This window comes from Halobacillus sp. ABD4_316, assembly GCF_056161385.1.
This window is the reverse complement of record NZ_JBSWZA010000009.1, coordinates 1-50636: the sequence shown is the minus strand read 5'-3', so window position 1 is coordinate 50636 and position 50636 is coordinate 1. Positions and strand designations below refer to the sequence as shown.

Here is a 50636-nt window from a genome sequence, read left to right as displayed (position 1 = left end):
TCTTCATTAAAGAAGAAATGTTTTGACGTACTGGTTGGTTCGTTCAGTTTTCAAAGATCAAATGTTGTCGGCCGTTTGAAAACAGCGACTTAATCATCTTAACATGTGTTGCTTTTCATGTCAACAACTTTTTTCATTAAGTTGAGAAAGCGTTTCGCTGTCGTTTTTGGCGACAAATACTAATTTATCATGGGAAGCCGTTTGTGTCAACGACTTTTTTCATGATTCGTTTTGATGTTTTTCAACATCGCGCCGCTCTCTTAAAGCGACAAGTAATAATTTATCACGGATATGAATCCAACGCAATAGTTTTTTTAAAATATCTTATCATTTTATTGTAAAAAGAAATCCCCCGCCTTTATAACCGGCGGAGGATAGCTGGATCAGGAATCGCGATGTCGCATTTGCGGGAACAGCAGGACGTCACGGATAGAGGCTGAATTGGTTAACAGCATAACGAGGCGGTCCACGCCGATGCCCAATCCACCGGTCGGCGGCATACCATACTCAAGAGCTTCCAGGAAGTCCTCATCCATCATGTGGGCTTCATCATTACCTTCTTCACGCTCTTTAAGCTGAGCTTCGAACCGTTCGCGCTGATCGATCGGATCATTCAACTCAGAAAACGCATTGGCATGTTCGCGTCCAACGATGAATAATTCAAAGCGGTCCGTGAAGCGTTCATCTTCAGGATTCTTTTTGGCAAGTGGAGAGATCTCTATTGGATGTCCATAAATAAAGGTCGGCTGGACGAGCTTTTCCTCGACACGCTGCTCAAAGAACTCGTTGACAATATGACCGAATGTCATTGTATCTTTAATTTCAATGCCATGTTCTTCAGCAAGAGCTTTAGCTTCATCATTACTCATGTGCTTCCAAAAATCAACGCCTGTATATTCCTTGATTGCATCCACCATATGCAGGCGGGCCCAGTTTGGTTCCAGGTTAATCTCCTGATCGTCATACATGACCGTTGTCGTACCCAGCACCTCTTTAGCGATATGAGCGACCATGTTTTCCGTCAAGGCCATAATGTCTTTATAATCCGCATACGCTTCATACAATTCAATCATCGTAAATTCGGGGTTGTGACGCGTAGATACGCCTTCGTTACGGAAGACACGTCCGATCTCGTATACCTTCTCCATGCCGCCTACAATGAGACGCTTCAAGTGAAGCTCGATGGCTATACGCATGTACAACTGCATATCAAGCGCATTGTGATGGGTGATGAACGGACGGGCGGAGGCTCCTCCCGGAATGCCGTGCATTAATGGTGTTTCCACTTCAAGGAATCCTAAACCGTCCAGGTAACGGCGCATGGATTGAATGATTTTACTGCGCAGAACAAACGTGTCCCTGCTGTCAGGGTTCGTAATCAAGTCAAGATAACGCTGTCGATAGCGCTGTTCTACATCTTGGAGTCCGTGGAACTTTTCAGGTAACGGGCGCAGGGATTTCGTAAGCAGCTGGAATTCCTCCGCTTTTACAGAAAGTTCTCCGACGTTTGTTTTGAACATCACTCCGGTTACTCCGACAATATCCCCCAGGTCTGCTGTTTTAAAGAGATTGTCATAGGCTTCTTCGCCGATTTCATCTTTACGGACGTACAACTGGATCTGCCCTGTGACATCCTGGATGTGCGCGAAGCCGGCTTTCCCTTTCCCGCGCTTGGTCATGATTCGTCCAGCTACGGTCGCCGGGAACTGCTTTTCTTCCAATTCTTCTTTTGTATAGGTATCGTATTGTTCTTTTAACTGATCCGCATAGTGGGTCCGGTCGAAACGGTCGCCGAACGGATCCAGACCTTGCTCACGGTGAGCGTTCATCTTGTCTCTGCGCACCTGCATATATTCATTCAGTTCTTCTGACACTGCTATCACTCCATTCCTCATCTTTTCCTTGTACTGTGCCGCCACAATAACAAAAACTGCCAGCAAAGGACTGGCAGCATCTAACTATGGTTTAGTATAAAAAAGTCTTATGGGTGTGTCAACGCTCACGGGAACCTCAGCTTTCCCGGCTGATGCCCTTGCTGCTTCAAGGCTTTCTCTTCACAGGTGCCCCCATAACGTGACGCTCTCCCTTTCTGCATCGGGAAGTTCATGAAGCAGTTCGGCCGCCTGCTTCTGCAGATGGGGAAGGTAGGCCTGTGGATCTACATCGGCCAGAGGGACGATAACAAACGCCCGTTCATGCATGTGGGGGTGGGGAATCGTCAAGTCGGCAGCTGCTCTGTTTTCTTCGTTATACAAAAGAATGTCGAGATCAATAGTCCGCGGCCCCCATTTCACCAATCTTTTTCTTCCCAGCCCTTCTTCAATCGCCTGACAGGCCGCCAACAGATCTTCAGGAGGAAGGGATGTCTCCACGATGATCACCATATTCAGGAAATCCCCCTGATCTGTATAACCCACAGGACTCGTTTCATATACCCCCGATCTCCCCTCTACTTGAACGGCTTCATTTTCATCCAGTAAAGTAATGGCATCACGAAGGTACTGTTCCCTTTCAGCGAGGTTGGAGCCGAGTGCGATATAAGCTTTATTCATCAGACCGGCTCCGGTATATCTCAATTGCTACGGATTGATAATGGCCGGGAATGGGCGGGTCCGGTTTGAATACTTTTACAAGGCACCCTTCTAACAGCGGGAAGGAGGAGAACAACTCTCCGGATATCTGCTCAGCTACAGACTCCACAAGCTTATAGGCCTTCCCTTCTACAATCTTTTTGGTTGTTTCATAAATCGCCCCATAATCAATGGACTTTGTCATATCGTCAGATTGGGAGGCCGGTTTTAAGTCCAGCTCCAATTCAAGGTCTACATAAAAACGCTGCCCCAGTTTGTTTTCTTCCGGAAAAAGGCCGTGATAGCCCCAGAATTCCATTTGATTAACGTAGATTTTATCCAATTCCTCCACCCTTTCCAATCATAGCATCCATCATTTTCGTCATACGGACCATGGGACCCACATCGTGCACCCTTACCATTTCCACTCCCTGGGCCACCCCGTAGCACACCGTTGCGCCTGTCCCTTCCATTCGTTCCTCTTTAGGAAGATCCAGCACTGTACCGATAAAAGATTTCCTTGAAGTACCGAGAAGAACCGGGTAACCGAGGTCACGAAGGTCGCTCAGGTGACGCATGACGACGAGGTTATCCTGCTGGCTCTTGGCAAAACCGATACCCGGATCAAGGATGATCTGCTCATCCTTCACTCCCCGCGCCTTCACACGGCTCACCATTTCCGTCAGATCCTTTTTGATATCATCGATTAACGAAGTATAATTCCGATCGTTCCGGTTGTGGGTCAAAACAAGTGGAACGTCATGCCGGGCAGCGACATCAGCTATAGCTGGATCCTTTACAGCTCCCCAAACATCGTTAATGATGGAGGCGCCATGCTGGACTGCCCGGTCAGCCACTTCCGACTTGTACGTATCAATGGAGATGGGTACATCGACCGCCTGACTCACCGCCTCTATCGCTGGAAGAACTCTTTTCAACTCCTCCTCCGCCGGTACAGGGTCATGGCCTGGACGGGTTGATTCACCACCAATGTCAATGATGTGGGCTCCTGCCTCCACCATAGCTTCAGCCTGTTGGACAGCCCTGTCAACATCTGTGTACAGCCCGCCATCCGAAAAGGAATCAGGAGTGACGTTTAAAATGCCCATAACGAGCGTCTGTTCCGTTAAATCATAGGTTTTTACGCGCGTGTGTAAGTATAAGGACATGTATTTCCCTCATTTCTTTATTACTCTTCCCCTATCTTACAACATTTCATAAGTTCTATCATGACAGGAATTCCTGTCCTACGAAAAAACGCACCCCCTGCTAAAAGGAGTGCGTCAGGCTTTATTCTTCATCAAATTGGTAAAGAGGAGTGGATAGATATCTTTCTCCATTACTAGGGATGACCGCTACCACTTTTTTACCTTTTCCAAGCTGCTTAGCCACTTGTTTCGCTACGTGGATCGCTGAACCGGAAGAAATCCCTCCAAGGATTCCGTCTTTACGCGCTGCTTCGCGGGCAGCCGTAAAGGAGTCTTCCTTTGAAACCGTTACGACTTCATCGTAGATTTCTGTGTTCAGGATTCCTGGCACAAAGCCGGCACCGATCCCCTGGATTTTGTGAGGGCCGGGATTTCCGCCGGATAATACCGGGGATTCTTCCGGTTCAATTGCATAGACCTTCATGTCAGGGTACTTTTCCTTCAGCACTTTTCCAGCACCGGTAATTGTTCCCCCTGTGCCAATACCAGCAACAAAAGCATCCAATTGATCACCCATCTGCTCGATGATTTCAGGTCCTGTGGTCTTTTCGTGGATGAGAGGGTTCGCTTCATTGTTAAACTGCTGAGGCATGAAGTAGCCATGCTTTTCATGAAGCTCAGCCGCCTTCTTAATCGCTCCCTTCATACCATCGCTTCCCGGTGTAAGAACCAGTTCCGCCCCGTAGGCACGCAGAAGGTTCCGACGTTCCTGACTCATCGTATCCGGCATGACGAGAATCGCTTTATAGCCTTTGGCTGCAGCAATCATAGCCAGACCAATCCCCGTGTTTCCACTCGTTGGTTCCACAATCGTGTCGCCCTCGTTCAATCGGCCGTCTTTTTCCGCTTCTTCCACCATGGACAGGGCAATACGATCCTTAACGGAACTCCCTGGATTCATGTACTCCAGTTTAAGGTAAATGTCTGCACTGTCTTCGTCAGCACTGCCGTTCAGTTTTACCAGCGGAGTCTGTCCTACAAGTTCACTTACGTTATTAACGATTCTCAACACCATCACTCCTAAAACCAAGTATTTAAATAGGATTTAACTTTAACTTACTGAAATCCACTACAATTGTCAAACAATTCATGCTGAAAGAATAGAAAAAGACGGAACGAAAGTCCCGTCTTTTATTTATATCCTTATCGGCTGCTGTTGATGAAAAAAATCAGCTGGTGCTCTGAGATTTCAGTTCTTCCAGATCATGCGCAGAGAATTGATAATCTTCGTTGCAGAAGTGACACTTCGCTTCCGCACCGTTATCCTCTTCAATCATGCGTTCAATTTCCTCATCACCAAGACTGGAAATGGCCATCTCGACCCGTTCGCGTGAACAATGGCATTGGAAATTCACAGGCTTTGTGTCCAACAACTGGACATTTTCTTCCCCTAGAACGGTATGAAGAATCTGCTCTGGTGTTTTTCCTTCCTGTACAAGCGTGGAAATAGGGCGCATATCAGAGAGACGTTTCTCAATTTCTGTCGTCGTCTTGTCGTCAGCGCCCGGCATCATTTGAATGATAAAGCCCCCGGAAGCAAGGATGCTGTGATCTGTATCCACGAGCACACCCGCCCCTACAGCGGAAGGGACCTGTTCAGAGTTCGCGAAATAATAAGTGAAGTCCTCACTGATTTCTCCGGACACAATCGGTACCTGGCCGGTAAAATGATCCCTCATCCCAAGATCCTTCACAATGCTCAATGTCCCGGACGTACCGACCGCACGTGATACGTCCAGCTTTCCTTGGGCATTGGACTCGAAATCAACATGAGGATTCTTCGCATAGCCGCGAACTTCCCCATTAGCGTTGGCATCCACGACAATGGCACCCACCGGGCCGCCGCCTTCAACCTTCACTGTGATTTTGTCATCTCCTTTAAGCATAGCTCCCATCATAGAGCTGATCGTCAAGGTTCTACCCAGAGCGGCTGATGTTGTCGCCCACGTATCCTGCCTGCGTCTTGCTTCTTCGACGGTGTTGGTGGACTGAACAGCGTACGCTCTCACTTGTCCATCAAAGGCCATCGCCCGCACTAAATAATCTGACATGAATCATCATTCTCCTTTAAATGCTTTTTTCTCTTTGTTGCGCTGATATATCTTATGCAGCCCCTTCAATGTAAGATAGGGATCTACATGATCAATGGTCCTGGACTGGCCGGCAATTAAGTTCGCTAAGCCTCCGGTAGCAATGACCGTCGGCGTACGGTCGGAAGTTTCCTTCATCCTTCGTACGACTTCATCCACTTGTCCGACGTATCCGTAAAACGCTCCGGACTGCATCGCTTCTACAGTACTTTGTCCGATGACATGTTCCGGACTTTTAATTTCAATCTTCGGCAGTTTAGCTGCTTTGGCATAGAGGGCTTCCATGGATATGTTGACTCCAGGCGCAATGGCACCTCCCAGATACTCGCCTTCTGCATTGATGTAGCAGTAGGTTGTGGCTGTTCCGAAATCAATAATGACCAAAGGAAGCGGGTACTCATCAATGGCTCCGACAGCATTCACTACCCTGTCCGCCCCTATTTCGTCAGGGTTCGGATATTTCATGGGCAGACCATGGTCGACATTATTCTCTCCGATAATCATGGGCTGCTTTTTAAAATAATAACGAGACATACGGTCAAGTGCAAACATTATGGGCGGAACTACGGAAGAGATGATGACCCCGTCCATATCTTCAAAGGCCAGACCTTCATGATCAAAAAGGGATTTGATCAGCATTCCGAACTCATCTTCTGTTTTATGTCGATCTGTCTTAATACGCCATTGATACTTTAACGCACCATTTTCAAACACACCTAAGACAGTATTGGTATTTCCCACATCAAGGACAAAATTCATACAAAAAGCCTCCTGTGTCATTTCCTTCGGCTACCATCATACCACAAGAGCCGAACCGTCTGCTGTAATGAAACACGAAAAACCACACCGCCGGAGCTGGTGTGGTTTTTTCGTTGAATTAAGAACGACGATCTTCGGAATCTGATCCGCTCTCTTCTTCTTCTTTATTTGTTGAGGAATCTTCAGTTTCCTGTTCCTCTTCAGAGACTTCTTCATCTTTGGATTGGATGTTTACGCGTACATCTTCGTCACTTCCGGAAGAAGTATTGTTCTTGATTTTAGCGTTGTGTTCTCTAGCAAGGGCTTCAAGCTCTTCATCTGTTGGAAGACGTCCTTTATCAAACAAGGAACGGATTTGAGTAGCATCCAGAGTTTCTACTTCCAGCAATGTTTTGGCAATCAGCTCTAATTTATCTCTGTTTTCTGTCAGAATCGTCTTCGCGCGATCATAACAGTACTGGATAAAGTTCTTCACTTCCTGATCGATTTCGTAAGCGATCTGGTCACTGTAGTTCTGTTCGTTCTGGATGTCACGGCCCAGGAAGACCTGACCTCCGGAATTGGAACCGAACTGAAGCGGTCCAAGTTTTTCACTCATGCCGTACTCGGTAACCATCTTGCGTGCAATGCTTGTCGCACGCTGGAAGTCGTTGTGGGCGCCGGTACTTACTTCACCGAAGATGATTTCTTCAGCTACACGGCCGCCCAGAAGACCTGTAATTTTGTCGAACAGTTCAGGTTTTGTCATAAAGTAGCGGTCTTCTTTCGGAAGCATGACCGCATAACCGCCGGCCTGACCTCGTGGGACGATCGTTACTTTATGAACCATGTCCGCATCATCAAGCACCATACCGATAACCGTATGTCCACTCTCGTGGTTGGCCACGATGTCGCGCTCTTTCTTGGAAATGACACGGCTCTTCTTAGCCGGTCCTGCAATAACCCGGTCGATGGCTTCATCAACATCATCCATGTCGACATTTTTCTTGTCTCCACGGGCAGCTACAAGTGCGGATTCGTTCAACAGGTTCTCCAAGTCTGCGCCGGAGAATCCTGGTGTACGAAGAGCAATCGTCTTCAAATCGACATTTTCAGACAGCGGCTTGTTCTTCGCATGAACGGCGAGAACAGCTTCACGGCCTTTAACATCCGGGCGATCGACAGTAATCTGTCTGTCAAAACGGCCGGGACGAAGAAGGGCCGGGTCAAGAATGTCCGGTCTGTTGGTCGCAGCAATGATGATGATTCCTTCATTGACTCCGAAACCGTCCATCTCAACAAGAAGCTGGTTCAATGTCTGCTCACGCTCATCGTGACCGCCACCAAGGCCTGCGCCACGCTGACGTCCAACAGCATCGATCTCATCGATAAAGATGATACCAGGGGCATTCTTCTTCGCATTTTCAAACAGGTCGCGGACACGGGAAGCCCCGACACCGACAAACATTTCAACGAAGTCCGAACCACTGATGGAGAAGAACGGAACTCCCGCTTCTCCGGCAACGGCACGGGCCAGCAATGTTTTACCTGTACCCGGCGGCCCTACCAGCAGGACACCTTTTGGAATACGTGCACCAACAGCAGAGAATTTGCGCGGGTCTTTAAGGAAGTCAACTACTTCCACAAGCTCCTGCTTCTCTTCATCTGCACCAGCGACGTCTTTAAAACGTACTTTTTTCTTCTCTTCGGTGTACATCTTCGCCTTGCTCTTACCGAAGTTCATGACACGGCTTCCGCCGCCCTGAGCCTGGTTAAGCAGGAAGAAGAAGAGAATGAAGATAATGACAAACGGAATAATGGATGTCAGGAATGTCACCCATGCGCTCGGCTGCTCTTCCTGTTCAACATTTAAAATCGACTGCTCCTGAGCCGTTTCTGTAATGTTGGATAGTGTCTGGTCGTTCGCTGTAATCTGTGCGGTGAAGGCTTCCTCCCCTTCTTCTGCACCCTCCAGCTGACCAGTGATTCGAATCACTCCATTAACAGGCTGAATTGTCATCTCTTCGATGGCACCGCTGTTTAATTTATCGTAAAACTGATTTACATTTAACTCTTGCTGCGGATCACCTTGACCTCGGAATAAACCGACCACGCCGATAACAACGAGGAAGATAAGTAAGTAAAATATGGTATTACGAAAGATCCGGTTCATTGCCTACCTCCTCCCAAACGAGAAAAACTATAGTAAATACTACCATAACAAAATCGGACGACACAACTAATTACCCTTGAAACGAACCGTTTGAAACCACTTACGGAGTATCTGGGACTATCCGCCATATACTTCAGGTTTCAACACCCCTACATAAGGAAGATTCCGATACTTCTCCTGATAATCCAGACCATACCCGACAACGAACTCATCCGGTACTTCAAAGCCGACAACGTCTGCTATTACATCAGCGTTGCGTCCCGTCGGTTTATCAAGAAGAGTGACGATCTTAATCGAATTCGCCTTTCTATATTTAAACAAGTCGACAAGATAGGCAAGCGTGCGGCCACTGTCAATAATGTCTTCAATGATCAGGATATCCCGGCCCTCTACTTTTGTATCAAGGTCCTTGACAATCTTGACCTCACCGGAGGATTCCATTCCACCGTGATAGCTGGACACATCCATAAAGTCCATTTCCAAATGCGTCTCCATCCGTTTCAAAAGGTCTGTCATAAAAGGAGTTGCCCCTTTCAGCACTCCGATAGCCAAAGGAAATCGATCCTTATACTCCTCGGATAAACGGGCTCCCATCTCTTTGCATTTCTGCTGGATCTCCTCTTCGGAAATCAAGACCTTTTCAATTTCGTTGTGCATGATTGCTCCTCCTACGCGTCTGCTTTGTTTTTATAATGTAACCGAAGCCATGGACCTGTTGAGGACCTGCCTCCCTGCCTGCCGCCTTTCTTCAGTCCGCCAAGCCAGAGGATTTCCCCTGTCTGATCGGTAACGACCGGCAGTGTCCCGCGGGTGCGGGCAGGGATTTTCTGATCAATAAAAATATCTTTTACTTTTTTTGACCCCTTCATCCCTCTGACTTCCATACGGTCTCCAGGCTGTCTGGAGCGGACGATGAGCGGAAGGTTTACGTGATAGTCCTCACATACATAGGTGAAGGCATCAGGCTCTTCCGGCGACCAGCTCCATTCCGCTTCCATGGACGAACCATCCGGAAGGGAGACAGAAGACCCGGGGTGCAGCATGAAACGAAAGGACGGATCCTCGTCTTCATCCGCAAATGTGAAGGTGATCTCATCGTAAGCGCGGACCACTTTCAACCCTCCGGGAAAATCAAGGGAACGGTTCGGTTTCTCGTCCCTTAACAGGTCCATGAACATTTCTTCATGAAGATAGGAAATGTCTTCGTTTTGCTTCACATACAGATAGTTCAATATTAGATGAAAGGCCGTCCTTTGTAAAGCAAGCGGAAATGTTTTGAAAGTTTGTTTGGAAAATTGTACGAATTTCTCAACATCCTCCGAAAAATGAACACATTCCAACACCTTCTGAGCCTGTTCGTTTATGTAGGAACGCTCTTCCGCTGCCCTTTCACTGAATGCCTGCACATGCTCATGAAGCCGGGGATTCTGCTCCTTCAAAAAAGGCATCACCCTGTGACGGAATGCGTTGCGCGTGTAATCCGTCCGGTCATTAGAGGGATCATGGCGGCTTGGAAGAGAACGGTCATTCATATAATGGAGAAGCTGTTCCTTGGAGACACATAGCAGCGGCCGTACGATTTCACCGCAGGCAAACGGCCGACGCAAAGGGATTCCCCGGACCGCTTCGGGCCTGGCGGAACGGACCATCTGCATCATGAGTGTTTCTGCCTGATCGTCTCCGTGATGCCCCATGACGAGGACATCCGCCTGCCGGGCATACATCTGCTCTTCAAAGAAACGATAACGGAGATCGCGGGCCGCTTCCTGCGTCCCTTTTCCCGATGATTCCTTATACGAACCTGTATCGACAGAGGTTCCATAAAATTCGACACCCCACTGATCCGCCAGCATCTGAACAAAGGTCAGATCCTCCCGCGCTTCTTCTCCCCGCAGGCCGTGATCCACAGACACAGCTGTGAGGTGAAACGGAACCTTTTCTCTCAGCTGGGTCAGCATATGGAGAAGGGCTGTTGAATCCGGCCCTCCGGATACAGCAGCAAGGACAGTCTGTCCCGGCTGAATTAACTGATGTTTTGAGATGAACGAATGGACAACGTGATCCATCAGACGTTCCTCCTGTCTATCTCTATCTTCCCCTATCGTATCACTCTTCTCACCATCTGCAAAAGAATAGCTGTTACAAGAAAAAAGTAAGGAGGGACCCTCCCATAAGCAGAACGGAAAATAAGGTGATGGCCGTTAACTCCCCGGAATCGGTGGTCTTTTTCTTCTGATCTGCGCGGAAATGGACCCGTGTTGGAGGCGGTGTTTTGTGCAGCAGTACACCTGCCATATCTTTTTCCATTTCCGACGCATCCTTGTACTTTCCCTTCCAGCCGTTTTGGATGATTGTCCGGTATGGTTTGAGTACAGAAGAAGCTGCCAGTTTCTGTTCGAGCATCTTTCTCGGGGAAGGACCCCTTTCAAAACGCCCCGCCCCTGCGGTTTCCAGCATAATCATCGTAAGCGCGAATAGATCATAGGAAGGTTCGGCCTTCCTGGAACCCATCCCCCAGTACCCGCGGTCATAGAACTCCGTGTATTCCTTTATCGCCCTGCCCGCTGCTGTCACACCTCCGACGTCAATAAGCCGGACCCGCGAACCGGACACGAGCAGGTTGTCTGTTTTCAAATCGCCGAACACGTAGCCGGCTTTGTGAAGTTTGGCGATATCACCCAGAATTTGAGCTGCGCAAATACCGATCCATTCTTTCGACTTCCCCGCCAAAAACTGAGGCAGGGGCTTTCCTTCTATGTATTCCATCACATAAAAAGGCAGCTGATGCCCCCCGGACATCCGGTAGTCATCCACATCAACAAAAGAAGGCCCAAGTTTTTCCCCTTGGACCTTGCTGAATTTCTTTAGCATGTTCACCTCAAGCATCATTCTGGAGCTGTCGGTTCCCATTTTGAGCGCATACGTCTCCCCCCGTGTCGAGCGGCATTTATAAACGGTGCCGCACGCTCCTGAACCGAGTTTTTCCATGATGATGTAAGGGTTCTTGTTCCACCTGCCGAGGACCTGATGGCCCGGTGAGAAGTTACCAGCCTGTTTCTTCATAAGGATCTTCTCCATCTTCCAGGCGGGAAGGGGCTGATTTGGCAGCAAAAGCATACAGCGCCTCTCGAAGTGCAGGTCCTGTCGGTGTATAGCCGCCGCTGTTCAATTTAGAAAACAAACGATTGACCGCTCCCAGTTCGGGCGTCCAGTCCACCATCTGCAGGATCGTATGTTTCGGATCCGGGAAGGTGTAGACACTGAACTGATTGGACCCTGATCGTGCATTGAGGCTTAAGGACAAATCAAAAAGAGCATCTTTCACTGTAGGAAGCTTATGATGCATGCTTGCACTCACGTCCACGAGTACAAGCACCTCCAGAGCACTGCTTTCCCCAAGCTCATCAACGACTTCCACAACTTCTCCCCGCTGCTCAGGAGGAAGTTCCTCCAGCGATTGATTTTTTCCCAGAATCTCCTGCAGCTCTTTATTGACGATTCCCTGTATCGTCTGGGTCATCGCCTGTTTTGTCACCATCTGCACGGTCTGGGACAGACTTTTTTGATACACGATTTGACTGATGCCCCCGCCTGCCTCGGCAATCGCCTCTACTTCATCAAGCCCCTGCGGCCTGCTGTTCTGCCGGTCGTCGAGAACACCAATCACGTTCACCGTTATCCCCTGGCTTCTTGCCAGTGCCGCCACTGTGGCAGGGTCCTCCCCGTGATTTGAACATCCATCGGTTAACAAAAGTATCTGCTTCAGTCGCCCTGTTTTCATAATGATGCTCCCTCCTGTTTCGTTGCTTCCATCTTCGCCGAAAAGGAGGGGTTCTATACGCGGTCAGGCCTCTTTTTTCTCTGAGGGAATGGACGCCCACTCCGGCAGATAATGATCGATTCTCGCGACGATGATCGTCATATCATCGACAATGTCACCCGAATGGGTACGGATCACTTCTTCCAGGAGCAGATCAGCCATCACCTGTGGATCCTGACTCGATATTTCGCGGATCTTCCGTTTGATCCACATTTCCACGTTTTCAATCTGACGCGGCGCTTCCAGTATGCCGTCGCTCATCATGATGAGGAAGTCCCCGGCTTTCAGCTGTTCACTCCTTACGTCTACATCCACGTCCGGGATAATGCCCATCGGCAGATTCCCGGCTTCAACGGTGTGGATTTTATCTCCTCTTTTTATAAAACTCGGGGTGCTCCCGACTTTAATGAACTTGGATGTCGCCTGATGCAGATCAATCACAGCTAAATCCAACGTTGAAAAAATTTCATCATTCGTACGAAGCGACAGGATGGAGTTAATCGATTGGATCGCTGCTGATTCCTGGATGCCGGACTGTAAGATCTGCTTGAGCAGACGCAGCGTTTCCATACTTTCTTCATGAGCACGTTCCCCGTTACCCATTCCATCACTGATCGCCAGGGCATATTTCCCTCTGCCCAGTTCCATCATCGTAAAACTGTCTCCGGATACAAACCCGCCTCCTTTGGCTGCATGCGCCACTCCGGATTCGATGGCGTAATGTTTGGCAGAGCCAAACGAAAGGTAACACCTGCCCTGCGGATAAGGAGAGATTTCCTCCATCGTTACGACAATCGTCTCCCCCAGAATGTCGGACAATACCGGCGCAATAATTTTCGCTCCTTCTCCGCGGTAATTATCAATTTCTACAATCAGTTCAAGGTCCATGTTCCCTTCATCCAATGAATAGATTTCGAGTTTCTGGATCACCATCCCCATTCGTTCAAGAGCACGATAAATGACATGCTCCTTTTTTTCGTGGTGCTCGCGTTCTTTCACAATCTCCTGAGCGAAATTATCCATCACCTCCGAAACCCCCTGCAGCTGTTCCGCCACAAAGCGCCGGCTCTCCAGCACCTGCCGTTTCAACTGCCGGTTGGCATGATAAAAAGACAACTCGTGATTCATCGTATCGATCAGCTTCTGTGGCTTCACGCAGTGCTGGTCCACACTTTTCCGCAGGCCCCTGCCCGCCTCTCCTTTCTCATCCAGTTCATGCATCAAATCCGTCATCAAATTATGGGTGTCATCAAAGTTCCGCACCCAGCACTTTTCCTTCATGAAACAGGACTGACAGGTCTTTTCTGTGACATGGCTCAAGAAGTAATCGATCTCCTCCGCTTCACCGCTTTCCTCCTTTGGAGACTCTAAATATGTGAAACTTCTTGATAAAGCCTGAAAAACGTCCGAGAACTTCCCGACCCTCACAGCCGTGACATCCCGGACTTTTTGTAAGTATTTCTGCTGTTCCGAAAAATGTTCATCTGTGCCCGGAACATACTTGGACAATTGTTTCACCCAGGAGTTCGGCGTGAGAACAAACAACGCCACGGCCCAGGCCGTTGCCCATAAGGAAGCCGGCAGTTCTGTGTCACTGCCCATATAAAAACCGATTAAAAGGGTGCCGACCACCAGACCGGCACTGACTCCTGCTTTTTTCCCCTCCTTCAAGAGCCCGCCAAGCAGGCCGGAAAAAGCCAGCAGACTCATTTGATAGATATGATCCATATTCGATAAGCTCAGTACCAGTCCTGTGACGACTCCAACGGTTGAACCGATGGCAGCGCCGGCAATATAGGCAAGCAGAATGACAAGGTACCGGGCAAATACATCCACGACGGCTACGCCCTGGATCTGCCACCCGATCAATCCTGTCAAAACGGAAGCGAGTAATATAATGAGGCAGACAATCTCTTCATTTTTCAACGTAGGCTGAAACCTCTGAGGTGTTAAAATCGGGATGCTCTGCATAAAGATAAGGACAAGGATGAAACTCAGTATTCCTTCGGCAGCCATCAATGTAATTTCATAGAGCTGCCAGCGGTCCAGTAAAGCGAGGCTGACGGTGCGGGGGATCAAGCTTGCCATTAATGCCAAAGCCGGGAGCCACTTCTGGGGGTGACTTATTTTGCGCAGCCCCAGGCTTAAGAGCAAAAAAGCCGTCGACGCCCCTACAATAAACCCCGCATGCGCGTAGCTGTATGTAGATGCCCCTGCTGCCATCATGATCGTTACGGGGATGACGAGCGGACGTTTCATCCACCAGATCACCGACAGGAAAGCGACACCGAAAGGGGCCATGGATGATAGAATGATAGCTCGTCCAAGCAGCAGGGCGAGGACCATGTGGAAGACTCCTTTGTCGGCCATAAACGAAACTGTGCGGAAAGAAGCTCTTTGGAAGCCTTGAACCATTCTTGAACCTCGGACGGCTGATGGACGATTTTCCTGCTTCGAAACTGTTTCTAACATGTTTATCACTCCTTCTTTGTGAAACCTATTAAACCACATGAAGAAGAAGCATTTTGTCAAAACAACAAGAGAGCAGAAACAAAAACTTCGATGCTTTTCTCAGAAGCCGCATCAGATTCTACAAAATGTATGCCGGGCACTTCCACCCCCTCCCAAAAACCCCCTTCTTTCCCTAGCGAAATAAACAGAGTTGTCTGATTTTTTTATTGGTTGTTGACTCTTTTTCTATCATGGTGTACTATATTTTTTGTGACGTTGCGAGACAACATCACTTCAAACACATGGCGGTGTAGCTCAGCTGGCTAGAGCGTACGGTTCATACCCGTGAGGTCGGGGGTTCGATCCCCTCCGCCGCTACTATTTTTTCAAAAACGATATATTGGCCCGTTGGTCAAGTGGTTAAGACACCGCCCTTTCACGGCGGTATCACGGGTTCGAATCCCGTACGGGTCATCGGAAACATTCTTGTCCAGAAAAACGCCTTCCAAATTGGAAGGCGTTTTTTCTATGTCCTTTTTCTATGCAGGCCCTCAATAAAACACATCGAATTTCTCCCAGATCGATTCCAGATGCTCGAGACGCTTTTCTGTTTCTTCTTCTTTTTCCCTCCCGATCTGTACGAGCAGTGCCTGAATGACGCTGAGCGGTGCTGTAAACGTATCAATATAAGAATGCATCCGGCTCTTTGCTGTGAGAACCGTATCCGAATAAGCGGAAAGAGGGGAGGAAAGGGTGTCTGTAAGTGCCACTGTTTCCACACCCTCCTCATAAGCGTAGGCAAGGATGTCGACAGTGCTTTTGCTGTACCGTGGAAAACTGATCCCAACAACCACATCCTGTTTTCCCAGACGTGCCAGAAGGTCCGCATCCCTCTCCACGGAGTGAATCATGCGGACATCATCCACCACCTTTTCCAAATAGTAATGAAGGAATCCCCCTAATGCTTCTGCACTCCGGTTCGCAGCAATCCAAATTTTATCAGCCTGCCATAAAGCATGGACCGCTTTCATCAGCTCCTTTTCATCCAGCCTGTTCATCGTCTCTTCCATTTCCCGGATGTCTTCTTTGAGCACAGATTCAAATGAAGGAGAAGGGTTCGTTGTCTTTATCAGCCGTTCACTCGTCTTCCATTGCTGTTTTAAGGATGATTGGATGGCCTTCTGGAATTCTGCAAACCCCCGGAAGCCAAGAGAAACGGCGAACCGTGTGATTGTCGCGTCACTCACCCCGGCCATAGCAGCCAGCCGGCTGACATTCAGGAAAACAACTTCATCCGGCCGGTCCAGCAGAATGGCCGCCACTTTTTTGTGGGAGCGGCTCATCTCCGGAAGAGACCGGTGGATCGTCTCATATACATTCGGTTCATTCTTCACAGCAGCTGTCACCCTTTCACATTCTTCACCGCTTTTTCGTGCGCATCTACAGTAAACTGTATGTCTGCTTCCGTATGCACCGTTGACATCGAGTAACGGTTGAGCGGTTTCGTATACACACCGAGCTGAAGCAGCCTCTCATCTACGCGCTTCCTGAACGTCATGTCCACGTGTTGAAGATCACGGTAGTTACGGATATCCCCGTCTGTCATCATCACATTAAAAATACTCCCTGTCCCTACCGTTTTCATTGGTATTCCCATAGCCTTATACAAGTCTTCCAGGTGCTTGCGCAGTTTGTGCGTCTTGGTCATCAGGTTTTCCATGACGTCCCTCTGCTGAAGCAGATCGATCGTCGCCATCCCGGCAGCCAGCACGGTCGGATGACCATTGTAGGTACCGCTGTGGAACAGAGCACGCGGCTGATTGGACGAACTGCCGGACATTACATCATAACTCCGCTTCGGATTCAGGACCTCCATGACGTGCTCTGCTCCTCCGAGGGCCCCGACAGGGAAACCTCCGCCCAGCACTTTTCCGAGTGCCGTCAAGTCAGGGGTGATGCCATACGTTTTCTGAGCCCCTCCGAGAGATAAGCGGAAGCCTGTTTTCACTTCGTCCATAATCAGCAGAATGCCAAGCTCTTTCGTCACGCGGCGCACGCCGTCCATGAATGACGGATCCGCCGGTATGTACCCACCCTGAACAGGCTCCATCATAAGCGCAGAAATCTCCCCGGCATGCCGGCGCAGGATTCGTTCTGTCGATTCCAAGTCATTAAACGGAAGAATGATGGTATGATCCTGATAATACTCTGGAAGACCACTCGATTCGGGAACCGGATTCGGCTCTTCCGCATCTCCTGCTTCCTTCTCCTCCGGATGGATACTCCATAATACTTGATCATATCCTCCATGATAATGCCCTTCAAACTTTGCCATTTTCGGCCGGCCCGTATAGGCTTTAGCGACTCTCAGTGCGAGCAGCGTGGCTTCCAGTCCTGAGTTGGTATACCGGACCCGTTCCATGCCTGGATATAACGAACAAAGCCGTTCCGCCATCTCAACCTCCCGTTCGTGAGGTGTCCCGTAAATCGTCGTTCCATCCTCCTCCATATTCCGGATGACAGCCTTTTTGATGGAAAGATGGCCATGCCCGTGAATCAGCGCCTCATAGGAAAGAAGGTAATCCACATAATGATTGCCGTCAGCATCATACAGATGGCTGCCTGAGGCCTTTTTCATAAATATGGGGTGTGGTTCGAAATATTTGATATTCGCGGTCACACCGCCGGGGATGACCTTTTCAGCTCTCGCATAGGCTTCGGCTGACTACCGCATCCTTTTATGGTCCGGCTGCTCTTTCTGGTTATTCAAAACAAAACCCTCCACATTTTGAGATTATTATTTCATATACAAATTATTATGAAATAATATATTCATACTGATTCCATCATTTCAACCCTGTAAACGGCTCCTGCCCTAGAAAAATAAAAAAAGGAACCCATCCACATTTGGATGGGTTCCTTTTATATAAAAGATGCGCACCTTTTACTCATTGTCCTAGACAGCAAGCTATCCTCTTTTAGCACCTCGACCTCCACGTTTGGACTCCGTGTGCTTCTTCAGTGATGCTAAACGTTCGTCGCTATCCTTGATAAAACGGTTCATCTTCTGTTCGAATGATTCAGCCGGCTTACGAGGTTTTGGCGGACGACGGTTTTGGTTCTCTTTCGCTTTCTTAATGGAAAGACCGATCTTTCCATCATCTCCGACATTAATAACCTTTACTTCCACCTGGTCTCCCTGACTCAGGTGCTCATTAATGTCTTTTACGTAGTTGTCGGCAACTTCGCTAATGTGAACCAGACCCGTCTTGCCATCCGGAAGCTCGACGAACGCTCCGAAATTAGTGATTCCCGTTACTTTACCCTGCAGCTTGCTGCCTACTTCAATTGACATAAAAAAAATGCTCCTCCTTAAAATTTCGATAAGAATATATCTTCTTATATATTATATATAAGCTTTGAAAAGAGTGTCAATAAGATGGATCCTCATCAGGCATTTTAAAGATAATTTCGCCTTCTTTAGAGAAGAAATAATTGGTCCTGGCGATTTGGAGAACGTACTCCTCATCATTCAGAAGGTCAATTTCCTCCTTCAAATCCTTCTCCTCTTTTTCCAAAACACTCATATCCTGTTTCAACTGTTCGAATTCCTCATGTTTCTGTGCATAAAGTGACTGCTGTTTCACATGGTAAAACACCATGGATCCAGCTACGATCGACACTAACAGGGCAAACATTGCGAGACGGCGTATCAGGCGCTTTTTCTTCCGCTGATGTCTGTCCATATAGGCATCATAATGCTGCATGTATGTAGAATCCAGACGTGCCACCGACTCCTGCTGTCTCTTTGCCATGTAAGTTCGTCCTCCTTTACTTTTTGAATCGTTTTACCCAACTGACCATTATATTCTTCATCTTTTCCAAAAACCCTGCTGATTCACTTAAGTAAATTTTCATGTTTTTCGGCAGGAAACGCCAAATCAATCGAAAAAGCAGTTTGATTGGATAAAAAGCGACAATAAACAATATAATGATACCCTTTAAAAGTATCTTATAAACGCCAAGAAGTAAAGAAATAATAAGGAAAATGATGGATTTCGCAGGGATGTATACAAGATAATACACCGTTTTTTTCAAAAAGGTGAGAACAGCCGTGCAGATCTTTATCCAAAGCTCAAGCGAACGTAAGTAGAGGCTCTGAAATAATGCACGATAAGCGGCGAACCCACATACGACCGCTACAAATACATACACCCGGAGCTCACCGTAATTCACAAGATAAAGCAGGTAAAAAAGAAAGGCCGCCTGAACCAGCCAGAAACCAAGCTGATACAGGAGCTCAAGCCAGCTTTGTTTATTGCGCTTATGAAAAAAACGTTCGAATGTGTCCAGGGATGCTCCCACGAACATCCCTCCCCCGATCATGGACAGGATCGTCATAAACTGCGTCGTGAGGGTCATTTGAACAGCTTGCTAAACAAACCTTTAGCTTTCTCCCCCTGGTGCTCGTCCAAATAAGTCATTTCATGCATTTTTCCTTTTATGGAAACCACCCCGGAATCAAGGTCCAGGTTTTTCATCTGCAGGTTCTGGCCGCGGATGACGAGATACCCCATATTCGTCTGCAGTAGAAACTCTTCACTATCGAAGCTGTCCACTTCTTTGACGCCTGATATTTCAATATTTCTCCGGTTCATAACCTTTACATGATGATCGACCTGCTGCTGAGTCCTACTCCCGTGGTTTTTCTCATAGCTCTCCATCTTAACAGCCTCCTTCTCTTGTACAAACTATGAAAAAAAGAGAAGGATTATGACTTGGAGCCTGCCTCTCTGATCGAAAGGGCTCACACGTAAAAAAGACTGTCGAGAATGCCCTCGACAGTCCGCCTGCCTCCCCCGGGGAGGTGGTTCATCAGATTAATCTTGATTCACAGGTTCTTCCTTTTTGATTTCATATAAGGAAGCTGCTTCATTTTTGTTGACGTTCTCTCTCAAATCCTTAATTTCAATGGTCAGTACCTTCTGGCCGAACTGAATCGTCAGCTCATCGCCGACGGCTACGTTACTGGCCGCCTTGCTCTGCGCGCCGTTGATGCTGATCCGTCCCTGATCGGCTACTTCCTTGGCCAGCGTCCGACGCTTAATTAACCGCGAGATTTTTAGAAATTTATCTAAACGCATGCTTTATTCCGCTCCTTTATGTTTGGCTTTCGCTTGTACCCATAACTCTTCCAAAGCATCCAACTCGTAATCCTCCAGTTTCCTGCCGCTGCGCTCCACCGATTCTTCCATGGACGACAACCTCATCCGGAACTTACGGTTGGTCCGCTGCAGGGCATTTTCACTGTTCAGGCGGTAATGGCGGGCGAGGTTGGCAATGGCAAACAACCAATCCCCGAACTCCTTCTCCATTTCCTCCCGGTCCCCGGAGGTTAGCGCTTCTTGAAACTCCTGCCACTCTTCCTCCACTTTCTCTAAAACAGGGGCAACATCCTCCCAGTCAAAGCCGACCTTGGCCGCCTTTTTCTGCAGTTCCTCCGCCTGCAGGAGTGCTGGGAAACTTTCCGGTACGGAGTCCAAAAGGCGGGGGGATTTGTTTCCCTTTTCCTGCTGTTTGATCGCGTCCCAGTTCGTCAGCACTTCATCCGTCGTGTCTGCCTGAACTTCCCCGAAGACGTGCGGATGGCGGCGGATCATTTTATCCGTTATCGATACTATTACGTCATCAATGGTAAAATATCCTTCATCTTCACCGATTTGACTGTGCAGCATCACCTGCAGAAGCACATCCCCGAGCTCTTCCACCATTTGATCATCGTCCTCCTGGTTGACGGCGTCGATGAACTCGTAGGTTTCCTCGATCAGATACTTCCGCAGGGACTCGTGGGTCTGCTTCCTGTCCCATGGACATCCTTCCGGGCTCCGGAGAATCCGGATCACTTCCCTCAGCCGGAAAAACTGGTGATTGAGAAGGGACTTTTGCAAAGGAGGGACATAGACACTTGTCAGGTTGTCGACCTCCACACTCCTGTCGAGCTCTTCTAAAGGAACCGTACGGACAAGCTCGCCGCTTCCCCCTGCTGCTGTGACAATGGTTACCGGATGCGCAGCTGGAAGATCCTCAAGCAGCGTCAGCTTCACTTCAGATGCGGTCATCGCATCATAGACCTGACATAAAATCAGATGGCTTGTATACATCAGCTGCTCGCGCTTGATATCGGTCGCATCGACGAGCTGGAAACCTTCAATCGGGTCGATGCCGAGGGTGGTGAAGGTGGCATCCAGGAAGCTCTGCCCTCCCTCAATCTCTACGTTTATTTCCCCTTCTTTTTCCTTTTCTAAAAGAAGCTGCACCGTTTTTTCCGCCATCATCGGGTGGCCGGGCACAAGATAGAAAATCTCGTCTTCCGGACGCTCCAGAAGACGGCTGGTGATTTCTTCATATACGCTGCCGAAGCTTTCGTGCTCCTCATACACTTCATCAAAGCTTTCGATCGAGAGCCCTTCCTGAAGGAGCTCTGTTACGACAGGATGATCCAGTGTCCTTGCAGTGAGCCGGGCACCGGCCTGCGTCAGCTGCCTGTAAACACCAAGCGGAAGCTGGTCCAGCCCGGAGGCGCCCAGTCCGAAAATTTTAATCGTCTGCATCGTTTTCATCCTTTCGGTAATAATGGAATCAGCCGGTTACTCGAGGGAAGAGCTTCTATCTCCTGTCTTGTAAAACCGCCGGTCCTGATCAGAATCAGTCCGAAGACTACAGCTCCCCCGACTGAAAGAGTCAGAATATAAAGAAGAAGAGGCAGCCGGTCATCCAGGGCGAATAAAGCTTTGATTACTCCTCTGCTTATGTACAATGCTGCAGACATTCCTGCCACGGCAGAGACCAGGGAGCCCCACGGAAGACACCGCCATCTCCATAATGAAAGATCTTTCCTTAAGATTACGATATTTCCAAACAAAACAAAAGTAACAGCGGTTAACGAAGCAAGAGAAGCTCCGTAGATACCGGCTGATGAGATCCATAGAAAATTAGCTGCCCCCTTCACACCGATCCCGGCTATGACAAGAACAGCTGTGTGACGAATCCGGCCGAGTCCCTGCAGGACAGAAGCGGTCGTAATGGACAGTGAACTGGCAATGATAACGAGCATCAGGATACGTAAATAACCGCTCCCGGCAGCATCCTGGAAAAATACCTCGTTCACGTCAGGAAAAAGGAAGATCAACCCGGCGGCGGCTCCGGTGGCTATGTAAAGTGTGATTTTTCCGGCACTCGTAATCGAAGACCGGACCAGCTTCGGATTCTCGTCCATCCGCCGACGTGTCACAGAAGGAATCAAAGCAAGAGCAAGGGAAGAAGCCAGGATCGTTCCCAATTGAATCAATGGCTGCCCCCGGTCATAAATCCCTTTGACAACCTTCGCCTCTTCCGGATGGTACCCGTTCTGGACCAACTGCGGAACAAGAGTAAAGGCATCGACGAGCTGCAGGGACAACAGCAGCATATAGTTAAAGGAAATCAATACTCCGTAAAGCAGGATGTGTCTGCTGAAGGAAGCCCGGACAGGAGAGCGCTGAAAAGTCCATATCCCCCGTTTTTTAACCATCCAAAGGAAAAGTACAAGAGAAGCTGCTGCCGCTCCTGCCATACTTCCATAGGCCGCTCCGGTTCCGATGTGGTACAAATCCCCGCTTCGGGAAACCACAAGAGCCGTGGTGATAATAACAGCTACTCGGAAGACCTGCTCCACGATCTGGGATACAGCGGTCGGAGTCATATCATTTTTCCCCTGAAAAACGCCTCGGAGAACAGAAATCACAGGAATAAACAAAAAGACACAAAAAGATGTGCGGACGGCCTGGGTCAGATGTGGATCGTCCATCCACCGGGCCAGCCGGGGAGCCTGCATCCAGCCCGCAGCCACGATGACCAAACTAAAGGCGGTAAGCAGAAGGAATACAGGCAGGTAAAAAGATGGAAGGGACGCCGGACTGCTGTTGTGGTCCCGGTCGGATATGAATTTTGAAATCGCACCGGGGAAACCGTACAAGGCCAGCACCAGGGCCATTCCGAGAATCGGATAGACCTGCTGATATACGTAAAAACCAAGATCCCCGGTCAGATTCTGCAGAGGCACCCGGTAGCCGGCACTAATGATTTTGCTGATCAAACCAGCCATAGAAAGAATGAAGGCGCCTTTTAAAATAGATGGTGTAGATGTTCGAGTCATTTTGGAACGTTCTCCTCATATGTATGTGTTCAGAACTTCCATTATATCATAGGAAAAGGCCAGACCATCGGCCTGACCTTCGTGTTATTCCATCTGTTTGGCGAGAAAACTTGCTGCCGTCTGGACCGCCTTATCTGCGTCGCTTTCAAGAGGTGCTCCTTCTTTATTGAACGCAATCACACAGCCAATAGGATCTCCCTGGGCGATGATAGGATGAATAAGATAGGAAATGACGTCTTCTTCCTGCCCGCGGACGAATTCCACTGGATCCGGATGCTTTTCAGAAGCCATGGACCGCGAGTCCATGACTTCCTCCACTTTTGACCCGATCGACCGGTTCATGTATTCTTTTTTGCCTCCACCAGCCACAGCAATATACTCGTCCCGGTCACATATAAGAACAGGGGATTCCAGGGACTCACTTAAGGCTTCCGCATATTCCTTCGCAAAATCACCCAGTTCACTGATCGGGGAATATTTCTTCAGAATGACTTCCCCTTCTCTGTCCACGAATATTTCCAGAGGATCTCCTTCACGGATTCTGAGGGTGCGGCGGATTTCTTTCGGAATAACAACACGGCCTAGATCATCAATACGACGTACAATACCAGTTGCTTTCATTCTTTTATGCTGCCTCCTTTTCTGTGATGACTACCTTTCCTTCTCCTGTTGAAGAGCAAGCAGAACAAGCGGGTGATTAACGATAGTATGGGTCAGCAATAAAAACCTATACACCCTTGGTCTGGTTTTTTTCATAAATAATGTAAACCTATCCTCAAGCAGGATAGAACCCCTCTGTTTTTCAACTTGGCAGGAGTCAGCTTCAAACATGGACGCTCGTCCGCGGATAAGGAATGATCGATACATCTGGAGGCATGAAAAAAGCCTGGAGAAAAACACGGGGTTTCTCTCCAGGCCGGATCACCCTGCAGCCACAGGGTGATTATTATCAGGCTGTTGTCGTTTCTCTCATCATCTCCGGGAGACGGCCGATGAATTCTTCCACAAGCCTGTAGCGGTCGAATTCCTGTTTGCGGTCCCACGTGAAGGTCACCTTCAGCTGGCTGTCCTCGGTGCCGAGCTGAACCATCCTTCCATAAGAGTTGGCAAAGTCGAACAATTTGGAACCATCGATGTCACGGCTCTGTTCCGCTTCCATCACCATTTCGATTTTCTTCTTCTTCTCTGCGACGGATTCAATCCTGGCCCGCTTCGCCTGCAGCTTGATGCTGGAGACGCGGAAGAGATTTTCCACTTCTCCCGGGTAGTCCCCGAACCTGTCGATCAGTTCATCCCTGAGATCCTGAATATCCTCGACAGACTCCACCGCCTGGAACAATTTGTACATGTCGATTTTCTGTTTTTCATCAGCGATGTAATCATCCGGAATATAGGCATCCACGCTCAAGTCAAGCTCCGGCTGGAAAGGCTGGACTTCTTCCGGCTTTTTGCCTTGACGCTTCGCCTCGATCGCATCTTTCAGCATTTGGGAATACATATCAAACCCGACCGAATCGATATACCCGTGCTGCTGGGAGCCGAGCAGGTTACCGGCTCCACGGATGGACAAGTCACGCATGGCAATCTTGAACCCGGATCCAAGCTCGGTGAATTCCTTGATCGCCTGGAGCCTTTTCTCCGCTACTTCTGTGAGCACTTTGTCCTTCTGATACGTAAAGTACGCGTAGGCTACACGGTTGGAACGTCCGACACGTCCACGCAGCTGATACAGCTGGCTGAGACCCATCCGGTCCGCATCATAGACAATCAAGGTGTTCACGTTTGGAATGTCCACCCCTGTTTCAATGATTGTCGTACTGACAAGCACGTCGGACTCTCCGCCGAGGAAGGAGAACATAACGTTCTCAAGCTCAGTTTCATTCATCTGCCCATGAGCAAAGCTCACCCGTGCTTCCGGGACAAGTTCAGCAATCTCCTGCGCCATCCGTTCAATATTCTCCACCCGGTTGAACAGGAAGAACACCTGACCGTCCCTTGCCATCTCCCGTTCCACTGCTTCCCTCAGGAAGATCGGGTTGTATTCCAGTACGTACGTCTGGATCGGGAATCGGTTGGCCGGCGGCGTTTCAATTACGGACAAATCACGAACGCCGAGCATCGACATGTGCAGGGTTCGTGGGATCGGCGTCGCTGTAAGGGTCAAAACGTCGACATTGTTCTTCAACTGTTTGATTTTCTCTTTATGCTTCACTCCGAAACGCTGCTCTTCATCCACAATTAAGAGACCAAGGTCCTTGAACTCGACGTCCTTGGAAAGAACCCGGTGGGTACCGACGACGACGTCAACCAGTCCTTTTCTCAACCGGTCTGTCGTCTCCTTCTGCTGCTTTTTCGTACGGAAGCGGCTCATAAGGCCTACATTGACTCCGAAGCCCTGAAAGCGCTCCTGAAGCGTCTCATAATGCTGCTGCGCAAGAATCGTCGTCGGAACGAGCAGAGCCACCTGTTTGCCTTCTGCAATCGCTTTGAAGGCGGCGCGGATCGCCACTTCGGTTTTCCCGTAGCCGACGTCCCCGCAGAGCAGCCGGTCCATCGGACGGATCTGTTCCATGTCTGCCTTGATCTCTTCGATACAGCGGAGCTGATCCTCGGTTTCCTCATACGGGAAAGCTGCTTCAAATTCACGCTGCATTTCGCCGTCTTCCTGAAAGGCATGCCCTTTGGATGCTTCACGCTCGGCATACAGTTCGATCAAGTCATCAGCAATATCTTCAACAGAGGACTGCACACGGCTTTTGACTTTTTTCCATTCACTGCCGCCCAGTTTATACACTTTCGGTTCCTTGCCTTCAGAACCGACATATTTCTGGATCATATCGATCTGATCGATCGGGACATACAGTTTGTCATTCCCCGAATAATTCACCATCAGGAAGTCCTTATGACTTCCTCCCATTTTCAGCGTTTCAATTCCGAGGTACTTCCCGATCCCGTGACTGGCGTGCACAATATAATCGCCGACTTTAAGCTCCTGATAGTTTTTGATCCGTTCGGCGTTGGACATTTTCTGTCTGCGTTTCGGCTTGGCCGTCCGCTTTTTGAACAATTCCTTTTCTGTCAGGACGGCCACCTTGTGCATCGGCCATTCAAAACCGCTGCTGATGTTGCCGATGACAATCGTCGGTTTCACAAGTGGGAGTTCCGGTTCCCCTTTAGCAGGAACAGCTTCAATGTCATAATCCGCCAGGACTCCCTGGATCTTCTCCTGACGGTTCTCATCCGGTGCGAGAATCACGACAGAGTAATCCTGCTTCTCCCAGCGGTCCATCTCATTTTTCAATAAATTCATCTGGCCGTGGAACTGCTGCATCTGCCGACTGGAAATATTGACGATGTTCTGAGGCTGGGTATTGGCAATATGACGCATAAAAACAGATAAATAAAGACGGGGGTGCTCCATTTTATTCCACGTATCCTGCCAGTCAAAGGATAAGTGAAGATCGCGGACCGACTGATTCGCCTCGAGCATGCTCTGCAGCCATTCACCCTCTTCCTGATCAAGACGGTGGGCGGTTTCCTGGATCCGGCTCATCTCATCTAAAACGATAAGTCCGTCCTTAGACAAGTAGTCTAGTAGACTGACAGGCTCCTCATAGAACATTTCAATGTATTTATACATTTCCTGGAATCGTTCGTGGTGTTTCAGACGCTCCAGATCATGATCAATGACCCGGCTCAGCGTCTCCTTGGATTCGGTCTTCGTCAGCTTCTTCAATGAATGAGCCAGCGCGTTTTCCAGACGATGGTGGGCTCTTGTAAAGTCCTCGGACGTTAACAGCAGTTCTGTTGCCGGGCCGATGGTGACAGCCTCCACCTTTTGATGGGAGCGCTGGGTTTCTGAATCAAAGGTACGAATAGAATCCACCTCTGTATCAAACAATTCGATCCGGTACGGAAACTCTGCCGTTAACGGATACACATCCAGAATTCCCCCACGAAGCGAGAACTCCCCCGGGGTCGCCACCATTTCCGTACGCTCATACCCCATGCTGATAAACCGTTCCAGGTAATCCTCCAGGTTGATTTCTTCCCCAACACGAAAAGGGAGCAGGTTACGCTCCCAATAGGATTGCGGCGGCATCATACGTTTCAAAGCAGCTACAGGTGCGATCAATACACCTTTTTCCTGATTCAGCCACTGGCTGAGCGCTTCGATCCTCTGACTGCGGAGTTCAGGACTCGCCACAGCGATTTCCGATGCAATCAGTTCATTGACTGGATACAGATGAACCTGATCAGGATCTGCAAGCTCCTGCATGTCGTCATACAGCTGCTGTGCTTGTATCAGTTGATGGGTGACAAGAATAACCGGACGATCCAGGGATTGCTGAAGAAGAGAAATCATCAGGCTCCTGGAGGCTCCGGAAAGACCGGCCACCATTTGTTCTTTCATTCCGGATTGAAAGCCTTCAATCACGGACTGTACATCTTCCTTTGGATGTAAATAATCCTTTATCCCTTGCATAACGAATTCCTCCACCACCTTTTCCCCCAGCAGAAGCTGGGGGTCGGGATTTACTGAATAAAATGGTCCAGTTCATGGTAATGTGGATGTTCGTCCAATGATTCTTTACACGAGTCACAGATCGTCCGTATATTCATACCGCCATCAGCGGTCATATGAACCATCTGTTCCTGATCCTGATCATTCAACAGATCAAACCCTAGTTGAGAAACATCCACGTGTGCTGCATCTAATTCTCCAACCTGATTCTCACAATGACGGCAGAAGTATCGTATTTTCATGTCCATCCTCCTTGAAGGGGTGATGGTAGATAGTGTTACCGTCCTTGTGGTCCGTTATACGAACTCAGAAGTAAACAGGTGTCATTTCATATTGTACGTATTCATCACTTCGTCAAAGGTCTGACCGACCCATGCCTCGCACGCCTTCACAGCGTAATCGATACTGTCTTCAACGTGAGGGACCTCTTCTTTTGTGAACGTTCCGAGAACATGATCGATGACGGTTTTGGAGCCTTCCGGACGTCCTACGCCGACACGAAGCCGTTTGAACTCCTTCGTTCCGAGATGGTCGATGATACTGCGGATGCCGTTGTGACCTCCGTGGCCGCCTTTTTTGCGCAGGCGGATTTTGCCAGGGGGAAGATCAAGGTCATCGTAGACGACAAGGATATCCTCCACATCCAGATTATAATAATCCATCAGCGGTCTCAGCGACTCTCCTGACAAATTCATATAAGTCTGTGGCTTCAGAAGCACCACTTTTTCGCCATCCATACGCTCCATTGTATATAAGCCATTGAATTTCTTTTGACTGAATGACCAGTTGTTGCGTTCCGCCCATTCATCAAGCACCATAAACCCGGCATTGTGACGGGTCCGGTCATACTTCTTTCCCGGGTTGCCGAGACCAACAATACATTTCATAATGAACTCCCTTTTTCTCTATTACCATCTATTATAGCAAAGCTGAATCAAAAATAATGTCAAAACACGCTGGAAAGGCCGATGTATTCCTACCATCCCCTTTTCCATCGTTCCTAAACACAGAAAAGGGGCGGGCCTCTATGGCCGCGCCCCTTGATCCATGGGATCCTGTTTTACTGTTTCGCTTCATCCGTTCCAGCTTTTTCGTCCTCGAATTTCTCTTCGGACGCTTCTGGATCTGCATCAACATCCAATGGTTCCGGTTCTTCCTCCGGCATTTCTTCCGGTGGTGTTACGGAAACAATGGTCGTATTGTCATCTTCTGTAATTTCATAATTACGGGAAGATTTCAGATCACTTACCATCACGCTGTCACCGATGTTCAATTCAGAGATATCCACGACGATTTCTTCCGGAATATCCGCAGGTTTTGCACGAACGGCAAGGTCATAAAGCGGCTGCTGAACGACACCGCCCTCTTTGCTGCCGGCGGCTTCTCCTTCCAGACGAACCGGTACTTCCACATCCATCTCCTGGGACATGTTCACGACATAAAAGTCGGCATGGATCAATTCATCTTTCAAAGGATCCACCTGATAGTCATGCAGCATCACATCAACTGTATCTTTACCTTCGATATTCAGGGAAATGATTGCGTTCTTCCCTTCATCACGAACAGTTTTAAGTAACTCTATGCTGTTAACAGCAACCGTGATCGGTTCTTTGTCATTTCCGTAAACAACACTTGGGATACTTCCCTCCTGGCGCAGTTCACGCGTGACGGATTGTTTGAGATTTTGTCTTTGTTTCGCTTTCAACGTAATAGCCAAAATAATCAACCTCCATTAATTTACCAATCATTAATAAAAGTTTCCCATTAAAACAAAGAGCTAAACGTATTTTCGTAAATTAATCGAATAGTATGCTGATGGACTGGCGTTCATGAACACGGATGATCGCTTCACTGATCAAGCCGGCTACGGAAAGTTCCGTAATCTTATCGCTCGCTTTTTCTTCGCCGAGCGGGATGGTATTGGTCACGACCAATTCTTTAATTTTAGAGTTCTCAATCCGGTCAATCGCAGGTCCGGATAGGACAGGGTGCGTACAGCACGCGTAAACCTCTGTCGCTCCGTTTTCCACGAGCGCATTGGCAGCGAGGGTAATGGTCCCCGCTGTATCGATGATGTCATCGATCAGAATGGCCGTCTTTCCTTCGATGTTTCCGACAATGTTCATCACTTCCGCGACGTTCGGTCTTGGACGGCGTTTATCGATAATCGCAATCGGAGCCTTCAGACGGTCGGCCATTTTACGGGCACGGGTTACACCACCGTGGTCCGGGGATACGATGACGACATCATCAAAATTCTTCTCTTCAAAGTAATCAGAAAGAATAGGGACTCCGACAAGGTGATCGATCGGCAGGTTGAAGAACCCTTGGATCTGCGGTGCGTGCAGATCCAGCATCAGGACACGGGAAGCTCCGGCTGTTTCAAGCAGATCGGCAATCAATTTGGCCGTAATCGGTTCACGGGCACGGGCCTTACGATCCTGACGGGCATAACCGTAGTAAGGCATAACGACATTGATAGTACGGGCAGATGCACGCTTCAGAGCATCGATCATAATCAACAGTTCCATGATGTGCTGGTTGACAGGCTCGCAGGTCGATTGGACGATATAGACATCGCAGCCGCGGATACTTTCTTCGATATTGATTTGAATCTCTCCGTCACTGAAGCTTGTAACTGTACATTTCCCAAGTTCCACTCCAATGTTGTCCGCTATTTCCTTCGCAAGGCCCGGGTTCGAGTTAAGCGAGAATACTTTCAGTTTTGAATCTTTATATCCAGTTGGCATGGATGTTACCCTCCGTTAATCTTTTTTGATCGATTTCATTTTATTAGCATAGCCTTCTTTGTTCGTCTGTCTTGAACGGGCAATAGACAGTGCCTCTGACGGGACGTCCTGATTGATGGTGGATCCGGCCGCCACGTAGGATCCACGGCCGACCGTCACCGGTGCAATCAGATTGGAGTTGCATCCGATGAAGGCATCATCTTCGATTGTCGTCAAATGCTTGTTCTGACCATCGTAGTTGACAGTAATTGTACCGCAGCCGATGTTCACACCGCTTCCCACTTCTGCATCTCCGATGTAGCTGAGGTGGGAGGCTTTGCTTCCATCTCCGAAGGAGGCTTTTTTCACTTCAACAAAATTACCTACTTTTACATCATTGCCGAGATCAGACTGCGGGCGGATATGGGCGAACGGCCCGATCTGCACACGGTTTCCAATCCGGCTGTCCGAAGCCGCACTCTGCTTGATCGTCGTTTCCGCTCCGACATGACAGCTGCTGATTGTCGTATGAGGACCGACGACAGCATCATTTTCAATCGTTGTCGTTCCTTCAATGACGGTCCCCGGATAAATCGTGACATCCTGTCCGATGGTGACATCCGGACCGATATACGTTTGATCCGGATCGATCAAGCTGACACCATTTCTCATATGTTTCTCGTTAATGCGTGCTTTCATTAATTTTTCTGCTTTTGCCAGAGCTACACGGTCGTTGACTCCGAGTGATTCAGAGAATTCCGGTGTCTGATAGGCACTGATTGTTTCTCCGCGGTCTTTAAGAATTTCAACCACATCCGGAAGGTAATACTCTCCCTGGACGTTGTCATTGGAAACATTTTTCAGTGCGTCAAAAAGCAGAGCATTATCAAAGCAGTACGTTCCTGTATTGATTTCCTGAATCGCCTGTTCATCTTCTGATGCATCCTTCTGCTCAACAATACGTTCCACCTGGCCGTTTCCGCCACGGATGACCCGTCCATATCCATGAGGGTCATCCGCGTGAGCCGTTAAAATGGTGGCTTTTGCGTTCTGCGCTTCGTGATGATCGAGAAGTTTCTGAAGGGTTTCAGCTGTCAATAGAGGCGTATCACCACAGACGACAACAGTCGTTCCTTCTTTATCAGCAAGGATGTCATCGGCCTGTTGAACGGCGTGGCCTGTGCCCAGCTGTTCTTTCTGGACGACATAATGACTGTCCGAACCAAGCTGTTCCTGAACTTTTTCCGCTCCAAATCCTACTACTGTAATCAATTCACTTAGATCTAATGTATTCAACTGGTCGACGACATGCTGAACCATCGGTTTCCCACATACAGGGTGCAGAACCTTGTACAGTTTCGATTTCATACGTGTCCCTTGTCCAGCTGCCAGTACGACGGCATATCGATTCGTCATGAAAGAACCTCCATCCTAATTATCCACTTTGAATCATATCTTAATCCAAGGGTATTTTCAACAATATAGGACAATGCATGAAGGTTTTACCAGAACAGAAAAAAGAGCCTAACCACATCGGTTAGACTCTTGTTGTTTCCTAAGTATCAGGAGGCCCCGGCTTCTTCGAATTCCACCTCTGCTCCTTCCTCTTCACCAGCCTGGTGATAGGCTTCAAGTACAGCGTCCTGGATCTTTCCACGTGTACCTGAATTGATCGGGTGTGCAATATCACGGAACTCTCCATCCGGAGTCCGTTTGCTCGGCATCGCCACAAACAATCCGTTGTTGCCATCAATCACCCGTATGTCATGGACAACAAATTCCTGGTCCAAGGTAATAGAAGCAATTGCTCGCATTCTTCCATCGGTATTCACGCGTCGCAGTCTTACGTCAGTTACTTCCATTAATTTCACCACCTTTTTTATCCAAAAGAACTTATGTAACACAAATTCCACAAAACGGGAAAAATTCCTGCCTGTTTTCTAAAAAATTTTTATATTCGATGAACTCCAGACTACCCGACGGTTTTCCGGCCATGAAAAAAGCCCTCATACGAAAGAATGAGAGCTTTGGAAAAGGTTAGATATTTTCAAGCAGATTGCCCGGACGGACTTCGATGGTTGAACGGCGGTCGTCCGCATTGACGATCTGGACGAGGGATAAATATTCTTCCACCACCCGGTCCTCCTCTTCATCTTCCGCTTCTGCGAGGACGCCGATGCCGGCAAGTTCTGCGTTGAATTCTTTTAACAGGTTCCGCATGCCGTTGATGGTTCCGCCCGCTTTCATAAAGTCATCGATGATGCAGACTCTGGATCCTTCCTGGAGAGAACGCTTCGTCAGCACCATGGTCTGGATTTTACGGGTGGAGCCTGATACATAGTTGATGCTCACGGTGGAACCTTCTGATATTTTAGGATCACGGCGGGCAATGACGACTGGGACGTTCAAATACGAAGCGACGGCATAGGCTAAAGGAATCCCTTTGGTTGCCACCGTCATGACGACGTCAACGCCTTTATCACGGAAGGCGGAGGCGAACATCCGGCCGATATTCCTCGTCGTCTCCGGGTCCCCGAGTATATCACTCATAAACAAATACCCTCCGGGAAGCAGACGTTCCGGATCCTCCAGACGATCACAGAGCTGATTCACGAACGTGCGGCTGTAATCTTCAGAGAATACAGGAATGTACTTCACTCCTCCGGCGGCACCGGATATCGTTTCCAAATACCCGATCCCCTCATGCTGGAACATTTTATTAATGATGCCAAGGTCTTCACTGATGGAAGACTTGGCCGCTCCGTACTTTTCTGAGAAATAGGGGAGGGAAATCAACGTTCTCGGCTGGTCCAGGATAAAATGCGTCATCGCAACGAGCCTTTCACTTCTTTTCATAGTAAGGACACCTCAAAATCCGAATATTTTAGTTAAATATAACAAATATGTACGGAATTTATCAAGTGGTTTCCCGGTAACCAAGCATCCTTACCATATAAACCTCCGTACAGAACCCTTTCAGGCTGTTGTAAATCCGCTGGGCACGGGCATCCTGATCGACAAGACAGAACACGGTCGGTCCGCTTCCGCTCATGAGCACAGCGTCCGCTCCTGCCTGCTTCATCTGCTCCTTGATCTGGCCGACTTCCTGATGAAGACCGAGAGTGACACCTTCCAGTGTATTGCCGACATGAGAGCAGATCCCGTCGTAATCTCCAACCTTCAGTGACTCAACCATCGCCGTGGTATCAGGATGAAGCGCCCCTTTAAGATCCAGGTTCTGATAAACCGTCTGGGTCGATACGCCGATAGTCGGCTTCGAAAGGACGACCCAGCATGGCGGCGGAGCCGGCAGTGATTGAATTTTTTCACCACGACCGGTCGCAAGTGCTGTTCCTCCGTAAACACAGAACGACACGTCCGAACCGATTTCAGCACCAAGGACGGCCAGTTCATCCATAGACAGGCCGAGTCCCCACATCCGGTTCACTCCGCGCAGGACAGCCGCTGCGTCACTGCTTCCCCCGGCAAGACCAGCCGCAACGGGAATGTTTTTTTCAATATGAATATGCACACCTTTTTTTACACGGAAACGATCCTGGATCAGCTTTGCCGCCCGGTAGGCAAGGTTTCGTTCATCATTCGGAACAAAGCGGCTTTCAGATTCCACTCTTACGACAGGTTCACGTAGAAGCGTCAGCTGGATACGATCCGCTAAATCAACGGTCGTCATCACCATTTCAACTTCATGGAAGCCGTCCGGTCGTTTATGTAAAACATCTAAGGACAAATTTATCTTGGCAGGAGCTTTTTCTAAAATCTGCATATAAGCACCTCTTCTTCTGGATTATCTGAAAGCATTGTACCATATTTCGCACCTGGAAGAGGAAGAAGGACCTGTAAAACAGACAAACCTGTAAAACCCCTTGATGCCCGGCATCAAGGGGAACGTTCAGTTTTGGTTTTTCACCATTTGTTCTTCTGCCATTTGTATCGCCCGTTTGACCATGTTGCCGGCATCGCGCCCAGAGATGCCGCCCCAGCCATCTTTCTGTACCTTGTCGTAAAACCCAAGTTCCTTCGCGATCTCTTCTTTAAACGAATCGGACATCATGCTGCGCTTACGTCCCATCGTTCTCAGCTCCTTTCGCTTTCACTCAGCTACGACAACGTTAGTATGTGCCAAACCACTCACCGGAAAACCGGTAGTTCTATACAATACTGGCAGGAACTTCTACAATAAAGCCGCCTGCGGAAGGCTGACGAATGGCTTTCCGTCATGAAGGCAAAATAAAAAAGCAGCAAACGGAAGGTTCACTGCTCAAGGGCCAAAGTCTTAAGGTCATCAAAGGTCAGTTCGACTGTCTCTGTAAGTACATCTGCATAGCTGTATGATACACGTTCAAATGCATTTTCTTCCTGGTCAAGCTCGACAATGAAAACCGCAGGATAAGTTTCTGCTAAAACACCGGAACGCTCAATCGTCTTGCGGCGCCCGCCGTTTGCTTTCAAAGTTAGTCGTTTACCAATCTGTCCTTCTAGGGACTGCTTAATTTCACCTAACGTTTTAGCCACTGCACTCCACCTCACTGTTTATAAGAATACCACAGACTATGGACAAAGTCAAATAAAGTTATCAATTATACCAACTGATCGAAAACATTGCAACAGAATGATATAAATAATTACTCTTGGTTAGGTTATCCATAAGTAGGAAAAGTATGTAGTTTTTTGCGGCATTTCTGCGGGATTGAATCAGCAGGAATCCAGTGCCGGATGATTCGAAACAAAGGATGACGACACGTCGGGCCATCCCAAAAGTGAATAGCCGTTGTTTGTTGGAAACAACGGCTATAATTCTTCCTGGTTTTTCGTATAGGGGATGCCGATCCGAAGAAGTCCCTTCGTCTCTATTCCGCCAAGCCCATCCTGACCACTGATGGTGTTGCGGATAACCTCCCATATATTAATATGATCCTTGAACGACGTATATGCCACTCTGGCTGCTACATACACAGGGTCAATGGCGTGGATGTTCACCCGGGATGGTGAGCTCGCAAAATTGGCCCCGGCACGGATGATCGATTCAAAGTGCGACTGACAGGCTCCAGCAAATACGACCAGCTGATCGAAATTAGGGTAGCTGCGCCTGATGTTCCTCACCGCTTCGACAAAATACTTGGAATGGCGGTACGATTCCAGTTCCCTGACCGGACCTTTCGCTTTCGAATACGAGTCATGTCCCGTTAATACGACGATTTCCGGATGAACTTTTTCTATTAAAGGCAGGACTTGGTGAGGCATTTCCTTCTCATGGAGATACTGTCCGTGTACCTGCAGGCCAAGCTGTTCATATAAGGCAATGCATTTTTTTAAAAACAACGGGTCCCCATCAATATGGAGGATACGCGGCGGGATTTGAAAATAGCTCGTTTCTTCATCGGTTCCGTATCCACTTCCTGCATCCGCTTCCCGCTGTTCCCTTAACAGCCGGTAATCCTGTCTGAATAAGCGGTAGGAAAAGGCTTCCTGTTCCTCTACACGGCTTTTTCTACGGTGGTACTCCGCGCCTGTGACTTCTTCCACATCATCCAGCGGGGCGTCCGCCTCGAGACGGATATGTTCACCCATCAACTGGACGACGGAAGAGGATTTCTCTTTCACACGGAAAATTACATCGTGCTGATAAGACTTCCTCGTAACGAGGTCTCCATTTGATATCATTTCTTCCCCACCTTACTCTAAGCACTACATTAGTGTATGTGAAAAGATGGGCTTTGTGTCTTACTTATACAACTCATTCGCAAGAGCTGCAAACTCTTCCATCGACAAGGATTCTCCGCGGCGGGAAGGATCAATGCCGGCTTCATCCAGGCGGGTCCGCAGTTCACTCTTATCCATGCGGCCCTTGAAATGACGGGCCAGGTTATTCATCAACGTTTTCCTGCGCTGCCCGAAAGTGGCTTTGACCACATCAAAGAAAAAGTCTTCATCTTCCACCTGGACCGGAGGCTGATCACGCATCTCCAGGTGCAGGACAGAAGAATCCACGTTCGGCTGCGGCATAAAGACGGTCTTAGGAACAGTCAGGGCTACGGCCGCTGTTGTATAGTACTGGACAGCAATCGACAACGATCCATAACTCTTCGTGTTCGGTTCGGCGGCCATACGGTCGGCCACTTCCTTTTGGATCATGACGGTTATGCTGTCAATCGGCAGATGACTCATCAACAGCTTCATCAGAATAGGCGTCGTAATGTAATAAGGAAGATTGGCGACAACCCTGACCGGCTGTCCTTCCTTGAACTGTTCCTGAATGACCTGTTCTACATCGGCTTGAAGAATATCCTGATTGATGACATGCACATTATCATATGGACTCAGTGTATCTTCCAAGATCGGAAGCAGACGCTGATCAATTTCAAAGGCTACGACACGATCGGCATGACGGGCCAATTGTTCTGTAAGCGCTCCGATTCCCGGACCGATTTCAATGGCTCCTGCCTCTTCATGAATACCAGCCTCTTCAATAATATTCTTCAGGATATTTACGTCGATAAGAAAGTTCTGGCCGAGGCTTTTCTTAAACGAAAATCCATACTTCCCGAGTATTTCCTTTGTACGTGATGGTGTCGCAACCGCTTTACTGTTCATAGCTTTCCTCCTGATTGATTCTATCTATACTTTCAGCAAGCTGCCGGCGGGTGATATGAAACATATTCAACCGGCGGAGCAGCTGCTTTCCATTGGTTTTGCCTATGTTTAAGTCCATGCCTATCTTTTCTCTTAAGTCAGCAGAATGCGGGCCTCCGATCAAACCAAGGTCGATCAGATCCTGCTTTGAAATTTCCCCTGCCTTCTCATCCATCAGCTCATAGACAGCGCTTAAAGCTGTTTGAATGTCCGTAATGGAAGCATGCTCTATTCCGATCCCTTTATCCTGCCTCGCTCTGGCCTGATGCTTCGGAAGGAAGGCGTGCTTGCAGTCCGGAATCTTCTGCGCAATGATATGACGGATCCGCTCTCCCGGATAATCGGGGTCCGTAAAAATAATGGTACCCCGCTTCTCCTGCGCGTGCTTGATACGTGTCAGCACCTCTTCATCAATAGCCGAGCCGTTCGTTTCAATGGTATCTGCATCCACGGCCCGTTTAATTTTGGCCGTGTCGTCTCTTCCTTCAACGACAATGACCTCTTTAATTTTCAATGGTATATCCTCCCTGCACGTCCGTTTATAAACCTCTCCCTAGCATACCATGAGTCTATACACGGAAAAAAGCAGAGGAAAGGTTCCTCTGCTGTCTTCACTCATCCAGTATTTTCACTTGTACCGTTTTTGAACCAAAGTTGTAAGCTTCGCTCTTGGAAGAGACATGAAGATCAATCCGTTTCCCATTGATTGCTCCACCCGTATCTCCTGCAATGGCAGTTCCATAGCCTTCCACCCAGACACGGCTGCCCAGCGGAATGACGTCCGGATCGACAGCTACGACTTTTTTCTCAGGGTTTTCATTCAAGTCGATTCCCGTTGCTGTTACGCCCGAGCATCCGGCACACTCTGCCGTGTACGCTGTAGCGTGCATCCGCATCGTTTGACTCGATTCTTTTTCACGGCTTGTTTCCGGACTGCTTTTTGAAACGTTGGCAGATGTCTGCACAACTTCGCGGGAAGAGTCTGTGTCTTTTTCAGCATCTGAAGTGGAGGCTGCCAACACAGGCTGTGGTGTGGGTTCATCCACTTTTGTACCAAGCGCTACGATTTCCCTTCGGCTTTCCTGATCGACCGTCTCTTCTACAAGCTCACGGCTGACCTCTTCGCCATTTTCAATCGTAACTTCATACTCCTTCGTCACAAGACCTTCCTGCCCGTCTTCCAGCACCTTGCGCTCCCCTTTCGGAAGGGAGTCGTCCTTTTTCACTTCAACCGAATAATCCGTTTCTTCTTCGACAATGTCGGTCACCTTTTCCACCCGCGTGATTTCCAGCGGTGTATCCGCAGATACCCATGCATCCGCATCAACGTTCAATTCATCCAGGTCATCGAGTTCAATTCCCTGTTCTTTCAATAATTCTTCCACAGTGGAAGGTGTCGTCCATATATGTTCCTCGTCTCCGCCATCATTCAACGTAACTTGAAAGGCTTCAGCGACCTCAATACTCATGCCATCAGCGAGATGCTCACTGGATTGGTGGGACAGCTGATCGTGTTCCTTGAATTCCAGATCATTCTCCTTGAAAAACTCTCCGACAGTAGCTGCCGTTGTATAATAGTCTTTCTTTTCCCCACCATCGATGGCCAGGTGAACCGATTTTGATGCTATGTATTCAACATCCATTCCGTATTCAACTGAATCAGATAATTTATGTGATAATTCATCATGCGATTGTATGGAAACGTCCAGATCAGACAATAATTCCTCTACCGTATCCGCATGAGTACGAATCAATTCTTTTTCTCCGTTCTGAGTCACCTGGACAGAAGCCTTGGTCGCTTCATAGGTAACGGTCACTAAAAAGGCGGATGCCAGGATAACAGATAATACAGCCCAGAAAGTCGTTTGACTGACAGCTTTTTTTACAATTTCTTTTCTATTCATCCTAAAGGCCCCCTCTCTTAAGCACGCGTTCCATTGTATTCAAGTGACAAAATGATGTCAACTAACTCCCCTTTAAATAAAATGGAGGAGTCAGATGACAATCACTGACTCCTCCATTATGCATTTATGCCCAGATGAATAACATAACAGGCATGTTACAATTCCCATACAATTCTCAAACAGCTGTAATATTATGACCAAAGTCCTCCATTACGAATGGGAAATACCAAAGAAGGACAAGGCATTCTCTGTCGTGACACGGCTGACCTCTTCATAAGAGATCCCCTTCAATTCAGCGACCTGTTCGGCTACAAGCTTTACGTAAGCCGGTTCGTTCCGTTTGCCTCGATTTGGATGAGGAGCTAGAAACGGACAGTCCGTCTCCACAAGCATATGCTTTAAATCAACGGCTTTGGCGACTTCTTTCGGAAGCTTGGCATTCTTAAATGTCACAGGTCCGCCCAGGGAGATCAGGAAATTCATATCGATACATTCCTGAGCAGTTTCCACAGGGCCGCTGTAACAGTGCATAATCCCACCGACTTCTGCTGCGTTCTCCTCTTTCAGGATCTGCACAATATCCTCCGTTGCCTCCCGGTTGTGAATGATGATCGGCATCTTGACTTTTTTCGCCAGCCTGATCTGCTTCCGGAAGACGTCCTTCTGCACATCAGCCGGTGATTTATCCCAGTGGTAGTCGAGTCCCATTTCGCCGAGAGCCACTACTTTCGGATGAGAAGTCAGCTCTTCAATCCAGGCCAGGTCTTCATCAGTCATATCGACCGCATCGACCGGGTGCCACCCCACAGCCGCATAGATATTCTCATCCGATTCCGCAATTTCCAGTGCCTTCGGAATCGTCTTTCTGTCAAAACCGACGACAGTCATATACGTCACACCAGCTTCGCGTGCCCTTTGGATCGTTTCCTCAAGGTCTTCTTCAAATTGATCGGCATTCAAATGAACGTGTGTATCAAAAAGCATCGTTGTCCCGCCTTTCTTTTTTCATTGGAAAAGGGAAAGCGCTGATTAGAGCTTTCCCTTTTTAGTCCTGTGTTATTTCACTTTTGTGCCATTGCTCAAGGTCTGATCGACAGAAGCTAGAGCAAGCTTTCCATTGTCTTCACCGGCAAGAATCATCCCCTGGGACAATTCACCGCGCAGTTTCACCGGCTTCAGGTTGGCAATACAGATCACTTTCTTACCAACGAGTTCCTCTGGTGAATAGTGCTCGGCAATGCCTGAGACAACCTGACGCTGCTCAAAGCCAAGATCGAGCTGGATTTTCAGCAGTTTATCCGCTTTTTTCACTTTGTCGACTTTCAAAACTTCAGCTACGCGGAAGTCGAGTTTGGCGAAGTCCTCAATCGTCACTTCATCAGCAAGATCGGCTGGAGCTTCCTTTTTCTCTTCTTCCTTCGGAGCCGGCTGCTTCATCATATCTTTAATGATCTGCGTCTCTTCCTCTGCGTCAAGACGCGGGAAAATCGGCTCGTCTTTTTGAACAGTCGTTCCTGCTGGAATCAATCCGAACTCTGCAAGGCTTTCCCATGACTTGAAACGCTCTTCATTCAAGCCAAGCTGTTGGAAAATCCGGTCCGGTGTCTGCGTCAGGAATGGCTGCAGCATCACTGCGGTATGACGGAGGGCTTCGGCCAGGTGCGCCATGACATTTCCGAGACGCTCCCGTTTCGCTTCATCTTTCGCAAGCACCCATGGCTGCGTTTCATCAATGTACTTGTTCGTACGGCTGATGAACTTCCACAACGTGGAAAGCGCAACGGAGAACTCCATATTTTCCAACGACTCTTCGACGCCGTCAAGCGTTTCACGGGCAAGACTTTCCAGGCTTTCATCAAAGGTATCCTCAGCCAGTGTAAGCGCCGGGATCTGTCCATCAAAGTATTTGCTGATCATGGCCACTGTACGGTTCAACAGGTTGCCAAGATCATTGGCCAGGTCATAATTGGTCCGCTCTACGAACGCTTCCGGAGTGAAGACGCCATCAGATCCGAACGGTACTTCGCGAAGCAGATAGTAACGCAGGGCGTCAAGACCATAGCGGTCACTGAGCTGAACCGGGTCGACGACATTCCCTTTTGATTTGGACATCTTGCCGTCCTTCATCAAAATCCATCCGTGGGCGAACACTTTTTTCGGAAGCGGAAGATCCAGCGCCATCAGCATGATCGGCCAGTAAATCGTATGGAAACGGACAATTTCCTTCCCTACCAGCTGGACATCGGCCGGCCAGTATTTCTGATAGCGTGTATCATCATCCGTACCATAACCGAGGGCTGTAATGTAGTTACTCAAGGCATCAATCCACACGTAAATGACGTGTTTTTCATTACCCGGCACGCCGATTCCCCAATCGAAGGTCGTCCGGGAAACCGCCAGATCTTCAAGTCCTGGTTTAATGAAGTTGTTGATCATTTCATTCTTCCGGCTTTCCGGCTGAATGAACGTTGGATTCTTCTCATAAAAGTCAAGAAGCTGATCCACGTAGTTGCTCATTTTGAAGAAGTAGGACTCCTCTTTAACTTTCTCCACTTCACCGCCGCAGTCCGGGCAGTGCCCTTCATCAAGCTGGCGTTCTGTGAAGAAGGACTCGCACGATGTACAGTACCATCCTTCATATTCGTCGAGGTAGATATCCCCTTTTTTCATTAAATAGTCGAAAATTTTCTCCACGACCACTTTGTGGCGGTCCTGTGTCGTACGGATAAAATCATCATACGTAATATCCAGCTTATCCCACAGCTGCTTGATTCCGCTGACGATATCGTCGACGTACTCCTGTGGCGAAACCCCTTTTTCCTCGGCTTTCCGCTGAATCTTCTGTCCGTGCTCATCCGTCCCTGTCAGGTACATCACATCGTACCCCCGCAGGCGCTTATAACGGGCCATCGCATCGCCGGCCACCGTTGTATAGGCATGTCCAATATGCAGATTACCACTCGGGTAATAGATTGGTGTTGTAATATAGAACGTATTCTTTTCCTCTGGCATCCTGTTCCCTCCTCAAAAAATCATCCTAACGCCATGAAAGGTCATGGTATCATTCTATCGATTTATTTCTTTTATTTCCATTCCTAACATTAAAATATACCGAAAGTTGTGTAAAACTGTCAAAAGAAGCACACATTAGTGCTTCACATCTGTAAATACCGTGGTAAAATAGGACATATATAACCGAAGTGGATAAACTATCCATTTTTGGAACCGATATAAATGGAGAAGAGGAAATCAGGCCTGCGGAAATCACTCCTCTCCCCCATTTTATATACCTCACCTCGTATAGGGATATGGAAATCTCTGCACCTTTTTTAGTAATTGACACGTCTGGGAATGGTTGGTACTATTATGTCGAGACATATGTCGAAACATGACGATCAAACTTTTGATTGAGGGGAGATAGAAAAATGAAATCTACAGGTATTGTACGTAAGGTGGACGAGCTTGGTCGCGTTGTGATTCCGATCGAACTTCGCCGCACACTGGGGATCAATGAAAAAGACGCATTAGAAATTTACGTGGACGATGACCGCATCGTTCTCAAGAAGTATAAGCCGAATATGACTTGTCATATTACTGGTGAAGTTTCAGACGACAACATGAAACTGGCCAACGGCAACCTTGTTCTAAGTAAAGAAGGCGCTCAAATGCTTCTTAACGAACTTCAAGACAACCTTAAATAAAAAAAGAGATAAACAAAAGACGACGACAATCACTGGTTAGCGAATAGAGAGATAATCAGTCTGACATATGCTCCAAAACAAATCCCTTACTGGACAGGCCTGACAGTAAGGGATTTTCTTATATCTATTCATCCTGGATGACGTGATAAGCCTGATAAACATCCCGTTTTGGAAGTTCTCTGTCCAGGGCGGTCTGTTTAATCGCCTGCTTGCTTTTCATCTGTTCTTTCTCGATGTAGTGGTCCACATGGTCAATCAGGGAAATCCCCGCCCACCATGCCTCCTCCTGCTTTTCCTCTTCTGAAGAGCCTTCTATAATGATGCAGAATTCCCCACGCAGGTCCTCGTCCTCAGCCCACTGGGCGAGTTCAGGAAGGGTCCCGCGTACATATTCTTCAAAACGCTTGGACAATTCCCGCACGAGCGATGCTCTTCTTGCTCCGAACTCCTCATTCATATGCGCGAGCATTTCCTTCAGACGATGAGGAGATTCATAAAAGATCAACGTCGCTCCATAAGGTTTCAGACGTCCCAATACAGCTGCCCTGTCTTTCTTTTTACGTGGCAGAAAGCCACAAAAGTAAAATTCATCCGTCGGTAAACCGGACCCGGCCAAGGCTGGGAGGGCGGCATTCGCCCCTGGAAGAACAACGACTGGAACGTCCTCCTCCACCGCTTCAGCCACAAGATCTGTACCCGGGTCTGAAATCCCCGGCATCCCCGCATCGCTGACAAGAGCAATGGTCTGCCCTGCCTGCAGCTGTTCGACCAGCTGAGATCCCTTGGTGTATTTGTTATGCTCATGATAGCTGACCAACGATGTGTGAATATCGAAATGATTCAGCAGCTTTCTTGTATTCCGGGTATCTTCTGCCGCAATCATATCAGCACCCTTTAAGGTGGATACAGCCCGGTACGTCATATCCTCCAGATTCCCGATTGGTGTAGGTACAATATAAAGGGTACCTGTTGGATGTTCATTAAAGCTCTTTTGAATTTTCACCAGCTTCCTCCTTCCGCTGTTCAATCCATATTTCTTTTTTCGTTCTGGCCATCCGCTTTAAACGGTATTCCTCCTGGAGGGCTTCTCTTTTATGATCATAACACTGCCACGCTTCCAGTACGAGCGGTCCCCGGCCCCTGGTATATTTAGCTCCTTTTCCTTCCCGATGCTTCTGCAGACGGAGCTCGAGGTTATTCGTATACCCGGTATAAAGGCTCCCGTCCCCACAACGAAGCATATAGACATAATGACTACCGTCCATTTAGAATATCCTTCAGTTCATCGGTGTAACCGCCATCTTCCTGAAGCGCATAGAATGGCGGAAGGATTTTCAATCCAGGACGACCGTCCCGCACCCCTTCAATCAAAAGGATGTTCGCTTCCTTCCCTGCTTTCGGGTAGACAAGCCGCATCCGCTTCGGCTCCAGCTTATGGGCTTTGAAACGTTGGATAATCTCCACAAGCCGGTCCGGCCGATGCACCATGGATACTTTCCCACCGGATTTTGCAAGCCGGCTGCATGCAGATACTACATCCTCAAGAGTACAGTGAATCTCATGGCGGGCGACAGCCAGGTATTCATTCAAGTTATGTTCCTCTGTTTTGGGTGTTGGAAAATAAGGAGGATTGCAGGTGACCAGATCGAACTTGTTATTACCGTAATAGGCCGGCATCTCCTTCAAATCCCCATGGATCATCTGAAGCTGATCACCGAGTTCATTCAATTCAACATTCCGAACCGCCATATCATGCAGACGCTCCTGGATTTCCACTCCAGTTATGGGTACGGAAGAGCGTGTGGATAGAAACAACGGAATGACCCCGTTTCCCGTACACAAGTCGAGAATCTTTCCTCTTGTTTTCGGTACGTACGTAAAGTCGGCAAGCAGAACAGCATCGAGCGAAAAGGCAAAAGCGCTCGGGCTTTGGATAATCCTCCGTTCTTCCTTGGCTAATAAATCATCGATTCGTTCATCATCTTTCAATTGTACCATCCGTCTGTTTCCTTTCTTTCCGATATAAAGAGAGCCCTTCCTCGAACGAGCAAGGAAAGGGCCTGGACCTGGATTTATTTCTTTTTATTCAAAAATGATAGGCAGAACAAGCAATCCTCGTCTCTCGGGCTGCCGAAATGCAGATTACAAATATGAAAGCCTTCTTCATAGAGTCTGGCCAGATTATCATAGCCTTCTCCGACGACCGTGCCTTTGTCCTGTTTCGACGAGGGTGAGGAAGGGGTCTCCTGTTTCTCATTTTCCTTTTCCAACCGCTGCCGCAGATGATGATTCTCAAGCGATAAATGCTGGTTCTCTTCCAATAGATAGGCCAGCTGCTTTTTCAGATCTCCAAGCTGTTCATACAACTCGCCGATCTGGCTTTCGAAATGGGATACTTGTTCAAAAATGGCTTTCTTATTCACGGTCGACTTCACCCTTTTATTCTGAGGCTTCGGTTTGAAGGACGCCTTCATCAATCAGTTCCTGAAGGGAATACTCCAATACACGTTCCTTCTCGCGGAATTCAACCTGAACCATGCGTTCAAGCATGTTGAGACCGACCACTCTGCCTTTCCCATAAGAAGTTGATATATTCTCACCGAGATCCGGAAGCTCTTTTTTCGCATTTTCATAATCATCATTTTCGTACTTCAGACAGCACATCAAGCGGCCGCAGAGGCCTGAAATTTTGGCTGGGTTGAGCGACAGATTCTGGTCTTTGGCCATTTTAATAGATACAGGCTCGAAATCCCCGAGGAACGTAGAACAGCAGAGCATTCTTCCGCAGGGACCGATGCCGCCGAGCATCTTGGCTTCGTCACGGACACCGATCTGTCTAAGCTCGATTCTCGTTTTGAAAACAGACGCGAGATCCTTGACGAGTGTCCGGAAATCGACGCGTCCATCGGCAGTAAAATAAAAGATCACTTTATTGCGATCAAATGTATATTCAACATCGACAAGATTCATGTCCAATTTATGTTCACGGATTTTTTTCACACAAACCTGGTAGGCTTTTTGAGCATTGTCTTTGTTTTCATCCACGGTGAGTTTATCCTTGTCATCCGCCATGCGGATCACTTTCTTAAGAGGTAACACCACATCTTCTTCATCTATGGATTTATTAGCAATGACAACTTTTCCGAATTCAATCCCGCGGACCGTTTCCACAATGACGTAGTCTTCCGTCGTCATACGCAGTCCACCTGGATCAAAGTAGTAGACCTTACCGGCTTGTTTAAATCGGACACCTACAACTTCGATCATACGATCATCACCTCTGTAGTTGAAGGGTAAGTTGTTCCATCACTAAATTAGGATGGACATTTTGATTTATCTTTCGTTTTGCCTCAAGAATGCTGGAAAGACCTCTGGCTGCCGACTGTCGTGACCATCTCATGACCGACTGGTTCAATTTCTCTTTCTCTGAAATGAAAACGATCGAATCTTCCCGGTCCAAAAGTTGATGGATCATATCCTGAAACCAGAGTATGAGCACGTCAAGACCGCGCTGCAGCTGGGTGCGTTCCTTAAAGTGAGGCATCCATTGATGGTTGATAAACAAAAGTCCTTCATTTGGTTTGTTTTGAAGCACTTCAATTAATTGTATCACTATTTTTCTAGCATTCGCAAACCACTCATCCTCATTCATCTCCAGTGCTTCCGTCATGTTATTCGTCAAAGCCGCAAGCAGGCGGGCGTTTGAGTTGGAAACGCCTTCTTCAATTAATTTTTTCTCCATGATATGCGCCTGGAGCGGTTGAAAAGCCAGCAGCTGGCATCTGGATCGGATAGTATCCAGAATCGTGGCGCCGTTTTCCGTTAACAGCATCGCGGTTGTCTGCCGGCTCGGCTCCTCGAGGAACTTCAACAGGCGGTTCGCCGCGTTGACGGTCATTTTTTCTGCATCCACAATGATATAGACTTTACGGTTGGACTCCAGTCCTGTGTATGTGAATTCCTTTTGCAGATGAAGGATCTGGTCTTTTTTAATAGACTGTCCATCCGGTTCTATCCAGTGCAGATCGGGGTGGTTCCCCGAATCGATACGGTGGCAGTCGCGGCAGTTCTGACACGGTTCCGCCCCGTCTTTATTTTTACAGAAAATACTTTTCGCAAATAGTAAACTCATTTCTTTTTTTCCAGTGCCGCGATCTCCCTGAAATAGATAGGCGTGGGAGATGCGGTCTTTCTTGAAGCTGTTGACCAGCATCTGAGCCGCTAACGGCTGTAATTGTTTCATATCCTGCCACGTCTGCATGTACATACCGTCCTTATGTGTAAAGATTAATCAGCAGACCTTTCATTTCACCCATCAATCCAAGCAGGTCGACCGAACGCTTCTCCTGATCCATCACCATTTCCGTAAGTTCCAGAAGCTGCTCATCAATGGTTTCAATGAGCGTAAGCCTGCGCGTCTGTCCATGAGGACTCCATTGCTGGGACTGCTTGAGGTTTGTGCCGTACTGCACGGATTCTTTAATGAAATCCTTGATGAGACGTTTATATTTAGCAAGATCCCTGAAGGAACGGGAGCGCGCAACGCGTTCCCCCTGGGCCGTAATCGTCTCCACAAGCCGGTCCAGCTGATTCTGCTGCAGCTGCTGAGTCTGGGTCTGGATGATCGTACCGAACGTCCGGTTTCCCTGAGGTATCTTTCCTGTGTTTTTAACAGGGCCTTCCACATTTGCTCTTATATCCTGATTGATTTTCATAAGAGCCTCTTAAAAATGGAAAAAGGAATCGACAGGTAAGATGAACACCGTCGCTCCTCCGACTTCCACCTTCACAGGTTTCGGAATGTACGAGTCGGCATTCCCCCCCATTGGAGAAATCGGTGCCACCATCTGTTCGCGCTGGCTGCAATTTTCCCTGATGATATCGAGGGCACGATCGACGTGATCATCTTCACAGCCGATCATGAATGTCGTATTTCCTTCCCTGAGAAAACCACCGGTGGTCGAAAGTTTAGTTGTTTTAAAGTCATTTTTGGATAACGCATCATTTAAACGGCTGCTGTCCTTATCCTGGACGACCGCAATAATCATTTTCATGAGAACAGCCCTCCTGTTTGGGTGTTTTCTCCTATTATAACAAATCGCGGAAGGATTATGAGGGTAAGGACGCACGTAGAATTCTTGAGGCGTCCTTTTTCACTTCGTCGAACGACCGGCCGGCATCAATGATTTGAATACGGTCTTTACTGCGTGCGGCAAGTTCCTCATAAGCCTCGTGGACTTTTTTGTGAAAAGCAAGATGTTCTAAATCGAGACGGTTCTGTTCCCGTCCTTTGTTCTGTGCAATCCTGTCGAGACCCTCATCCGGGTTTATATCAAACAGCAGAGTCAGGTCCGGCATGCAGTCTTCTATCGCAAACTCATTGATTTGATAGACCTCTTCCATACCAAGCCCCCGGGCAGCACCCTGGTAGGCCAGACTGGAATCGACGAAACGGTCACACAATACAATGCTCCCTTTCTCTAAAGCGGGTAAAACCTTTTCAACAAGGTGCTGCCTCCGGGCTGCTGCATACAACAGTGCCTCTGTCCGTGCATCCATTTCTGTATGGTCCGGATTCAGGATGACTTCTCTAATTTTTTCTGCAATACGGATTCCACCCGGTTCCCTAGTTTCCATGACCGGGTATCCCTCACTCCGAAGTTCAGCGGCGATTTCTTTCAGCATGGATGACTTTCCAGCCCCATCGCCGCCTTCAAATGTTACAAACAATCCCTTCACAATCATTCTCCTTTAAACACTCGCACCCCTGTTGCCATATCTAAGTTCTGAAAACGTGCGCCCTTCTCCACCAAAGAGTGGACGGCCTGGATATGTGTACTGGAAAGGCGTTCCCCTTTGAGTATCAAAGGGATTCCGGGTGGATAAGGGATGATGGCTTCGGCGGCTGCCTGTCCTTCCGCTTCGTTCCAGTCCATAAGAACGACCGGTTTGTCCCTCATCTCCCAATAACTCCATTCCAATGTTTGAATAGGTGGAAACGATATTTGATCTTGCTTTATTGTAGCATGGTTTTCCGTCTTTTTTAATTTGTTATCGACGAAAGCCAGTTGTTTCTTTAAGTTAGCCAAGGAAAAATAAGGCTCCAGCCCTAACACGAGCAGCACCTGGTCCGTTGAAGCCATCTCGGGGACCAGTCCCTGCTTTTCCAATACATCAGCTACAGCAAAGCCTGTGTTCGTCTCAGGCTCAAGAATGATCTTCATTGTATCGTCCCAAGGAGTGATGGGAAGAACACGCCAATGCTCCGGATAACCTTCAAATACTGCCCGCACATCCTTAATGAAAGAAACAAGCGTTTTCCGATCCTCTGTAGACCACTGCTGTAAGTAATCCCTTGCCAGATCAAGACTCGCCATCAATGGATAGGAAGGACTGCTTGATTGAAGCATCTGCAGGTAGTGGCGCAGACGGGCTGAAGAGACGCGGCACCCCTTTATATGCAGGTAAGAAGCCATCGTCATCGCCGGGGCCATTTTATGGGCCGACTGGACGACGGCGTCGGCCCCCGCTTTTAAGGCCGGCTCCGGGAATGGAGGTCCTAAATGAAAATGAACACCATGAGCTTCATCAATCAGCAGAGGAATATCCCGGCTGTGGACAACGGAAGCGATCTCTCTCAAAGGATACGTCCGGCCGAAATAATCGGGATAGGTTAAAAAAACAGCACGGCTGTCCGGATATTGGTCGAGCGCTTTTTGGATAGACGATGGTGTGACCCGGCTGTAGCGGCCCGTATCCTCCTCATATTCAGGGGCAATGAATACTGGTTTTGCTCCCGCCAGTTCTATACCATTCAGAACAGATTTATGACAGTTCCGCTGCACGATGATTTCATCACCCGGCCCGCAGACTGTTAAGAGGAGCGCCATATTTCCAACCGTCGTACCATTCACGAGGAAAAACGTCTCTTCACTTCCAAAAAAACGAGCCGCGTGGTCCTGCGCCTCGCGTATGACGCCCTCCGGAGCATGCAGATCGTCCAATCCACTGATTTCTGTCGCATCCAGTCCAAGAAAGCCGGTATCCTCTCCCTTATATATCTGCCCGTATTTATGACCTGGAACATGAAAAGAAATCGGTTCTTTCTCTCTATTTTTCTGCAGCGCCTCATAAAGAGGCGTCGATTTTAAATTCACGCGCACTCCATCCTTTCTTCTTCCTCCACACTACCGGAGATCGCCTCCTCAGGCAATCCACCGAAGATTTGCCGACCCCTGCAGGGTTTAAAGAGCAAGTCTGTCCTTTTACTCTATAAATTTGAAACAGAAAAAAAGAAGACCTTCTGTTTAACAGAAAATCTTCCTTTTCAAATGATCATTTGATAATGTTCCAAGCATCAGCGATGCCCGTCTGGTAAGTGAAGCCTTGGTATCCACCGGCCGCACGGCTTGAGAATCCGCGATCTTTTTCTACTGGTAAAGACAAACCACTTCAAGATCATTGTTGGTACAAGTCACCATACGTCAGGAGGGAATCATGGACTTCTGTGCCTCTGCCATTTTCTTCACAAAATGCACATACTTCGGATCATCCGCCGGTGTGTCTTTTATTTCTGATTCACAGGCTTCGCAGATATAAATTTTCAATAAATATAATCCCTGGTCGGTTTTCCTCTCACAAATGCTGCATCGATCTTTCCTACTCATCGCTATCCCCCTCTTTCCGTGCGATTTAAATGCTACAGCCTTAGTATGTCCAAAACTATGAATCTTATACTTTCAAGGTCTATGTACATGCAAAAAAAGATAGAAAAAAACCTCCAGGACAATCCTGAAGGTTTTGTGTGACGTGGCAGCGTCCTACTCTCACGGGGGTAAACCCGACTACCATCGGCGCTGAAGAGCTTAACTGCTGTGTTCGG

Annotated in this window: 52 protein-coding genes and 2 tRNA genes; 3 read left to right on the top strand and 51 right to left on the bottom strand. The window is 48.3% G+C overall.

The window, feature by feature from the left end:
- Positions 1 to 383: 383 nt before the first annotated feature.
- The 13 genes from lysS to spoIIE form a co-directional block, all read right to left on the bottom strand.
- The gene (gene lysS, locus ACXAJH_RS19565) at positions 384 to 1874 is read right to left on the bottom strand and encodes a lysine--tRNA ligase (protein ID WP_474972282.1); all 1491 of its coding nucleotides are present in this window, start codon (positions 1872 to 1874) and stop codon (positions 384 to 386) included.
- Positions 1875 to 2054: 180 nt separating this feature from the next.
- Positions 2055 to 2552, bottom strand: a complete 498-nt coding sequence (gene folK / locus ACXAJH_RS19560; RefSeq protein ID WP_474970220.1) for a 2-amino-4-hydroxy-6-hydroxymethyldihydropteridine diphosphokinase — start codon at positions 2550 to 2552, stop codon at positions 2055 to 2057.
- Positions 2545 to 2913: a dihydroneopterin aldolase gene (folB, locus tag ACXAJH_RS19555; protein ID WP_474970219.1), complete on the bottom strand. Its 369-nt coding sequence runs from the start codon at positions 2911 to 2913 to the stop codon at positions 2545 to 2547. Before folB ends, folK begins: the two co-directional genes overlap by 8 nt.
- Entirely contained in the window at positions 2906 to 3739 is an 834-nt protein-coding gene (gene folP, locus ACXAJH_RS19550) for a dihydropteroate synthase (RefSeq protein WP_474994949.1), read from the bottom strand. Before folP ends, folB begins: the two co-directional genes overlap by 8 nt.
- A 121-nt stretch (positions 3740 to 3860) precedes the next feature.
- Positions 3861 to 4793: a cysteine synthase A gene (cysK, locus tag ACXAJH_RS19545; RefSeq protein ID WP_474970464.1), complete on the bottom strand. Its 933-nt coding sequence runs from the start codon at positions 4791 to 4793 to the stop codon at positions 3861 to 3863.
- Between the two features lie 154 nt (positions 4794 to 4947).
- Entirely contained in the window at positions 4948 to 5829 is an 882-nt protein-coding gene (gene hslO, locus ACXAJH_RS19540; RefSeq protein WP_474970217.1) for an Hsp33 family molecular chaperone HslO, read from the bottom strand.
- Positions 5830 to 5835: 6 nt separating this feature from the next.
- Positions 5836 to 6627 (bottom strand): type III pantothenate kinase, encoded by a 792-nt coding sequence (locus ACXAJH_RS19535; RefSeq protein ID WP_474970216.1) that lies wholly within the window; start codon positions 6625 to 6627, stop codon positions 5836 to 5838.
- A 118-nt stretch (positions 6628 to 6745) separates the two neighbouring features.
- Positions 6746 to 8779 (bottom strand): ATP-dependent zinc metalloprotease FtsH, encoded by a 2034-nt coding sequence (gene ftsH / locus ACXAJH_RS19530; protein WP_474970215.1) that lies wholly within the window; start codon positions 8777 to 8779, stop codon positions 6746 to 6748.
- Between the two features lie 117 nt (positions 8780 to 8896).
- Positions 8897 to 9436, bottom strand: a complete 540-nt coding sequence (gene hpt, locus ACXAJH_RS19525; protein ID WP_027953463.1) for a hypoxanthine phosphoribosyltransferase — start codon at positions 9434 to 9436, stop codon at positions 8897 to 8899.
- Between the two features lie 11 nt (positions 9437 to 9447).
- On the bottom strand, positions 9448 to 10845 hold the full coding sequence (tilS, locus tag ACXAJH_RS19520; protein WP_474970214.1) for a tRNA lysidine(34) synthetase TilS: 1398 nt from the start codon (positions 10843 to 10845) through the stop codon (positions 9448 to 9450).
- Between the two features lie 73 nt (positions 10846 to 10918).
- Positions 10919 to 11842 carry a serine/threonine protein kinase gene (locus ACXAJH_RS19515; protein WP_474970610.1) on the bottom strand — a complete coding sequence of 308 codons (924 nt, stop codon included), beginning with the start codon at positions 11840 to 11842 and terminating at the stop codon, positions 10919 to 10921.
- The gene (locus tag ACXAJH_RS19510; protein ID WP_474970212.1) at positions 11823 to 12560 is read right to left on the bottom strand and encodes a VWA domain-containing protein; all 738 of its coding nucleotides are present in this window, start codon (positions 12558 to 12560) and stop codon (positions 11823 to 11825) included. The genes ACXAJH_RS19515 and ACXAJH_RS19510 overlap by 20 nt, the downstream gene beginning before the upstream one ends.
- Positions 12561 to 12623: 63 nt before the next feature.
- A complete protein-coding gene (gene spoIIE, locus ACXAJH_RS19505; protein ID WP_474994948.1) occupies positions 12624 to 15071 on the bottom strand; it encodes a stage II sporulation protein E in 2448 nt (815 codons plus the stop codon).
- Positions 15072 to 15354: 283 nt separating this feature from the next.
- On the opposite strand from spoIIE, the gene ACXAJH_RS19500 reads away from it, so the two are divergent.
- Together ACXAJH_RS19500 and ACXAJH_RS19495 are read left to right on the top strand one after the other, a co-directional pair.
- Positions 15355 to 15428: transfer RNA gene (locus ACXAJH_RS19500), tRNA-Met, on the top strand.
- 24 nt (positions 15429 to 15452) lie between these two features.
- Positions 15453 to 15524 (top strand) — tRNA-Glu (locus tag ACXAJH_RS19495).
- A 77-nt stretch (positions 15525 to 15601) separates the two neighbouring features.
- On the opposite strand, the gene ACXAJH_RS19490 is transcribed toward ACXAJH_RS19495, so the two are convergent.
- From ACXAJH_RS19490 to metG, 27 genes are all read right to left on the bottom strand, one after another.
- A complete protein-coding gene (locus ACXAJH_RS19490; protein ID WP_474994947.1) occupies positions 15602 to 16444 on the bottom strand; it encodes a MurR/RpiR family transcriptional regulator in 843 nt (280 codons plus the stop codon).
- A gap of 8 nt (positions 16445 to 16452) precedes the next feature.
- Positions 16453 to 17730 (bottom strand): aspartate aminotransferase family protein, encoded by a 1278-nt coding sequence (locus ACXAJH_RS19485; protein WP_474994946.1) that lies wholly within the window; start codon positions 17728 to 17730, stop codon positions 16453 to 16455.
- A gap of 288 nt (positions 17731 to 18018) precedes the next feature.
- Positions 18019 to 18405, bottom strand: coding sequence for a S1 domain-containing RNA-binding protein (locus ACXAJH_RS19480; RefSeq protein ID WP_027953470.1), 387 nt, complete (start codon positions 18403 to 18405; stop codon positions 18019 to 18021).
- A gap of 76 nt (positions 18406 to 18481) precedes the next feature.
- Positions 18482 to 18865, bottom strand: coding sequence for an FtsB family cell division protein (locus ACXAJH_RS19475; protein ID WP_281659560.1), 384 nt, complete (start codon positions 18863 to 18865; stop codon positions 18482 to 18484).
- A gap of 16 nt (positions 18866 to 18881) precedes the next feature.
- Complete coding sequence (yabQ, locus tag ACXAJH_RS19470) at positions 18882 to 19472, bottom strand: spore cortex biosynthesis protein YabQ (protein ID WP_474970208.1); 591 nt, start codon at positions 19470 to 19472, stop codon at positions 18882 to 18884.
- Entirely contained in the window at positions 19469 to 19774 is a 306-nt protein-coding gene (gene yabP / locus ACXAJH_RS19465; protein ID WP_474970207.1) for a sporulation protein YabP, read from the bottom strand. Before yabP ends, yabQ begins: the two co-directional genes overlap by 4 nt.
- Before the next feature lie 156 nt (positions 19775 to 19930).
- Positions 19931 to 20194 carry an RNA-binding S4 domain-containing protein gene (locus tag ACXAJH_RS19460; protein WP_027953474.1) on the bottom strand — a complete coding sequence of 88 codons (264 nt, stop codon included), beginning with the start codon at positions 20192 to 20194 and terminating at the stop codon, positions 19931 to 19933.
- Positions 20195 to 20197: 3 nt separating this feature from the next.
- Entirely contained in the window at positions 20198 to 21661 is a 1464-nt protein-coding gene (gene yabN / locus ACXAJH_RS19455) for a bifunctional methyltransferase/pyrophosphohydrolase YabN (protein ID WP_474970463.1), read from the bottom strand.
- Positions 21662 to 21666: 5 nt separating this feature from the next.
- Positions 21667 to 23244, bottom strand: a complete 1578-nt coding sequence (locus ACXAJH_RS19450) for a putative polysaccharide biosynthesis protein (protein WP_474994945.1) — start codon at positions 23242 to 23244, stop codon at positions 21667 to 21669.
- An 84-nt stretch (positions 23245 to 23328) separates the two neighbouring features.
- The gene (spoVT, locus tag ACXAJH_RS19445; protein WP_474970205.1) at positions 23329 to 23865 is read right to left on the bottom strand and encodes a stage V sporulation protein T; all 537 of its coding nucleotides are present in this window, start codon (positions 23863 to 23865) and stop codon (positions 23329 to 23331) included.
- Between the two features lie 328 nt (positions 23866 to 24193).
- The gene (gene mfd, locus ACXAJH_RS19440; protein WP_474970204.1) at positions 24194 to 27730 is read right to left on the bottom strand and encodes a transcription-repair coupling factor; all 3537 of its coding nucleotides are present in this window, start codon (positions 27728 to 27730) and stop codon (positions 24194 to 24196) included.
- 50 nt (positions 27731 to 27780) lie between these two features.
- The gene (locus tag ACXAJH_RS19435) at positions 27781 to 28011 is read right to left on the bottom strand and encodes an anti-sigma-F factor Fin family protein (RefSeq protein ID WP_027953479.1); all 231 of its coding nucleotides are present in this window, start codon (positions 28009 to 28011) and stop codon (positions 27781 to 27783) included.
- Positions 28012 to 28092: 81 nt separating this feature from the next.
- Complete coding sequence (gene pth, locus ACXAJH_RS19430; RefSeq protein WP_474970203.1) at positions 28093 to 28656, bottom strand: aminoacyl-tRNA hydrolase; 564 nt, start codon at positions 28654 to 28656, stop codon at positions 28093 to 28095.
- A gap of 173 nt (positions 28657 to 28829) precedes the next feature.
- Complete coding sequence (locus ACXAJH_RS19425; protein ID WP_474970202.1) at positions 28830 to 29486, bottom strand: 50S ribosomal protein L25/general stress protein Ctc; 657 nt, start codon at positions 29484 to 29486, stop codon at positions 28830 to 28832.
- A gap of 79 nt (positions 29487 to 29565) precedes the next feature.
- Positions 29566 to 30519 (bottom strand): ribose-phosphate diphosphokinase, encoded by a 954-nt coding sequence (locus tag ACXAJH_RS19420; protein ID WP_206936280.1) that lies wholly within the window; start codon positions 30517 to 30519, stop codon positions 29566 to 29568.
- A gap of 15 nt (positions 30520 to 30534) precedes the next feature.
- A complete protein-coding gene (gene glmU, locus ACXAJH_RS19415) occupies positions 30535 to 31914 on the bottom strand; it encodes a bifunctional UDP-N-acetylglucosamine diphosphorylase/glucosamine-1-phosphate N-acetyltransferase GlmU (protein WP_474970617.1) in 1380 nt (459 codons plus the stop codon).
- A 146-nt stretch (positions 31915 to 32060) separates the two neighbouring features.
- Positions 32061 to 32360 (bottom strand): septation regulator SpoVG, encoded by a 300-nt coding sequence (spoVG, locus tag ACXAJH_RS19410; RefSeq protein ID WP_027953484.1) that lies wholly within the window; start codon positions 32358 to 32360, stop codon positions 32061 to 32063.
- A gap of 175 nt (positions 32361 to 32535) precedes the next feature.
- The gene (purR, locus tag ACXAJH_RS19405) at positions 32536 to 33354 is read right to left on the bottom strand and encodes a pur operon repressor (protein ID WP_027953485.1); all 819 of its coding nucleotides are present in this window, start codon (positions 33352 to 33354) and stop codon (positions 32536 to 32538) included.
- 61 nt (positions 33355 to 33415) lie between these two features.
- Positions 33416 to 34282, bottom strand: a complete 867-nt coding sequence (gene ispE, locus ACXAJH_RS19400; RefSeq protein WP_474970199.1) for a 4-(cytidine 5'-diphospho)-2-C-methyl-D-erythritol kinase — start codon at positions 34280 to 34282, stop codon at positions 33416 to 33418.
- Between the two features lie 126 nt (positions 34283 to 34408).
- Entirely contained in the window at positions 34409 to 34588 is a 180-nt protein-coding gene (locus ACXAJH_RS19395; RefSeq protein ID WP_474970198.1) for a small, acid-soluble spore protein, alpha/beta type, read from the bottom strand.
- 182 nt (positions 34589 to 34770) lie between these two features.
- Entirely contained in the window at positions 34771 to 35031 is a 261-nt protein-coding gene (gene veg / locus ACXAJH_RS19390) for a biofilm formation stimulator Veg (protein WP_027953488.1), read from the bottom strand.
- Positions 35032 to 35307: 276 nt separating this feature from the next.
- Positions 35308 to 36180, bottom strand: a complete 873-nt coding sequence (gene yabG / locus ACXAJH_RS19385; protein WP_027953489.1) for a sporulation peptidase YabG — start codon at positions 36178 to 36180, stop codon at positions 35308 to 35310.
- A gap of 60 nt (positions 36181 to 36240) precedes the next feature.
- Entirely contained in the window at positions 36241 to 37110 is an 870-nt protein-coding gene (gene rsmA, locus ACXAJH_RS19380) for a 16S rRNA (adenine(1518)-N(6)/adenine(1519)-N(6))-dimethyltransferase RsmA (RefSeq protein WP_474970197.1), read from the bottom strand.
- On the bottom strand, positions 37100 to 37663 hold the full coding sequence (gene rnmV, locus ACXAJH_RS19375) for a ribonuclease M5 (protein WP_474994944.1): 564 nt from the start codon (positions 37661 to 37663) through the stop codon (positions 37100 to 37102). Before rnmV ends, rsmA begins: the two co-directional genes overlap by 11 nt.
- A 97-nt stretch (positions 37664 to 37760) precedes the next feature.
- Positions 37761 to 39053 (bottom strand): ubiquitin-like domain-containing protein, encoded by a 1293-nt coding sequence (locus ACXAJH_RS19370; RefSeq protein WP_474990715.1) that lies wholly within the window; start codon positions 39051 to 39053, stop codon positions 37761 to 37763.
- A gap of 210 nt (positions 39054 to 39263) precedes the next feature.
- Positions 39264 to 40037, bottom strand: a complete 774-nt coding sequence (locus ACXAJH_RS19365) for a TatD family hydrolase (protein WP_474970194.1) — start codon at positions 40035 to 40037, stop codon at positions 39264 to 39266.
- 72 nt (positions 40038 to 40109) lie between these two features.
- Entirely contained in the window at positions 40110 to 42065 is a 1956-nt protein-coding gene (gene metG, locus ACXAJH_RS19360; RefSeq protein ID WP_474970193.1) for a methionine--tRNA ligase, read from the bottom strand.
- A 413-nt stretch (positions 42066 to 42478) separates the two neighbouring features.
- On the opposite strand from metG, the gene ACXAJH_RS19355 reads away from it, so the two are divergent.
- Entirely contained in the window at positions 42479 to 42754 is a 276-nt protein-coding gene (locus tag ACXAJH_RS19355) for an AbrB/MazE/SpoVT family DNA-binding domain-containing protein (RefSeq protein ID WP_027953495.1), read from the top strand.
- Positions 42755 to 42878: 124 nt separating this feature from the next.
- On the opposite strand, the gene rsmI is transcribed toward ACXAJH_RS19355, so the two are convergent.
- From rsmI to ACXAJH_RS19300, 11 genes are all read right to left on the bottom strand, one after another.
- The gene (rsmI, locus tag ACXAJH_RS19350; RefSeq protein ID WP_474970192.1) at positions 42879 to 43757 is read right to left on the bottom strand and encodes a 16S rRNA (cytidine(1402)-2'-O)-methyltransferase; all 879 of its coding nucleotides are present in this window, start codon (positions 43755 to 43757) and stop codon (positions 42879 to 42881) included.
- Entirely contained in the window at positions 43735 to 44019 is a 285-nt protein-coding gene (locus ACXAJH_RS19345; protein WP_474970191.1) for a GIY-YIG nuclease family protein, read from the bottom strand. The genes rsmI and ACXAJH_RS19345 overlap by 23 nt, the downstream gene beginning before the upstream one ends.
- Positions 44009 to 44752 (bottom strand): tRNA1(Val) (adenine(37)-N6)-methyltransferase, encoded by a 744-nt coding sequence (locus tag ACXAJH_RS19340; RefSeq protein ID WP_474970190.1) that lies wholly within the window; start codon positions 44750 to 44752, stop codon positions 44009 to 44011. The genes ACXAJH_RS19345 and ACXAJH_RS19340 overlap by 11 nt, the downstream gene beginning before the upstream one ends.
- A 74-nt stretch (positions 44753 to 44826) precedes the next feature.
- Positions 44827 to 45177, bottom strand: coding sequence for a DNA replication initiation control protein YabA (yabA, locus tag ACXAJH_RS19335; RefSeq protein ID WP_474970189.1), 351 nt, complete (start codon positions 45175 to 45177; stop codon positions 44827 to 44829).
- A 16-nt stretch (positions 45178 to 45193) separates the two neighbouring features.
- Positions 45194 to 46021 carry a PSP1 domain-containing protein gene (locus ACXAJH_RS19330; protein ID WP_027953500.1) on the bottom strand — a complete coding sequence of 276 codons (828 nt, stop codon included), beginning with the start codon at positions 46019 to 46021 and terminating at the stop codon, positions 45194 to 45196.
- 7 nt (positions 46022 to 46028) lie between these two features.
- Positions 46029 to 47015, bottom strand: a complete 987-nt coding sequence (gene holB, locus ACXAJH_RS19325) for a DNA polymerase III subunit delta' (protein WP_474970188.1) — start codon at positions 47013 to 47015, stop codon at positions 46029 to 46031.
- A gap of 13 nt (positions 47016 to 47028) precedes the next feature.
- The gene (locus tag ACXAJH_RS19320) at positions 47029 to 47469 is read right to left on the bottom strand and encodes a YaaR family protein (RefSeq protein WP_474970187.1); all 441 of its coding nucleotides are present in this window, start codon (positions 47467 to 47469) and stop codon (positions 47029 to 47031) included.
- A 9-nt stretch (positions 47470 to 47478) separates the two neighbouring features.
- Positions 47479 to 47808, bottom strand: coding sequence for a cyclic-di-AMP receptor (locus ACXAJH_RS19315; RefSeq protein ID WP_474970186.1), 330 nt, complete (start codon positions 47806 to 47808; stop codon positions 47479 to 47481).
- A gap of 55 nt (positions 47809 to 47863) precedes the next feature.
- Positions 47864 to 48493, bottom strand: a complete 630-nt coding sequence (gene tmk, locus ACXAJH_RS19310; protein WP_474994943.1) for a dTMP kinase — start codon at positions 48491 to 48493, stop codon at positions 47864 to 47866.
- Between the two features lie 2 nt (positions 48494 to 48495).
- Positions 48496 to 49911 carry an aminotransferase class I/II-fold pyridoxal phosphate-dependent enzyme gene (locus ACXAJH_RS19305; RefSeq protein WP_474994942.1) on the bottom strand — a complete coding sequence of 472 codons (1416 nt, stop codon included), beginning with the start codon at positions 49909 to 49911 and terminating at the stop codon, positions 48496 to 48498.
- A gap of 327 nt (positions 49912 to 50238) precedes the next feature.
- Positions 50239 to 50421 (bottom strand): sigma factor G inhibitor Gin, encoded by a 183-nt coding sequence (locus ACXAJH_RS19300; RefSeq protein ID WP_474970183.1) that lies wholly within the window; start codon positions 50419 to 50421, stop codon positions 50239 to 50241.
- Between the last annotated feature and the right edge of the window lie 215 nt (positions 50422 to 50636).

Excerpts from the sequence above, each read along its gene's own strand:
- folK (WP_474970220.1), bottom strand. The coding sequence starts at position 2,552 with ATGAATAAAGCTTATATCGCACTCGGCTCCAACCTCGCTGAAAGGGAA.
- folP (WP_474994949.1), bottom strand. The coding sequence starts at position 3,739 with ATGTCCTTATACTTACACACGCGCGTAAAAACCTATGATTTAACGGAA.
- cysK (WP_474970464.1), bottom strand. The coding sequence starts at position 4,793 with ATGGTGTTGAGAATCGTTAATAACGTAAGTGAACTTGTAGGACAGACT.
- hslO (WP_474970217.1), bottom strand. The coding sequence starts at position 5,829 with ATGTCAGATTATTTAGTGCGGGCGATGGCCTTTGATGGACAAGTGAGA.
- ACXAJH_RS19535 (WP_474970216.1), bottom strand. The coding sequence starts at position 6,627 with ATGAATTTTGTCCTTGATGTGGGAAATACCAATACTGTCTTAGGTGTG.
- ftsH (WP_474970215.1), bottom strand. The coding sequence starts at position 8,779 with ATGAACCGGATCTTTCGTAATACCATATTTTACTTACTTATCTTCCTC.
- hpt (WP_027953463.1), bottom strand. The coding sequence starts at position 9,436 with ATGCACAACGAAATTGAAAAGGTCTTGATTTCCGAAGAGGAGATCCAG.
- tilS (WP_474970214.1), bottom strand. The coding sequence starts at position 10,845 with ATGGATCACGTTGTCCATTCGTTCATCTCAAAACATCAGTTAATTCAG.
- ACXAJH_RS19515 (WP_474970610.1), bottom strand. The coding sequence starts at position 11,842 with ATGAAGAAACAGGCTGGTAACTTCTCACCGGGCCATCAGGTCCTCGGC.
- ACXAJH_RS19510 (WP_474970212.1), bottom strand. The coding sequence starts at position 12,560 with ATGAAAACAGGGCGACTGAAGCAGATACTTTTGTTAACCGATGGATGT.
- spoIIE (WP_474994948.1), bottom strand. The coding sequence starts at position 15,071 with ATGTTAGAAACAGTTTCGAAGCAGGAAAATCGTCCATCAGCCGTCCGA.
- ACXAJH_RS19480 (WP_027953470.1), bottom strand. The coding sequence starts at position 18,405 with ATGTCAATTGAAGTAGGCAGCAAGCTGCAGGGTAAAGTAACGGGAATC.
- ACXAJH_RS19475 (WP_281659560.1), bottom strand. The coding sequence starts at position 18,865 with ATGGCAAAGAGACAGCAGGAGTCGGTGGCACGTCTGGATTCTACATAC.
- yabQ (WP_474970208.1), bottom strand. The coding sequence starts at position 19,472 with ATGACCCTCACGACGCAGTTTATGACGATCCTGTCCATGATCGGGGGA.
- yabP (WP_474970207.1), bottom strand. The coding sequence starts at position 19,774 with ATGGAGAGCTATGAGAAAAACCACGGGAGTAGGACTCAGCAGCAGGTC.
- ACXAJH_RS19460 (WP_027953474.1), bottom strand. The coding sequence starts at position 20,194 with ATGCGTTTAGATAAATTTCTAAAAATCTCGCGGTTAATTAAGCGTCGG.
- yabN (WP_474970463.1), bottom strand. The coding sequence starts at position 21,661 with ATGCAGACGATTAAAATTTTCGGACTGGGCGCCTCCGGGCTGGACCAG.
- ACXAJH_RS19450 (WP_474994945.1), bottom strand. The coding sequence starts at position 23,244 with ATGACTCGAACATCTACACCATCTATTTTAAAAGGCGCCTTCATTCTT.
- spoVT (WP_474970205.1), bottom strand. The coding sequence starts at position 23,865 with ATGAAAGCAACTGGTATTGTACGTCGTATTGATGATCTAGGCCGTGTT.
- mfd (WP_474970204.1), bottom strand. The coding sequence starts at position 27,730 with ATGCAAGGGATAAAGGATTATTTACATCCAAAGGAAGATGTACAGTCC.
- ACXAJH_RS19435 (WP_027953479.1), bottom strand. The coding sequence starts at position 28,011 with ATGAAAATACGATACTTCTGCCGTCATTGTGAGAATCAGGTTGGAGAA.
- pth (WP_474970203.1), bottom strand. The coding sequence starts at position 28,656 with ATGAAATGTATTGTTGGTCTCGGCAACCCGGGAAAGAAGTATGACCGG.
- ACXAJH_RS19420 (WP_206936280.1), bottom strand. The coding sequence starts at position 30,519 with ATGCCAACTGGATATAAAGATTCAAAACTGAAAGTATTCTCGCTTAAC.
- glmU (WP_474970617.1), bottom strand. The coding sequence starts at position 31,914 with ATGACGAATCGATATGCCGTCGTACTGGCAGCTGGACAAGGGACACGT.
- spoVG (WP_027953484.1), bottom strand. The coding sequence starts at position 32,360 with ATGGAAGTAACTGACGTAAGACTGCGACGCGTGAATACCGATGGAAGA.
- purR (WP_027953485.1), bottom strand. The coding sequence starts at position 33,354 with ATGAAAAGAAGTGAAAGGCTCGTTGCGATGACGCATTTTATCCTGGAC.
- ispE (WP_474970199.1), bottom strand. The coding sequence starts at position 34,282 with ATGCAGATTTTAGAAAAAGCTCCTGCCAAGATAAATTTGTCCTTAGAT.
- ACXAJH_RS19395 (WP_474970198.1), bottom strand. The coding sequence starts at position 34,588 with ATGGGACGTAAGCGCAGCATGATGTCCGATTCGTTTAAAGAAGAGATC.
- yabG (WP_027953489.1), bottom strand. The coding sequence starts at position 36,180 with ATGATATCAAATGGAGACCTCGTTACGAGGAAGTCTTATCAGCACGAT.
- rsmA (WP_474970197.1), bottom strand. The coding sequence starts at position 37,110 with ATGAACAGTAAAGCGGTTGCGACACCATCACGTACAAAGGAAATACTC.
- ACXAJH_RS19370 (WP_474990715.1), bottom strand. The coding sequence starts at position 39,053 with ATGAATAGAAAAGAAATTGTAAAAAAAGCTGTCAGTCAAACGACTTTC.
- ACXAJH_RS19365 (WP_474970194.1), bottom strand. The coding sequence starts at position 40,037 with ATGCTTTTTGATACACACGTTCATTTGAATGCCGATCAATTTGAAGAA.
- metG (WP_474970193.1), bottom strand. The coding sequence starts at position 42,065 with ATGCCAGAGGAAAAGAATACGTTCTATATTACAACACCAATCTATTAC.
- ACXAJH_RS19355 (WP_027953495.1), top strand. The coding sequence starts at position 42,479 with ATGAAATCTACAGGTATTGTACGTAAGGTGGACGAGCTTGGTCGCGTT.
- ACXAJH_RS19345 (WP_474970191.1), bottom strand. The coding sequence starts at position 44,019 with ATGGACGGTAGTCATTATGTCTATATGCTTCGTTGTGGGGACGGGAGC.
- ACXAJH_RS19340 (WP_474970190.1), bottom strand. The coding sequence starts at position 44,752 with ATGGTACAATTGAAAGATGATGAACGAATCGATGATTTATTAGCCAAG.
- ACXAJH_RS19330 (WP_027953500.1), bottom strand. The coding sequence starts at position 46,021 with ATGATCGAAGTTGTAGGTGTCCGATTTAAACAAGCCGGTAAGGTCTAC.
- holB (WP_474970188.1), bottom strand. The coding sequence starts at position 47,015 with ATGCAGACGTGGCAGGATATGAAACAATTACAGCCGTTAGCGGCTCAG.
- ACXAJH_RS19320 (WP_474970187.1), bottom strand. The coding sequence starts at position 47,469 with ATGAAAATCAATCAGGATATAAGAGCAAATGTGGAAGGCCCTGTTAAA.
- ACXAJH_RS19315 (WP_474970186.1), bottom strand. The coding sequence starts at position 47,808 with ATGAAAATGATTATTGCGGTCGTCCAGGATAAGGACAGCAGCCGTTTA.
- ACXAJH_RS19300 (WP_474970183.1), bottom strand. The coding sequence starts at position 50,421 with ATGAGTAGGAAAGATCGATGCAGCATTTGTGAGAGGAAAACCGACCAG.